Origin of the sequence: Enterococcus raffinosus (assembly GCF_019175485.1) — a bacterium.
GTDB classification, from domain to species: Bacteria; Bacillota; Bacilli; order Lactobacillales; family Enterococcaceae; genus Enterococcus_A; species Enterococcus_A raffinosus.
Genome location: NZ_CP072888.1, coordinates 1 through 57671, shown reverse-complemented (window position 1 = coordinate 57671; position 57671 = coordinate 1). Strand labels below are relative to the sequence as shown.

Genomic DNA, 57671 nt, shown 5'->3' with positions numbered 1-57671 from the left:
CAGGCAACCGCGACATTAGCAATTTTTCGTACGTCCTCAACACCTAATCCAATGACATTCTCGTTGATTTCACAAGCGACTTCCCGTCCCGCCTGATCAATAAACTTCGAATTAACGTCGCCAATCACATCTAGCTTCTCCAACTCATCAATGTCCTGTTGGTCCACATAGCCAATCTCTGTCATTGTATTGTTTTTAGAAAAAGGACTCGCAATTCCAACTAAAGCGAAATCAACATTTTTCCCAGCCTCCAGCACATCATGGATACCATCATTTTCAATCAAACTTTTTTTGATAAACGCATTGTCCACTAATGCTGGTGCATATAAATATTTACATTTAGCACGCAACTTTTTGGATAAATCGTAAGCCAATTGATTGGAGTGGACATCTACCATCTCAGAGCCTAAACCACCAATCAATGGAATGATGGTCGCATCCGCATGATTCTCATAAGGGTATTCATCAACAATGCCTCGCAGCATTTTTCCCCATGAGAGTCCGATCGTTTTGGCTTTTGCGATTTCTTTTTGAAAGGCGGTAATCGCTGTTTGAACGAGTAAGCGTTCCACTTCATCCTTTCGCAAGCTGCTGGTATCCAGCACTGCGGCTTTTTTCAACCCGAATGTTTCTTCAAGAGCCAATTCCAATTCAATCGAATAGGCACTCTCACTCTTAATAAAAATATCAACAATCCCTTCATTTTTTGCGTCATTCAAATATTTTGAAACCAGTGAACGAGAGATTCCCAGACGTTTGGCGATCTCCGACTGTTTCAAACTCTTTTTGTAATACATCGTAGCTACTTTTACGATATCTCGATTATGTTTTATAGCCATTGTGATCCCATCCTCTGAACAACTTTTTATTTTCATTCACCATACGGTTTGATTCTACCAGAATATCCGTAGAACTAGTGGGGACAATTCTTTTTTTCGCAGCTAACATTGATAACAAAAGAATTTTCCTGTCGCAAAAAATTCATTTCTTTTCCCACACAATCCTCTGCTGACTAACACCTCTTAGCCGTAAAACCACAAATGAGGATGTGCTTTAGTGTAAGCACATCCTCGACTTTTGTTTTAAAGAATCTCGATTACGCCACCGACTTCAAAGGCAGGAAAGGTACCCGGACTAACAATGATTGCTCCTGGTAAGATTTCCCCGATCGCGTTACGAAAATAAATCGAAATATGTCCTAATTCTTCAAAATTTGCATTTGCTTGCGAACCCACTTCTTCAATCGTAAACTCTTGATCGCCGAACTTGATTTTGCCGCCTACTTTTAACGCATCTTTAGGGCGATCTTCAAACTCATGAATCACACAAATATCTCTCAGCTCTGCGGTCGCAGAGGGGCCAAACAAAATAATCAATCGTTCTTCTTCAAATGCTGGCACCATACTGCCAATTTCAATAATTTTTGATTTTACCATCAATCCATACGCTCCATTCAAACAATTTTTAATACATTCCGAAACTAGCCAACCAAGCCAAAATTACCGCTGTAAAACCTGTCAACATCCGGCCGTATAAAATCGCAGGTACTCCAATCGCGACAGTTTCTGGTTTAGCTTCTCCTAGTGATAAGCCAACCGGAATGAAGTCACAACCAACATGTGCGTTAATCGCGAACAACGCGGGTAAAGCATATTGCACTGGAATGGATCCATTAGCGATTTGTGTTCCGATCAATACCCCGATAACCTGAGAAATTACAGCACCTGGCCCCAAGATTGGAGACAAGATTGGAATACTACAAATCAAAGCCAAAACAATCATCCCTGGTAACGAACCTGCTAACGGTGAAAGTACCTTCGCTAACCAGTCACCAATACCAGTATAATTGATAATTCCCACGATCATACTGATAAATGCCATAAATGGAATAATATTCTTCAACAACATATCTAACGCGTCACGACCTGATTGATAAAAGGTACTCATCACGCCACCAATTCCACGAGAGAAACGAACGAGGAAGCTGTCTTTCTTCGCTTGCTCTACTTTATGTTCTTCTTTAATCTTTGAATATCTTTCTCTGAACTCTTCTTCAGACTCTCGACCCTCAGTAATTATTTTTTCAGTAGCTGCAGCGGATTCAGCATCTTCCGCATGACCATGATTGACTGCTGCCATTTGACGATCTTCTAAATTTGCATCTTCTACAAGAGAAACATCCTCTGGTCGAACACCTGAAACAAAAATATCTTCCGTAATATGTTTTGATAACGGGCCTGATGGAGAAGACGGCAATACATCCACTGTTGGAATGCGTTTCATTGGGTAAACGCCGATTCGCGCAGTCCCACCGCAGTCAATAACAGCACATAAGGTTTCTTCTTCAGGAATTTGATTCTTAAAACCATCACAGGCAATCCCACCAGTCAAATCAGCGATTTGCTGCGCAACCGGATGAATCCCACCGCCTGTTACAGAGACAATTTTATTTTTTTGATCTGTTGGAGTTAGCGTCCAGCCTACTCCCCAGCCTTTATTTCCAGGTTTTACAAATACTGTTTTGTACATTACGATTCCTCCTTTATGCTGCAGCTTTCTTCGCTTCTCTAGCCATCATGAATTTCGTTAAACGTTCCGTTACGATTCCGCGGATCAAAATCACCACAATCCCTACTAAGAAATAGCGGACAGCCAGACTTGATTGACTAAATCCAGCTTTCGTCACACCATTGGCAATTCCTAAATAAACGAACAGCTCTCCAGCATTCGCATATGGGAATAGTCCCGTAACCGGGTGAACAAACGATACCGCAGCATCATAAAACGCGGGTTTCTCTTCCTCTTTAACGAATTTTCCAAATGTATAGGCCATTGGATTGGTCAACATTAATACTGCTAAAATCGGCATCAATGAGTACCGTAAAATCATGTATTTCGAACAATAGCGGATGGCTCTATCAACACGTTCTTCTCCGATAAATGCAATAACTGAATAAGTAAAAGTTAAAAGTACAATCAATAATGGTACGATACCAGTCATGTATCCCATGAATTGTTCGCCGCCGGCTTCAAACATACCAATAAAGTTTTTTCCTGCCCATTCGATATATTTCATTATAAAATCCTCCTTCTAGGTAACCGCTTCCAATTTGCGTGTGTAGATTTGTGCTAATGCCTTTTCAATTTGAGGCGCCTTCTTTTCCTGTGCAGCAGTCCGATAATTCACTAATTGCTCCCCTCTGTAGGAATGCTCTTCTTTAAATCGTGCAAAAATCGTCAAGCCCTTACAGATGTAGCATTGAATAACCTTCCCCTCCACATCGACAACGACTGCAACAATTGTCCGCAGTACTTTTCCCTTAACAACCTCGGTATAAAATTCATACTCGGTTCCTGCTTGTTCAGTGGTGATTTTTTTGATGAAGCTCTGATAGTATTTCACCTGAACAAGACTTAAAAGACTTTGACTAAGCATTAAAATGATCAACACAATAACTAGGCCGCTCATAAGCTACATCCTCTCCAAAAGCAGATGAGGGAAACCCCATCTGCTTCAATTTGCCTTACTCACCAAACGTCGAATCTTGTAATTTACGTAAACGATAAACCGTTGTTGACTCATCAATTTCAATATCATCATAAGTTAAGAAAGTACCATCCTTAATGTCGCGTTTTGCCACAGATGATCCGCCAACTAACCCTATTGGTACATTGTTGTTCTTCACTAGATCTGCATGTGTTTCTAACACTCCGCGTACACAATAGCCGCCGATCCCGTCGATTTTTTCTCCAGCTTTAATATCCTTCTTCGCTACTGCAACGGTTTCAGAAATAGGAGCGCCTAATGGAACGATCGCATGATCATGATTTAATACTGCTTTTGCAATCGTGATCGGTGTTTCTAGGCTTGCTAAGTGATATGGACGATATAAAATGTGATGGTCACGATCACCCTTCTTCATTAAGTAGCTTAATTCATGACGAGCACCATCATTCTGTCCTTTAACGATTACGAAGACACCTGGTGCTAAGCCATCCACGTATTCTACTACACCATACTTATCTAAAACCCCACCGTTTTCTTTTAAGTCTAAATCTTTAACGACTGAATCAACGTCTCCGCTAATTCCATGCATTCCTACTTTATCAGGAATAAAGCCGATGGCATTTGATAATAAGTTCATTTCAGCCATGGTCTTTGTACCATCTTGGAAAGCAGCCAGCATATGACTAGACATTTGTTTTGAATCCGCTTCTGCTTGAGCAGTATCTGGATTCGCGCCGACCTTCAACTTGTTGTTCTTTCCTTTACCTGCGACTAAGACTTCCATTCCCATACTTTTCGCGAATTCAAATAATTCTGTCGTCGCAGCTGGTTCGTCACCATCTGACCCTGTGTAAACCAGGTTCGCTGAATCGTACATTTTCTTCATCAGTGGTCCGATTGTAATGTCAACTTCCACATTCAATAAGACAATGTGTTTTTTCGCTAACAATGTTTCTAACGAAATTTGTGCACCTACTTCAGGTACTCCAGTCGCATCAACAATAACTTCTACCTTATCCGAATGAATGATTTCTTTAAAATCTGAGCTGACTAGAATATCTACCTTTTTCTCTGCGCTTGCATTGTACGCATCTGCTGCTCGCTGTGCAGCGTCTTTGTTGATATCACTGATGCCTGTTACTGCCATCCCTGGAATCGTCGAAATCTGAGCAATCATCCCAAAACCCATTTGACCTGCACCAATTACCCCAACCTTGATTGGCGCACCATTTTTTTCTCTTTCCAAAAGCTTCCCATAAAGTGTCATTATTACCCCTCCATACTTTTTTGACATATGACAAAGCCTTTGACATATGCCTTAAGACACCTTTAGTATAACACCGTATTAATGCGTGTCAACGCTTTCTTTTCACAAACTATCATTTTTTATCATTTGGAACATATGTCACGTCAGAATGATAAACCGTAAAAAACGTGATATATCAATATTTTAAGAAGAATTATTATTATTTAAAAAAGCTAAACAAATCAACTTTTTTGAAATTGCACATTCTTTAAATAACAAATATTAAAATCTCTCTTTTTTTGAATAATTCTATTTAAATGAGAGAACGAAATCTCATTGCTTAGTATTTCACAATAAACCGTGCTTTATTATGTGTTTAAAATCTGTAATGCAATTAAAAATTAGATAATAGACCAATTAATAAAAAGAAATGTACTATCTGTTTGTGAATTCACGAGCTATAAAATCTCCCACCTTTTTCCTTTTTCTTCATTAAGAGAAAAAACAAAAACAGCAACTTTAGCTCTCACTAAAGTTGCTGTTTATTATTGCTGTCCATAAGTCTCAAATTTCTCTAAGACCTCTTTCATTTGTTCTTGATTCAATAGCTTTGGCGTACCTATACAGCGTGCTCGATAATCAAGCTTAGCCAAGAATTCAATATCCTTAGCGACTCCAAAAGCACTCGCTAAATCTGATCCAATCGTCAAAACTCCATGATTCCCTAGCAAAATACCATTATCTTCATGGATAAAACGAAACGCTTCTTCGGCTAATTCCCGTGTACCAAAGGTTTTGTATTCGCAACAGCGAACTTTTTCACCAACTGAGCCAATAATATAGTGCAGTGGCTCAATTTCTTGCTGTAGACAGGCAAAGGTTGTTGCGTATTCTGAATGCGTATGGACAACCGATCGGACATCTGGACGATTTGCGTAAAAAATACTGTGCAGATCGTATTCGCTTGATGGCTTTCGCTCACCTTCTACTATATTGCCCTGCAAATCCATCAAAACAATATCCTCCGGCTTTGTTTCAAAATAAGGAATGCCGCTTGGACTAATCAGCATCACTTCCTCTTCAGGTAAGTAAATGCTGATATTGCCGCCTGTTCCTGTGGTTAGCTTTTCGGTAATAAGTTTTTTTCCGTATTCGACGATTAACGCACGTTCTTTTAGATGTCTCATTTTCTACTCCAATCAATAAAAATTATTTTCCGGCTGTTCAGTTAAATAGCGTTTCAAATCATAGGGAGAAAATATTCCACGATCCGTAACAATTGCTCCGATCAATTCTGGTGGTGTGATATCAAAGGATGGATAGATCGCTTTGACTCCGGTCAAGGTATGCTTGATTCCATTTAGTTCCATCACTTGTTCTGGATCGCGCATCTCAATCTTGATACTTTCGTGACTCTTCTTATCCGTATCTGGAATGCCCGTAACAAAATACGGAACGCCAAAACGTTGGGCTAAAATCGCTATTTGATAGGTTCCGACTTTATTGGCGATATAACCATCTTGCGCAATTGTATCTGCGGCTGAAGTGAATAAATCAATCGTCTCATGCTCCATTAAATAAGCAATCATGTTATCGGAAACAACCGTCGTGTCAAAGCCCATTTCTGCACAGCAGCTGGCGGTTAGACGTGCGCCTTGTAAGTAGGGTCGCGTTTCCGCACAGAAGAATCGCAGCGTTTTTTTCTGCTCGAGCGCTTCTCGCAGAAGCATCCCAATAATCGTTTCACCAAAACATTGGGTCAAAACAGTTCCGTTGTCTGGAATTTTTTCAATCAGATATTTTGCTACTTGATCCATTGTATAGTAGCGACGATTTAACGAATCGATCGTATTTTGTTTAATCGCTTCTGTCGGATCCATCCCTTTTTCCAATGCGTCCTCTGCGACTTCCACACACTTTTCAGTGATCAATGTCATACGATTCGCAGTCGTTGGACGGGCATTGGCGATCGTATGTGAGGCTTTTTTTAGATAGGCGATCTGATCTTTTGGCTCTAAAGCCTTACTTTCCTCAGCGGCTAACGCCATTCCCATCCCTGCCGCAGTATAAGGTCCTGCGCTTTGTGTAACCATGTCTGTGATGGCTTGCGCCACTGCTTGATGGGTCTCACATTCAACGAACGCTATTCGAGTCGGATAGATCCGACGATCCAAAATGCGCACCTTTCCGTTTTCATACCACGCAACATTCTCATATTGTAATAGCGTTGGCATCGTATAATCTTGTCTTTCCAACCTCTTCACCTTCTAATCTATAGTGCTGGCCGTTAATTCATCGATTCCATCTACTAGCTGTCTGCCGCTAGTGATGTGCTGACGATTAATGACCATTTGAATGCCTAATTTCAGCAGCATTTGCTCTGCGACAATTTTTTTCTCGAAATCAATCAGAGACAATTCCTTCACCTTAGAATCGCCTACCACTCTGCGAATAATCTCTGTACCGGCATACCCCACCGCGTCTGACATAATTTCTTGCAGCATCGTATCCTTAAAGGCATGATGACGATATAGAGAAAAGGATACCGCTTCATCGTAAGCAACGGATAATTTCGTAAAAACTTGATCATAAACGGCTTCAATAGTCGCCATACTCCATTGATGGAAATCTTGATCCACAGTTTCATCAAATAGATTTTTGACCATCGGAAAATAGAGATGCGCCAAGACATTTCCTATGTCATACCCCGCTGGACCATAAAAGGCAAACTCAGGATCAATCACCTTCAAGCCTCTTTGATTGATGAAAATTGAACCTGTATGAAGATCGCCATGCAGCAGTGATTGGGCGTTGTTCATAAAATTATTTCGCAGAATCGCGACTTCTACTTGAAGGGGCACATTCTCATAAAGATTTTCTCTCACAAACTGTTCATTTCCAGAAGTTACGATATTCCGTTGCTTGTAATCATCATAAGGTTCCGTGAATACCAAATCCTCGCTGATGTCACACATTTCTGGATTGATAAATGCTTTAACACGCTGCTTTTTCTCTCCCCGATCCAAAACAAGATCACTTGTTAAAAGCAAGGTTCGCGCAAGATACTCCGCAATCTCTTCACTAAACTTAGGAAAAGTTTTCTTAGCAATCAGTTCATAGCGCATGTTCTGATACTCTGAAACATCTTCCATCGTCAAAGCATACATCTTTTGATCATAATAATAAACCTCTGGTACAAACTGCGGCGCTAATTCATTTTGCAAACGTAAAATTTCTGCTTCGATGCGATTACGATCAATTGCCAAAGGTCGTCCAGAAGAGCGCAGCAATACGTCTGCTTGTTTAATAATCAAACTTTCCTGGGTTGCCTCATTCACGACTCGAAAAACATAATTGATGTTCCCATCCCCAATTTCAGTGACGGTTAATGGTGCTTCTGGTGGAAATGCCCCTAATTTTTCCACTACATATTGTTTGATCTTTTGCGTATCCATTAAAAAGTGCTCTTGATACGCCACCGTTTCCCTCGGTGTGACTTTCATATTATCGCCTCATTCATTAAAATTATCCATTCCTTCGTCTCCCTAGTTTACCGACAGCCTTCTCTTTATTAGAAATTCTCTTCACCACAAAAAAACGAGTTTGTTCCTCGTTTTAAGGGGGATTTTTCTAAATGATCCAGCTTTTCACCACAGCACAATTCATTGCAGCAACACGGATGCTACTTATGCTTTTATACTCCTGATCAATCTATAAAAGACCTGTCTGACGAAAAAAAACACTCATCTAAAAGTGTACATTTAAACTGGGTAAATGCAACTCTTAGATGAATGTTCTTAACTAATCGCAATCTTTGTCCCAACAGAGATCGTTGGCATTTCTTTATCTTCCACATAAAGCGTGCCTGGGAGCTCCGCTGTTTCCGAACCATCGAAGCGCAAGGTAATATGCCCTAAATCATCGAGATTCTTTTTCACTACCTCTCCAACTGCCGTAATTCTATAGGATTGATTATCAAAGAAAAAATGCATTCCCGTTGTAATCTCATCCGTAGAGGGGGTCAATTGGATGTTGTAGCAATAATCCGCTAATGTCTCCGGCGCATCATTGCCGAAAAAAATCAGCATCTTTTCTTGTTGAAACATCTCTGCCTCAGGTCCAATATTCGTCACTTGCGTCTCAAAAATCATCTTTCATCTCTCCAAACATTTTTAACTGTATAAACCAAAGCTTGCTAACCAAGCAACAACCACTCGTGGGACACCATTTAGAAAACGTGAATACAAAACAGAGGGTACGCCAACTTCAACCGTTTCTGCTTCCGCCTCTTCCAAGCCCAAGCCCACCGGAATAAAATCACACGCATTTTGCGTATTAATAGCAAATAAAGCAGGTAAGGCTAATTGCGGTGGGATATTCCCCTTGCCTATTTCTACCCCGATCAAGGTTCCCAAGATCTGACTGATCACCGCTCCAGGTCCTAATAATGGCGATAAAAACGGTAGTGAGCAGATGAAGCCAATAATGATCAGGCCAATGACATTTCCAGCTAAAGGTTTCATCAGGTTCGCAAATACTGTCCCTATTCCTGAACCTTGAATAATCCCAATCAATAAAGATACAAAAGCCATGAAAGGAATGACCGTATTGATCATCGTCTGCACACCTTCACGGGCCGATTGATTGAAGGTCGCTACCACTTTTCCGGCACCCATTCCGATTTTAGCGATAAAACTTTTTTGTTCCGCCTTTTGTTCCGTAATTTTCTTATCCGTTGAATATTTGAATTCACGCTCTGGTTTTTCTTCCGTAACGAAGGCAGGCTTATCAGCCGCTTCTGATCCCTCTGCTAGCATGATCTGATTTTTCCCAACTGCGGATACATAAATATCCTCATGAATGTATTGTGCCAACGGACCGCTCTTTCCAGTTGGGACGATATTGACTGTCGGGATATTCTTTTTAGGATAAATTCCGCAACGTAAAGTTCCACCACAATCAATAATTGCTAAAGCGATCTCATTATCAGGAATAGATGTCTTAAACCCATTTACCGATTCCATTCCAGATAATTCTTCGATTTTATCAACAATATCCGGTTTATCTCCACCACCAGTCACATAGACAAATTTATGTTTCTCATCCGTCGGTGTAATAACTAACGGACCACCATATCCCCCTGAACCTTTTACAATTTTAATACTATTATAAGCCATTTTCGCTCCTCCTAATTCGTTTCAAAGTAATTATTTTTCTTAACGAAAAATAAATCTGATGCTCATCACGTATATCATTCCATTATACTGGGGTCATTTCATATACTGCTAAAAGTGGAACTGACATCCTAATTCGTTTCAAAGTATTTATTTTTCTTATTGAAAAATAAATCTGATGCTCATCACGTATATCTTTCCACTATGCTAGCCTATTCTGCTACTGCAACTTCATCGACTTCTTTGCTCAGGTTAATTCCTTGCTGTTTGCAGACAAAGGCAGTAGTGAAGTCTGTCGTCCAGCCGCCGATAAAGTTCATGACTAGACCAACAAACATATAACGAATCGCTAATTCCATTGAATTGAGACCTAATTGCGTGATTCCTTGTGCGATCCCCATCCATACGAACAATTCTCCTGGATTGATGTGAGGAAAAACACCGTTACTGGTATGACAAAATTGAGCGTTTGACGCATAATAGCTTGGCTTATAAAACTCTGGCAAAAAGCGCGCCATCGTAAAGGACATTGGATTTCCTAACATAAATGCAGAAACGAAAGGCAATACAAGGTACCGTGTGAATGGGTTTTTAGAAGATACTTTCGCAACCTTTGTTACGCGCTCTTCTCCTAGAAAAGCAATCAGTGTATTCATTGCTACCATCAACATTAGAACCACCGGAACGATCCCTGTCATCCAACTAATAAATGTTTCAGCGCCTGTTTGAAAGAGACTCATAAAGCCTTCCGCAAATTTTGTAATATAATCCATCATTAACACTCCTTCTTATATTTGTGAGTTGCTTTTCCTGAATTTCTCTTGGATCGAAAGCTTCATTAGAGATAATTGATTTCCTACATTGAAAATCGGTGATACGGGGGCTTTCTCTTGATGATTGCCTCTTTCCACTTCTAAATAAATTTTTTGTGCATTAGCCGCCGCTTGACGGGTCAATTTATTCTCCTTGATCAGCACAGGAGAATCGGTCAATTGATGAATATCGATACCAACAAATTGTGGACGCGGCTTGAAGCGTGCTAGGATTGAAGTCCCTTGCATCATCTCAGCTTCTTGAATCGTTCCTCTTTGGTCAACGCCTAACAACAAGATCGTTCCCGAAGCGATTTTCCCAGGGCGTCGTCCAATCGCAACCTTCCCTTTTCGCTTCATTCGAATATAGACAGAATTAAAATTCTTGATTTGTTTCATCCCTAGAAAAATTTGGAGAATGTATGCAATAATTGCGATTGCTCCTAAAACAAAAATATTCATATATGGCTCCTTCCTGATATATGAGATTCTTCTTATCCATTTACCAATAACTGACGATATTCTTCTTTAGTTTGAATCTGCTTCACCTGTTCTCTTAACGTTTCACTGGAGGAGATAACAAAAATCGTGTCATAAAAACTTAACAGCTCTTCCTCCACTGCTAAAGTCAGATTTTCTGGAATCGCTACCATAAAAATCAACTCAATATCTTCTGTAGAACACCCATCTGGATAAATTCCGATCGTCACAAGAATTTCCTCACTCTGCCGATTAATTCCATGAGGAAAGGCAATGCCATTATCGATGATTGCTGACTCTTCTTGAGCCTTCGTCAAAATGTAGTCTCTAAAAGAATCATCGATTAATTGTTGGACTCGCAGCTTTTCCAATAAAAGGATCAAATTCTCTTCATAAGCCAACTGCTTATCCAATTGTTCAAAAGAAAACTGAATATGCTCAAAAGTTGCTGCCTTGGAAGCAACAATTCGTTTCCATTCACTCAATAACCAGTTCTCATTAAACAAATCAGTCAGTTTTATGATGGCTGTTGTTGTCTTCGTATGCTTCAAGGGCACTGTGGTAAATACTGCGAAATAGCGATCCAAGTCCTTTGTCTCATATTCTTCCTCTGAATAATGAGCGATTCGAATATTCGGTCCTAAAACGGTTGCCAGCTGACGCTTGATCATTAAAGCCGTTCCTTTACCAGTGTTGCAGACTACGGCGATCTCTTTCATTTTAGGTTGAGTATCTAGTTTCAACGCCAATTCAAAATAGATCGCTAAGTATGAAAGTTCGGCTCTCTGAAAAGGTTTCTGTAGATAATTGGCTAATGCAGCGATTCCTATTTCCGCTAGCTCATGGGCAAAAGCATGTTTTTGTTTAAACTCTTCACGAAAGATATCATAAGTTTCAACTTGAAAAATAAGGCGATTAATCAAAAACATAAAATGAGCACGCATATTTCGAAACAACTCTTCTTGATCTAAATTGATGATCACGGCTTCATTGATTTGATTCATCATGTAATCAAATAAGGTTTTTACTTCTGGTGTATCTGCTTGATCCTCTGGAACCAAATTATTGTTGAAAATATTTAAGGGAAAGCAGAGAAAATCAAAATCAAATTTACTGATCGTCAAATGATAATCGGTTGCCAAATTAACAAATAATTCTTCCAATAAACTGTCGTCAGAAAAATAATTAACATAATAAGCAACTGCCTGTACCAATGGCTTCCCGGATCGAATCCGTTGAATTGTTAAATTGATCGTCTTTTGTAATAAGCCTAATGTCCGAAAATCTAATTTTTTACTTAGTGCGATTTCGTCAATGGACTGCAGTAAATCCTCTGTTAACGGAGGCTGTTCCAAATAATCATAGGCATGGTGCAGGTAGAGCAGCCGCAATTGGGATTCTGTACCTGCGATCTTCAAGCCTTTATTGGGTGTACCAATCAAAGAAATTTGATATCTGGTCATCAACTGTTTTAAGTTTCGTAAATCCTTATTAACCGTTGAACGACTGACTCCTAACACTTCTGATAAATCATCAATGACGATGTAACCCTCTTGCTTCATGAAACAATCGATTAAGACGGCAATCCGCTTTGTGCTAGAATTGAAATCTGTTTGCTGCTTTAAGCTACCGTTCATGATTTCCGAAAACTGTTGCGAATCCATCACTTTTAACGAGTAGCTCGTGTCTTTTTCCTCAATCACCGCAATTTGTTCCATTTGATCATTCAATAATTGAATCGCTTTTTTGGTGGTTTGTGCACTTGTATCGGTTATTTTCTGCAATTCATTCAAACTCAGCCGATCATGAGTAATAAAATGCTGTAATAATTGATACCAGCGATTGATTAATGCCATCTTATTACCCCACCTTCTTTTAGCCTCGTGTTTTTCCTCCGGCAACGTTGGTCGTAACGCCTGTAATATAGCTAGACCGATTAGATAAATAATAGCATACTAGATCAGCGACTTCACTGAGCTTCCCGCTGCGCCCCAAGGGGATTGTCGTTGTTTTATCATAGTTTTTACGAAGCTCTTCAACCGTAATCCCCCGTGTGTAAGCTAACGCAGTCTCATAAGCCTCCGTTCGCAAACCAGTTTCTTCCATAATTCCAGGGGCGATTCCTACTACGCGAATGCCCTGCTTGCCTAACTCCTTAGACCAAGACCGTGTAAAGCTATTGACGGCTGCTTTCGTTGCTGCATAAGGACTTTGGCCTTCTGATCCCTCTAGTCCACATTCTGAAGACATATTGATAATGACACCTTCATGCCTTGGCATCATTGTTCTTGCCACTGCCTGTGTCATAAGGAATAATCCCTTTTGATTAATTGCCATCATCTTGTCAAATACCTCATCGGATAACTCAAATTGACCATGAGGGTTTTCCTCATCCACTAATAGACGCGGAACATTAATTCCCGCATTATTGACTAAGCCGTCAATCTGACCAAATTCTTCAATCACTTTCGTAACATTTTCCTCTACTTGCTGTCGGTCTGAGATATCAGTCTGAAAGTAGTAAAGATTTTCATGAACGACCTTTCCAGGCTGAAGATCAAAGTTTGCTACTACTACTCCTTGCTCTAATAATTCATCAATGATGCTTGCACCAATACCTGAAGACCCTCCTGTTACAATCACTTTTTTTCCTGCAACGTCTAACCAATCTGACATTTACGTTCCCTCCTCTTAATTACACGCCAAGTATAGAACGCTTATTGAAAATGATTAATACGCTCTTTTTTTTCAGTCAGAAAAAAAAAGTGCACTAATTTGTGAAAAGTGAACAAAAAAGCTTAAGTAGACGATTCTACTTAAGCTTTTTCTAGTATGCTATTCATTTCTTTTTGCAGCAATTGTGGGGAACGTTCAATCGCATCAATCGTATCCCCCGCAATATGTGAGGTAATCACCACATTGTCCAATTTCAGTAAAGGGTCATTAGGCGTAATTGGCTCCTCCCATAGAACATCTATCCCTGCACCGGCGATCGTTTTATTTGTTAAACACTCGAGCAAATCTTTTCGATTAATGATATCTGGTCGCGCTGTATTGATCAAATAGGCATTCGGCTTCATCCGTTTTAATAACGTATGGTCAATGATATTTTTCGTCTCTGGAACAACTCTTAAATGCAGGGATACCACATCCGAATCGCTAAAAATTTCCTCTAGTCCCTTTAGCTTCACTTGGTAGCCTTCTTGATCTAAAGTTTTCTGATCGGTAAAAGCATCATAGGCGCTAACCTCTAGTCCGAGGGCAGTTAATCGTTTTGCCACAATCCTTCCAATATGCCCCAATCCAACCAGACCGACCTTTAGGTTCGAGAAAGAGGTTTTGTAGGCGTCGTTCGAAAAATTTTGCGGCCAATTGCCCTTCCTCACTTGGATCGCAGATGCAGCAATGTTGCGAACGGTAGCATACATTAAACCAATGGTAAAATCAGCGACAGGTTCTGCATTACGAATGACATTAATCACCGATAGACCATCCAGCTCTTTCACTGCCTCTAAATCAATATGCTCTAATCCGCCGCGACAGGTGCCGATAAGTTTAAGCTTATTTCCATGAGCTAATAAGTTTCTTGAAACAGGCGCTAGATGTACTAACAAATACTCGGCGTTGGATACTGCGGACAATAATTCCGATGACCACTCAAAATTGTTAGGTCCGTCTTGCTCTAAAACCTTAATTACCTCACGAAATTCCGATCGAGTTTTTTCTGCTTGCCATTCGAATTTTTGAATATTGATTGGTGGATCAAGCTTCAATTCCTCTGCTGCTTTAGCTAAGTTATCTGCCGAAACAAATGGATCACCAATCACCACTACATTAGTCATTTTGCTGACCTTCTTCCGACAATATCCCTGCTTTAGGTTTCACGTGAAACTTTGCCGCTAGGTCGATAAGCTGCTGATCAGTAATCTGTTGCTTAATATCCTGTCTGGTGGAGCAAATCTGTAAATAAATTTGAGCGGCCTTTTCTGCTGTTTCAACTAGACCAAAGGCATCATCCATGGTTTGTCCTGCGCTCATAATTCCATGGTGGGGCCAAATAACGATTCGTGACTCTCGCATTTTTTCAGCGGAGGCTGTCCCTAATTGATTTGTCCCTGCAATCATCCATGGAAGAACCGATACACCATCAGGAAAGACAACAATACATTCTGTAATCATCTGCCAGAGCGTTTTAGTAAATTTCTTTTCATCTAGCTCATGGATAAAGGTCATTGCCGATATCGCAGTTGCATGCGTGTGCAGGATTACCCGATGCTCTGGATCTTGTGCCAGACGTACCGCATGACATTGCAGGTGCGATGCTAACTCACTCGTAGGTAAATCGTCTCCTTCTAATCCCCACAGCAAATCATATTTGTCACCTTCGGCAGTAATTCGAATAATCGCTAAACTATCCGCCGGATTCTTTTGGACATTTTTGAAATACTTGCCTGAACCGGAAACTAGAAAAATCTCTCCTGCTAAACTCTTTACAGTAAAATCTAACGCAATGGTCTTTTTTACCTGATGGACATTGAGATAATACTGTACCTCCTCCAGTGGCAGACGGTAACTAATATTTCCGCCATTTCGTTCGGCCCATCCATATGCCCATAGCTGATGAGTCGCTTCGCACATTTCTCGAATAAATGGTGCTTGACTGATTTCATGAATCTTCATTCCATCACCCTCCGTTATTACAAGGTTAAAGGAGGAGCGTAATTAGTCGCGCAACGATCAGAAAAGCTATCCCCAAGCCGCCATGGATCCAGTACGTTTTACTTTTAACAACATCTCCATTGGCTCCAATAACCAGCCTTTTTGCGCCATCAAAAAAGATTTTGATAAAGAATGCCAATCCAATCAAAACAAATAAATCGCTAATCATCGTCATCCTCCTTTCTCGTTATTCGTTAGTTCTGTCCATAATAGGCATTCGCCCCGTGCTTACGTAAATAGTGTTTATCCAAAACACGTTGTGGCAGTTCTTCTGCAAAAGAATTTAATTGACGAGTCAATAAATTCATCTTGCATACCTCCTCCAAAACCACAGCATTCATAACTGCACTATGAGCATCTTTTCCCCAAGTAAATGGGCCATGTCCATGGAGCAGTACTCCTGGAACTTCCAAAGGCTTGATTTCGCGCTGCTTAAAGGTCTCGACAATGACATTCCCCGTCTCATGCTCATAGCCTTCATCGATTTCATTTTTGGTCAAGAAGCGCGCACATGGAACAGAGCCATAAAAGGTATCCGCATGAGTCGTCCCCATCGCTGGAACATCCAAACCTGATTGTGCCCAAGCTGCTGCCCAAGTCGAATGCGTATGAACGATTCCGCCAATTTCTGGAAATGCCTTATACAATACTGCATGAGTTGGCGTATCTGATGATGGATTCAGTTCTCCCTCGATTACCCTATTTTCTAAATCAACGACTACCATATCCGACGCCTTCATTTCTTCATAACTGACACCGCTAGGCTTAATGACAAAATAGCTTGTTTCAGGATCATAGGCACTGACATTTCCCCAGGTATATTTAATTAACCCCTGTTTAGGTAAGGCTAGATTCGCTTGAAATACTTCTTCTTTTAATTGTTCTAACATTGATTCGGTCCCCTTTTACTCTGGATTGACTGCAACAACGATTTTGTTATAAGCAAGCTCACGCTTAAACATTTTAGGCAGCACATCTGGTAAATCCGTTAACGTGATCTCATCACTCACCATTTCTTTGAATTTGATTCTGCGTTTGGACATTTCTTCTAATGTCGCTTCCCATGCACGTCCAGGATAAGGCGCGGTATAGGAATTCCATGAGCCTGTAATTGTCAGCTCTGCACGCATAATGCGTTCTGCCTCATGTTCAGACAAGGGCAGATCCTGATGGGAGATGCCTACCAATACTACCGTCCCATGTTTACGTGTAATCAATAAGGCCTGCTTCTGAGTGAATTTACTACCCGCCGTTTCGATCACAACATGGACGCCTAAGCCTGTTTCTGCCTTGATAGCTTCTTCTAGATCCTGCTCTTTGCTGTTGATTGTTACATCTGCTCCGAGTTGTTTTGCTAATGCCAATTTTTCATCAAAAATATCGACGGCAATGACTTTTTTTGCTCCGAATATTTTCGCGATTTGAATCGCAAATTGTCCGATCGGTCCACAGCCAAGAACTGCTACTGTATCACCAACCTTCATGTTCGCCCGCTGCATTGCATGCCAGCTAATTGTCGCCGGCTCTACCCCTGCCGCTGACAACAAATCCAAATCTTCCGGCATTACCACGCAGTGTGCTTCGGGAACCTTCACGTATTCAGCAAAAGCTCCATTACTGCCTGTACCGATTATGTTATAATTATCACTGAGACCATAGGAGCCTTCTTTTGTATATTCAGAATTAGGGTCCGGGATCAATGGTGCAACAGCGATCTTGTCTCCGACTTGAACTTTAGTGACTTGTGATCCTACCCGATCAACTGTTCCACTGAATTCATGTCCTAAAATGAGCGGATACATTCTTGCACCATCTTCTAAGTTTGCGCGGGGCACATCTGAGCCGCAGATCCCCGCGTAAGCGACTTTTACTAATACTTCCTCTTCACCGATATCAGGAATCTCTACCTCTTGAACTTCCAAAACACCGGGTTTTATTAATACACTTGCTTTCATCTTTTCTGTCATCTTTTCTTTCATCCTTCTCTACTAAGCTACCTTTGTTTTGGCTTCTGGAATTTCACCGCTGTTTTTCGCTGCAGCTCGTTCAACATATCCATAAAAGGCTTCTTTATTTTTACGGAATAAGAAGTAAACAACAAAGTATGCGACGATCGTCAAGCCAATCCACAATGGATTCTGACTTAAAAAGGCTAAGAAAATTAGTCCAAAAATTGGTTTTCCTAAAATATTGAAACTGGTTACCATCAATGCGCCGGCTGGTAAAGTAACCCCTACCGTTTGTGCAATCTCAGTAAACATTGGCGCAGTGTAAGAGCACATGTACAATCCTAGGCTGAACCAAATCACTCCATTGATCAGTGTTTTGGCGATATTTCCGTTTGATAAACATACTAAAGCTTGTACCATATACGGAATAGCCAATAAATCAACTACTGGCAATGTTTGGTTACCTGGTAAAATCATTGCGATGAATACCATAATTGGGATCAAAAGAATTCCTGAGATCAACGTTGCTGGTTCACCATAGCCTGTCGCATCATTTACGCCAAGATACCATTCGCGTCCCTCGTTATTGCCGCGAACATTTTTACTCGCTGCTTGTGAGATCGGGTTGAAGGCTTGTGAGAAGATTCCCGCTACTTTCGGGAAGATCGCCATCACCGCACTTGTCGCGATCGCTACTTCTGTGATCTGTCCCCAAGCAGATAGCTCTGCCAAATTGCTGATATTTCCTAAAATCCCTAAAAATAGACCTAAGAACAATCCTAACGAGATTGGTTCGCCAAGAAACCCTAACTTCTTCTGCAGGCCTTGAGGATTCAAGCGTACTTTATGCAAGCCAATCATATTCCAAATCGGGTCCATCAAGAGAGCAAAGATTCCCGGCTCGATATTATGCATAGCAATGATCGTGCAATTTGGATAGTGATAATAGCTTGACCATCTTCTGGCTAACATTTCCGATAATAATAGGCTGTACATATTCAATAAACACATTAAGACAACTGCTAAGATCATATTTTTTGTAGCTAAATACACCATCGAGCCCCAAACCATATAAGAATAGTTATTCCATAAATCAGAAGGCTGGAATACGTTGGTCCACTTCACTAAAAAAAGTACCGTCTGTAAAACTAAAGCGATCACTAGATAGATCATACCCGCTTCTGTTGAATAAGCCACCAACGCCGTTGCCTGCCAGCCCACATCGAATGCTGGAAGATTGATTCCTGTTTGATCGACCATTTGTTGAACGACTTTCGAAATAATTGGGGTGTATGAGTTCAAAATCAAAGTAAAGCCCATCAGCCCAACACCTGCATATAATCCAGATAAAAATGCCTTTTGCGTCTTCACTTTCAATACTTTAGCAACAACAAAAATCATCACTGGAACAAATACAGCCGATCCAAACGTATCAAAAACGCTTTTTAATGTTTCTAACATCTCATTACTCCTTTTTCAATTTAATGTATTTAATTTTCGTATCGAAAATTAAGTCTGATTTTCAAGCCAAACAACTTTTAGCTAGCACTTTTTTACAAGGCTAATTCCCATTTAGGAAATCATTTTTCCAAAATTAAGAAAAATGAATCTAATTGTCATTGCGCATACCATTTTACTAACTTGCTAAAGCAAGAAGTAAAACTGGCAAACTGGCATCCTTTTTCAATTTAATGTATTTAATTTTCAATATGCCGAAATTCAATTAAACCAATACCTGTGTATCGCTTCTTCGCAAGAAACCAAAAACAACCTGTTCTTTAAATTTTAGTTCTCTAAGGCTAATAAAACACCGTCTACTTCTTCTAAAAATTCTTCTTCCCCAAACCCGGTTAAAAAGCCAATTGCATTTACTACTGGAATTCCGTAGTCTCCATCTGGTAAAGGACTTGTATAAGTAATAAAATCAAACTTCCCAGTCTTTGCTAGAGACAACGCTTCATTCGGATTTGCCTCTGTTGTATCAACGATATAGCCTTTTTCTTCCAACGTCTCTCTTAATTTTTCCGCCACCATTGATGATGTCACCGTTCCTGATCCACACACAGACAATACATTGTATCTTTTCATTGTTGCTCCTCCTTTTATTTTCGCTTTATGCGATTTCTAATTCCATTTTTGCCACGATGTTATACATCTCTTCCACAGATGACGCCCGCTCTAACCGCTTTAAGGTTTCTACGTCTTGGAAAAGTCCCATCAGCTTGCTAAGCATCTTGACTTGACCATCTGGGTCCTCCACCGCCATTAAAATGACCAATGATACACAGACTTTTTCTTCTGGATTGATCATTGAGCAAACCTCGATTGGTTCTGCTAAAGTCGCGATTGCTAAAGCGGATTGGTATACATGCTCACGATCCGTATGGGGAATTGCGATCCCATAATCGCCCATCTGCAATCCCGTAGGAAAGCCCTTCTCTCTTTCCAGTACCGCTGGAACATAAGTATTTTTTACATAACCCAGCTCTTCCATTTTCCCACCCAAGAATGAAATCATCTCTTCGTAATCTTGTGGCTTCATTTTGCTAAAAAGCAACTCTCGTTTGATCACTAGATCCCTCCTATTCTTTTTTTTTGCTTCTTGCTTAACCAAAAGATAGCACGGAAACGCTTTCTTTTGAATTTCTTTTGAACTCATTTTTTACTGAACCTATTCCGTAATATTTGTATGACTTGCTGAAAACATTGATTTCACAAGTGTTTTCTCTGTCATTTATTAGCTAAACTGCTCAATCATACAAAAATCCCCGCTCTCAAAAAGAACGGGGAGTCATTTTTCACTATTTTTTGAAATCTTGGATAATCGCCAAAAGCGCGTCTTTATCTTGCGCCTGATCCATTCGTTGAATCGTTTTTGGATCGCTTGCGATTTTCAATAGCTGCATCATTGGTTGGATATGCATTTTTTTGTCAATCGCTGAAATAACTACTACATATCGGTAGCACTGTCCTTGACTGGAGAAACCCTGTGGGATTTTGGCTAAACACATTCCCAATTCACGAGCCCCATTTTCAGGAATGGTATGGGGAATCACGATCTGATTTCCTAAGACAATACTGGGAGTGACCTCCGGAAACTGTTCCTCAAGATGGCTTAAGTAGCTCGGCTCAACGATTCCACGAGCAATCAAATTTTGTGTGGCTGCCTGCAGTATTTCCAGCCAAGTTAGTTTATTCGGTAAGATGACAATACTTTCCTTCGTAATCAGGTCACTTAAATTCAACTTCGTTTCATTCGTCAAGATTTCTTGATCTTGAATTTGGAAAATCGAATTGTAGGAGATCATTAACTCTTTACGAATCTTTCCTTCTGTCTCATCATCCATAGGAAGGTGTTTTCTGACGATGGACAGGATGTGATCCGGCTGTAATTTATAACTATCAATTTTATAAATCAGCTGGATGACTTCATTGACGATTAACGTTTTGTTCATTGCTGAAAGATCATTTCCTACAACGATCACTGGGAACTCTGTGGTTAATGGCGTAGTTGAGAAGATCAATTGAACCTCTAAGCACTCCTCTTTTTCGTAAAATTCACGAATCGAAAAAGAGCTGACAAAATGAATCATCGGAAACCAGTTATCTAACGTTTTTTCCAGCAGCTTTGAACTAATGATGCCGTTTGGACAAACTACCGCAGCTTTAACAATCGTATTATCAAGATTGATTGGTTTTTCCTTTTGCATATATGCTCCAATGAACATAGTGATCAGATATATTTCATCGTTGGGAATTCGTTCTTCAAAAAATTCTTCTAAGGGCGCAATCGATGATTTCACAATAAAGAACAGCGGATCCAATTGATTCTTAACGATATCCGTAAGCGTATAATCGGAAGTCAAACCATAGCGAATGCGATAATAGGCGGGGGTTAAATGCAACGCTAAATTCTCAATTAATTGGGCTTTGTCATTCAGTTGAATGATTGTATTTTTTTCTAGCTGAGCAATAAACAATTCGATGTGTTTTCGCAGCTCCACTTTATTAAGTGAAAAGATATTGCTTAAATCAGTAATTTTTAAGGATAGGATATAAAGACACAGATACAGATGTTCCGTATAGGATTTTGGGAGCATGCTTTGTCCAGCCAATACTTTTACGATTGCCGCATATTCGTTGGTATCCATAATTTCTTTTGCCAGCAAGCCAAAACGCTGCTCAATAAGATGCTCGTTCTTTACTCGACGATCCAGCAAGACTAAGAAATAAGGAGCTGTCTGAATTCTATTATCGGTATATTGAACTTGCAATTCTTCCTCCACCAAGCGCAACATTCTTCTCTGGGCCTCAATTTCCGTTACCTGAATAGCCAAGTATTTTTCAAAAATAAGGCGATTGTAAATGGACTCCATCACTTGATCCGTTACAACAAGAATCAATCCACGGATCGCTTCCTCATCCCCTCGAAAATAATATCCACCCTTTCTAGAATAATCGATGGTCAGCTTATGTCTGCTCAGCTGTTTCTTGAGTTTCTTGATGTCCGAGACAATCGTATTTTTACTCACCTCTAAACTTTCCGAAAAGTGATAAAGCGAGAGATAGTCTGCGGAAAAAATCAATAATAAAATAACTAGTAATCGATGATCCTCATCCAGAAAACTATTTTCATCCGCCTGTAATTGGCTTTCGCTATTCATGATTCCCGAAAAGTCATCCACCACCTTTGTATCAACGACAAAACTCCCATTGCGTGATCGAATAATTTTTCGATAGCTATTCTCTTCCAGATAGTCATTTATTTTTTTCAGTGCGTAATCTAACTGATTGCGAGTAAGTCGGTATTTTTCCATGATTTCTTTGGAAGAAATTTTTACTGTAGAAGCGACGGTTTGTAAGACCTGTACACTCCGATTATCAAGGTCCATCTGTTTCCCTCCTGTCTGCCATTTTTTCCTTTAGTCTAGCCTGAACAAGAAAAATAGTAAACGGTTTCTTTTCGAAAGAATTTTAAAATAACAAAAAAGTTGCACTGAAACATCAGTACAACTTCCTTCATTTTATTAAAATTCTCCTGGATTCGATTCGATCATCACTTTGATCTCGTTGCCCTCCATCACTTTATCAAAGGCTTCACGCCAATCTGTCAGGGGATATTTTTTCGTGATCATCTCTTCGATATTAATCGCGCCCTTCGCCAATAAATGAATCGCAATTGGCCAATCATATGGGTTTTGCGAACGACTGCCAATGTATTCAATCTCTCGTTGGATAATGGATTCCGTATCCAGATCCACCATTTTGTTCGCGAATAGACCAACTTGAATGAATTGCCCTTGTTTTCGGATCAATGGTAGACTGGCATTCACCGCAGGTACTGCGCCAGAGGCGTCATAAACCTTATCCACTCCATAGTCATTCGTCACTTCTTTAACGATCTTAGCCAGATCTTCTTTCATCGTATCCACGATGACATCCGCCCCAAGCTTTTTCGCTAATTCTAAACGGTGCGCGTCTTTTGTGATCCCGGTCATAATAACGAATGCCCCAATTTCTTTGGCAATCTGTAACAAGAACAAGCCAATAGGACCAGGTCCCATGATAATGATCGTATCTTTCAGTTCTAAATGACTCTTTTGATACATCGCATGTACGCAGCAGGCCAGTGGTTCACTCATCGCCGCGCCTTCATAACTCAAATGATCCGGCAATAAATGAATACTTTCCTCACGTGCCACTACATAATTGGCCATAGAGCCATTTTGCTGCGTGCCAATTCCCTTGCGATGCGGACATAAGTTGTATTGCTTTTCCTTACAGTAATCGCATTCACCGCAGACATAAAAGGTCGTCTCACTAGTCACGCGATCGCCTACTTTGATCTTAGTAACTTTTTCTCCTACTTCAACCACTTGACCAGAAAATTCGTGTCCCAGTACGACAGGCGTGGTAGGATTCTTATATTCGCCTTTAAAGGTATGAATGTCTGACCCACAGATACCCGTGTAAGCTACTTTAATCAATACCTTATCCTCTGTTGCTTCAGGTACTGCTAAGTCAATAAATTCCATTTGGTCATAGCCAGGTGCCTGTTTGGAAACACCCTTCATTGTTTTACTCATTGATATAAGCCTCCTACATTACTTGTGCAACTAATTCTGAGAATTTCAAGAAGATCCATTTTAAAAAGTTCCCACCAGTATCTAAGTTCGTGATTTCTGCTGCCCCGTCTGGGAATTTCACGATACCTTGCGCCATTTCGGTAATAACTGGTGCGAAGTTTGTCGCCATCAATAACGCTACTGCCATGACCACCGTCAATGAAATCACGGAGTGTAAAATATTTCCCTTGCGACTAGGAACAACCAAGGCTGCAAAGAAAGGAATGGTTGCCAAATCTCCAAAAGGCAACACGCGGTTTCCTGGTAAGATTACTGCTAAGAACAAGGTGATCGGCACCATCAAAAGACCGGTGGACAATGCCGCTGGTGAACCTGTTGCTAATGCAGCATCCATTCCTAAATAAATTTCGCGATCTCCATAACGGCTTTGCAGTAATTTTTGCGCACCTTCTTGAATCGGGATCAATCCCTCCATCAAGATTTTTACCATACGTGGCATCAAGAACATGACACCGCCCATATTCATTCCGATTTGCAGGATGCCGATAAAGTCATAGCCTCCCAGCAAGCCTAGGAACATCCCGATAATGATCCCCATGATCATCGGTTCACCGAAAATCCCAAAACGTTTTTGAATTGTTTCAGGTTTCACATCTAATTTATTGATACCAGGAATCTTATCCACCAGCCAGCCGACCGGTAAAGCTAAAACTGCATAACCTTGAGCCGAACCTGTGGTGATGCTGATTCCTTCTAAGCCATAATATTCTTGAACTTTAGGTGCTGTCTTGTCTGCAATGATTTGAATAATAATTGTAAACAAAATCCCGCACAGGATGCCAAAGAAAAAACTTTTTGTTACAATATAACCAGTTGCTGCCACAGAACTAACATGCCAGTAGTTCCAGATGTCAATATTCAGTGTTTTCGTTCGATTTAATGCCAACATAATTAAATTTACGATCAAGATCACTGGAATCATCACAGCCGCGATTGGTTGCGCCCATGTCCCGGCTGAGACTGCTGGCCAGCCAGCATCAATGATCGTCAAGTTCAGACCGAACCGCTCGACCATCGCTTGTGCTGCTGGGCCTACATTTGTGGTCAATACCGTGATAACCAAGTTGATCCCGATCATTCCGATACCAACTGTAATTCCGGAAATAATTGCTTTTTTCACTGGAACCCTAAAAATAATTCCGACAATGAAAATGATAATAGGGAGCATGACACTCGGGCCAGCACCTAAAATACTCTGCACCACATCCATTAAGCTATCCATTTCATTCATTCCTCCTAATTTGTTTAAATGTATTTATTTTTAAACTAAAAATAAATCAGCGTCTTACCACATACGTCCTTTCCGCAAATTGCAAAATCCTATTGATCCGCAAAACGCGGAACGAACATACATGTAGTTAAAAAATTATTGAATACCCTTTGCTGCTTCGATGATTTGATTCTCAACTTTTTCGGTTCCGATACCCGTCAAAAAGGCCATTGCTGAGATCGCAGGAATTTTGTATTGAGTCGGCAACATGGTCGTTGAAATCAACATGTCTGCTTCATCTTGCTTTCCAGCTGCTTCTGCAATCTTGATCTGTGTGATTTCCACCGGCATATCATTTCTGGCAAATAAATCCTCTACCTTTTTCATAACGACTGTTGATGTTGCGATCCCTGCTCCACAAGCTACTAATACTCGAATTGTTTTCATAATGTTTCTCTCCTTTTTTCTACAATTGATTTTTTTTAATCGTGCTGATTAACTCATTTTCTGTGGTGGCTAATAAAAGTTCTGATAAAACCGTTTCATTTTGCAATAATCCCATCAACGATTGCAGCATTTTCAGCTGGGCATGGGGCTGATTCAATCCTAGAACAAAGACAATTTGAGCCTTTACTTGGGTACTGTTGTCTTCCATACTGTAAAAAACAACCGGCTCTTGAAGCGTAATCACCGCTACGAATTCTTCCAATACACACTCAGCGTCTGTATGGGGAATCGCTGCCCCGAAGTTCATCAATTGAATGCCTGTGGGAAATGTCTCTTCTCGTTTTCTGATCCGTTCTAGGAAATCATCCCTTACCCAGCCTAGATCCAAAGCCTTCTGAGCTACCTGCTCAAATAATTCTGCCTGGTTAGAAAAATTTTCTTGCGCAAAAACTAGTGGTTCCTTTACGTAAGAACTTAGTGTCGTTTCTGTCATTATTTTGCCCTCCAATACTCATCGTTGAAACGAATCAACGCCTCCCGAATCTCTTCCTTCGTAGTTGCTTTTTCTAATTGTGTTAACTCGTTCGCTCCAGCTAAACTCATCATTTCAAAAATCAAATCTAAATGTTCTTCTTTATCATTAGATCCCAACAAGATGACCGTATGGATTTTTCTGCCATCCTCTGTCGGAATTCCTTTTCTCACGAGTCCTAGACTAATACCTACGCCGATTGCTCCAGCCTCACTCACAGTATGGGGCAACGCAATTTTATGGCGTAAGACGGTGTATGCTGGCAATGTCGGCATTTCTTTTTTCAATGCGTTGATGTACTCTGTCGTGATCACCTGCTGCCGTTCTAAAGGACGAGCTAATGCTTCTAAAACCTCCGACCAGCTGATCTCTTCTTCAAAGATCTGGATCGTTTCCCCTTTTAAAAGATCAATCAAATGCGGTCGTTTCTTTGCTAAAATTTTCGATTCCTTAGGAGCAAACAAACTGAGTAATTCTTCATAAAGACTTGCTTCATCTAGGACCTTGGCGTGTTTTTTTACCACTGCTAAAATTTTCTCTGGAGTAACAATTTCTGTCTGGATGATTGCCGTAGATCGCAGAACTCTTTCCCTTAGTTGGCGTTTTTCCTGCTCTGAGAGAAAGTTATTGACTACAAATACCTTCTTCTCCGTTTTTAACGGTACCGCCGAGAAAATAAAATCGACATCGTAGTCCTTTCGATAGAATTCCCGCGCAGACATTGACATAATAAAGTCAATTTCAGGCAACAGGTTCTTCAATGTGTTCTCCAATAAAACAGCGATTGAGATACCATTGGGACAGACAATGATTGCCCGTTTACGATTTTCTGGATGGACAATTTCTGTGCTTTCAACAATATGACTTCCGATAAACAGTGAAATAAAAAACAATTCCGCATCCGGTACTGATTGCCCAAAATAGGTTTCCAACGGACCACTCGCTTCTTTGACTAAATAAAAGAGTGAAAATAAATTGGCGTCTTTGTTTTCCTGATAAAAACGAGTCTGCAGATTCAAGTGATATTTGATTCGATAGTAGGCTGGCCTCATATGGACTAGCAAACGTTCTAAAAGCTTTTCCTTCTCTTCTAAATTGACACTGGCAATTCGTTCAAAATTGGCAATCACTTTTTCCAAAGCTTCCTTCATCTTGTTGATCTCTTTTACTGATAAAATGTCGCCCCGAGAAAGGTTAGTGGTCAACAGCAGCATCGTTACATAAACTCGTTCATTCTCACTTAAACCATCAACATCCCAAATGACCCGATCCGCCGCTAAATATTCCTTTGTATCTGCCAGTTCTCGATAATTCACTTTAAAGCTATAGGAGATCAGTTTCCCTTTTTGCGCCCGTCGGATCATTAGAATAATCAATAGCGGCAAGGTTTTTAGTCGTTCATCCGTGAATTGTACCTCTAGCTCTTCCTCCACCAACTCTACTCGTTTGCGGAAAATGTCGATCTGTTGCGGATCAATATTAGCAAATTGGATGATGAAGTTGATTCCGTTGTACATCACTGCTAAATTATTCAACAAGTCGGATAAAACATTCCGCTTATTCCATTCATCTCCTTGAATGAAGTAACCTTTTTGCCTGGTATACTTCAACGTTAATTGATGTTGCTGCAATTCTTGGTCGACCGCCTTCAAATCTCGCAGCACGGTATTCCGACTGACCTTCAATTCATCAATAAAATGATTTAGTGATAAATAATCCTCTTTACTCAATAGCATCAATTCAATTATGGCTGCTCGCTCTTTGCCGGAGAATACATAACTTTCCACTGTTTCCCCTAGCTGCTCATCACCACCCTTATAATTTGAAAGAATCTCATTTGCGATGAGAAAATGACCATTTTTTGTTCGTTTGATTTCGCTCAGTTTTTCTTCTAATAAGGAATCATTGATTTTTTTCAACGCATAATTCAATTGCCCTCGCGTCAAATCAAACTTCTCACATAACGCCTTACTAGTAATTTGTGGGTTGTTAACTAATTCAACAAAAATCTGATTTGTCCGTTCTTCTAAATTCATTGTCATCCCTCTTTACCTCTTCAATTTATATGAAAAACGCTTACATTTCTACCTTCTTTGTTCCCAATTAATTCGGTGTTCTTTATGCAACTTGGTGCTTACAAATACTTTCTTTCACAAAAAAAATTGATCAAAAACTAAAAACCCTTAAATAAAGGTGAAAAATCACGTTAACGTTTCTGTTTTTGATCACACATTATGCAACTTGGTACTCTCGTTCTCTACTCATTTTAGCAAGAGTCTCATTATTTGTCTGTTTTTTATGTAAGCTAGACTTTACTGTTTTTTACAGAAAAAAATCTGACACATTAGCTGTCAGATTTTTATTTCTTGAGTATTCTATTTTTTTTTAAGAAATCTGGCTTATTCTACTGCTAAGCGTATCTCATAGGGAGCGATTCTAAACAGCTGAACCAAAATATTGTTTACCTGTTCAAATAATTCCTTATTGTCATCATACTGTTGCTTTGTTTGAATTCGCTGATTGCCTGCTTGATAAATTATTTGGTCCCCTAGATATTTCGGTTTGATCACATCATTATCCTTTTTCAAAACAATCTCTTCTTCTCCGATTCCGATTGGAATAGCTGTCTCCCGCCAACCATTTTTTTGGGCGATTGCTTGGACTAGTGAGGGAACATCAAACTGATCTAATACAGCGGATCGTTGATCTTCAAAATGAATCGTGAAGGTCTCTGTATTTTGTAGACCACAGGCATTACACCCACCCTCAATCAAAAAGGCTTTACTGGAAATCGCTGCTTTAGGCACGCTGATCCCTCACTTCTTGATAAATTTGAGTCATAGCGTCCACGTCCAAATCAGCAAAGGTCGAAACCACGACATCCGCAAAGGCCAAATCTTGCTTTGGAAAAGCCGGATTGGCAAAACCTATACAGACCATTCCTGCATTATGAACCGCTCCGGCACCATTTTTCGTGTCTTCAATGCCTAAACAATTTTCAGGCTTTATACCTATTCGCTCTGCCGCAGCTAGATAAACATCTGGGGCTGGTTTTGAATGGGTTACCTCTTCTGTACTAACGACTTCTGAAAAATACTCAGACAAGCCAATTTCCGCCAAATTTACCTTGATCTCTGCTAACGATGAGGATGACGCTACAGCTAATGTTAAGCCGCCATCATACAATCGCTTCACGAACTCCTGTACGTGAGGTATTACCTTGATTCCATCGCGTTTAATCATTGCTTGGCGCAAATCAGTCATACGCTGAACATACGCTGCTACAGATAAAGGCAGTGAAAATTCTTGCTTCATTTGTTCCCACATATACTCACTAGTCGTTCCCATGAACTGAAAATGATAGCTTTCTTCTACTTCGTGCCCGGACTCTTTTAAGATCTGTGATTTACTTTGGAAATACGTATATTCTGAATCTACTAATACACCATCCATATCGAAAATAATCGCTTCTAGCATAGATACCCTCCTTGAACTCTCCTTCATTCATTGAAAAATAAGAGGCACCGCACCTCAAATTGACAATAGATATTCTCAAAATAGTTTACCATAGGATTTTCGATAAATGGAACTGGATTCTTTTACTTAAAGAGACAAAAATACGTTTATCTAGACCAGAAGGTATATTTTAATGAAACTCTTAATTATAATACAATTCACTTTCCTTTTTCAAACCGTAAAATCGCCATTTACCCCTCAACTTAGCATATTTACATTCTACAAAGCCTAATTCTTCGTTTCAAACCTTCGAAATTGAGGGGGCTTGTTCGATTTTGCGGTTCGCTTTTATTTTTGAAATGCTCTATCTTATAGTCATCGGCCGAATATTTTTTTGAATAAACCATGTGAGAAAGGAAATTCCCTTCTCTCTTTGTGAACCAAAAATAAGGAGGAGATCCCATGAATGAACAAGTTCTTTCGTACCGCCAATTGTTCAACTTAAAATCAACAACCTTAGAAAAACGCATCAAAGACTATTACTACAGTACACAAAACATCAGTTTAACGATCAAATACATTCTCACTTTAAAAGTACGGCACCAGCTAGGTGCGGAGGAGTTTGCCTTCATTCTGAAGGATCTTGTCCGTGAGATTTTTATGAACACCAAAGCCACTCGCACCATGAAGCGCTTCTTTTATTATTTTCAGGATTACTTCATGGCACCTGAATGGCAAGCATTAAAACTGAGAACCTTCCCTATCCGTAACTTTGGTGAAAAAGCCGTGTCCCTTGTCCGTTCCTTGATTGCCAAAGTCCGTCCTGATGAAACGAATGAACCTTGATGAAAAAGAATCTACACAAAATATTTAAGAAAGGAAAAGAAGGATATGCAACAAGATTTAGTCGCGACCTTTACCAATGGTCTAGGAAAAACACACGACTGGAAATATAGCAATCTAAAGAATGATCTGCCAATACCCGTCATCAAAGAAGCTTGCGAACTCTTAACCACGTTGGATATTTTTGAAGAAAATGGCGTAAAACTATTTGATAAAGTGGTCACCGCAAAGATCATCACCACCACAGAAACCGAGATTTTCGATAAAGAAAAGGAGTCCAAAGAAGAAATCCCTTGCGATAAAGAAAAAATGGTTCCTTTTCCAAAGATTGAGAAAGAAACCAAAATTCCAGCTGTTAAAACCGAAAACAGCTATAACTATTTATTCGATGCATCCCGAACTGCCCTTGCTGAAAAACTCGAAGGACCAGCAGAAACGAAAAACGTCTCGCCTTCATTAATCATACCTGCACCACAAATCGGAAAAAAGACGATTCCGTCAGTAGAAACGAATTCTGTAAGTGAAACTTCACCCACTTTAGCCACGCCTGCGGTAGTTCCAAAACAACACGCTACGCAAAAAGGCTTCTTTGCTTGGCTTCGTCGAAGGAAGAATCGCAACAAGGACGATCCAGACATCCGTTCACGAGATGGTGATTTACACACTTAAATTCTGCCCTTCTCAAATGACCTACGCGTAGGTCTGTTGCTTTCGTCTCCCCTTACTTATACAAAGTAACCTGGGATAACAAAAAACACCTGCAACTTTTCATACATAGTCACAGGTGTTGAGAAGCATCTCTTTCAAAGTAGACCTTTTTTGAGGAATACGCTTTTTACAATGTTTTTTCGATCGATTTTTCTGGAATGAACCACATTAATAAAATCAGGACATTGACAATCAATACTGCAATTGGAGCAATCAATTTCCCTAGGATCAGTGCCACAATTGCTAAACCTATAGATAAATACAATTTCGGATAATGTTTAAATAGTTGTCCAATCTTAGAATCTTTTCCATTTGCTCTTACAAGTGCTCGCACTAACAAGTAATAGGCAAAATCAGTACCTAACGTGACAAAACCATACAACGCCTGTGGTGCCCATGAAAAAGGATAATCCCCGACCCAAGCAGTCACATAGGGAAATAAGGTCATCATCAAAATCAAAAAGTTATTTGCCCAAAGAACCCAGCCATCTACTTTATGCACTAATTGAAAAAGGTGATGATGGTTGTTCCAATAAATCGCTAAACTAACAAAACTGATCAGATACACAATAAATTTATGCTCCATATGTAGAAAGGCAGACCAAGTCGGTCCATTTGGTTCATGTAATTCTAAAACCAGCAAAGTCATAATAATAGCAATGACCGCATCTGTAAAAGCTTCAATTCGAGATTTTGGCATTTTTCTTAACTCCATTCAATACTTACTAAAAATTAGTTTCTTCGACTCCTATTTAACCAAAAAAGAGCCTCGTTTGCCAATAAATACGTCTTAAGTTGGACGTAAGTGAGAAAATAGTTTGCTAAACTGTATTTAAGTTAAAACAAATGGAAAGAAGGAATTTAAAATGATGAAAGAATACCCTATGGTTGTACGAATTTTAGCTGTTGTCGGCTTTTTCTTAGTTGCTAGTTTGATTTTAAGTATCGTTGGTCCAATCCTTTCTGGATTAATTGGCTTATTCTTTAGAATCGCCATTCCTTTAGCGATTGCTTACTTATTAGTCAACTGGTTGACAAAACGTCGTGGACGGACATATTAAAAAAACAGAAATCGTCGAAAGCTAAGCTTTCGACGATCTTTTTTGTATTACCCTAACGCTACATCTAAAATCATCATAATAATAAATCCAGACATCGCACCAAACACACCATAATGATGTTTACTATCCGTTGTTGCTTGTGCTTCTGGGATCAACTCTTCTACTACGACATAGATCATGGCTCCAGCAGCGAAAGATAGTGCATAGGGCAATAGTGGCTCAACACTTGTCACTAGTAATGCACCAATTACGGCGGCGATCGGTTCGACTAACCCTGAAGCTTGGCCGTAAAGAAATGATTTGGTCCGACTTAACCCTTCCTGACGTAAAGGAATCGACACCGCCGCTCCTTCTGGAAAGTTTTGTATCCCAATACCTAATGATACTGATATTGCTGCCAAGACTGCCACAGTTGGATTGGCGGCTTCATTAGCAGCACCAAATGCAACTCCAACAGCTAATCCTTCTGGGATATTGTGCAAAGTAATCGAAAATACTAATAAAATTGTTCGCTTTAAATGACTAGGAAAGCCCTCTTTTTCTTTGTTTGGTCCAAAATGCATATGCGGGATTGTTTTGTCCGCAAGATAGAGAAACACTCCGCCCAAACCAAAACCAAGACTAACCACTAGCCAAGGAATCGAGCCATTTTCCTTGGCAGCTTCTATAGCCGGATCTAATAAAGACCAAAAACTCGCCGCAATCATCACGCCTGAGGCAAAGCCCAGCATCAGATTCAATACATTTCGATTGATATTTTTAAAGAAAAAAACCAATGCGGCACCTAAAGCAGTCATTCCCCAAGTAAATAGCGTCCCAACTAACGCTTGCTGCCATACTGCTAAGCTTAATATCCACTCAACCATGTGAACCTCCTACTTTCAACAATTATTCTTTCTTCTTTTAGTAGCACCCATTTCAAGAATCTGTCCTCAAGAGATGAAAAAAATTTATCTGCCTAAAATGAATGGGTATCCTGAAAACGTTTGTTCAAAATTACTTTATCATGTTTTAGGCGAGCCTGTAAACTTCTTTTGAGACACTTTCTTTGCTGGTTTTTTTAAGACGCGTTATACTTTTTGGGTAGGAAACTTACAAAAAGAAAGTGAGTGAAAAAAATGTCAAAAATTAACGCAGGAGTTGCAATGGTCAACGTGTTAGAAGCTTGGGGAATCGATCATATCTATGGTATTCCCGGTGGATCATTCAACTCAACAATGGATGCCTTGTATCATGAACGCGAATCCGTTAAATATATTCAAGTACGTCACGAAGAAGCGGGCGCTCTCGCTGCCGCAGCTGATGCAAAACTAACTGGTAAAGTCGGTGCTGTCTTTGGTTCTGCTGGTCCTGGTGCCAGTCATTTGATCAACGGTCTTTATGACGCGCAAATGGATCATGTTCCTGTTTTGGCTTTATTGGGACAAGTCGCCTCTACTGCTATGAACTATAATGCTTTCCAAGAATTAAATGAAAATCCGATGTTTGCAGATGTTAGTGTCTACAATCGGACGGTGATGACAGCGGAAAGTTTGCCTCATGTGATTGATGAAGCGATTAAAGCGGCTTACCAACAAAAAGGCGTAGCAGTTGTTACTATCCCTGTTGACCTTGGTTTTGCAGAAATTGAAGAAACAGAAATCGCAACAGCCAAAAATCATAAAACAGGTGTGCTACTTCCCGACGAAGCAGATCTCAAAGCAGCCTTACCATTGATTGAAGCAGCGAAACAACCTGTTCTTTATATTGGACAAGGCGTGCGCGGTGGCTTTGATGCAATCAAAGCATTTGCTGACCATTTCTCAATGCCTGTTGCAGCAGCGGTCTTGGCAAAAGGAATTGTCCCTGATCTTTATGAAAACTTCTTAGGCTTTGCGGCGCGTGTTGCAACAAAACCTGCAAATGAGGCTTTAGCTGACGCCGATTTAATCGTATTTGTCGGCAGCGATTTTCCATTTGGCCGTTACTTCTTTAACCCAGATGCGAAATTTATCCAAGTCGACATTGATGCGGCGAAATTTGGTCGTCGTCACCAAGTCGATCAATCGGTTTTAGGTGACGGTGCGACTGCTTTACGTCGTTGGGTCGAACTAGGAAACGCACGTCCAGCGGATGCATGGCTTAAAGCCAATCAAGAAAACATTCGCAACTGGCATGCTTGGCGTAAGAGCTTCTATAATGATGAATCAATGCCCCTACGTGCAGAACCTGTCTTTAAGGAAGTAAATCGAATTGCCGAAGAAGATGCCGTCTATGTTGCCGATGTCGGAAATGTTACGTTGAACGCTATCCGTCACTTAGAAATGAATGGCGAACAGCAATTTACAACTTCCGGTTGGTTCGCAACAATGGGAAATGGTGTTCCAGGCGGAATTGCCGCACAATTAACTTATCCAGAGAAGCAAGTCTTTACCTTCAGCGGTGATGGTGGCTTTGCGATGCAGATGCAGGATATCATTACTCAGGTAAAATACAACTTACCAATTATCAACGTGGTCTTCTCAAATAATGCTTTTGGTTTTATTGAAGCTGAACAAGAAGATACTGAACAACAAAAATTTGGTGTTTTCTTAGAAGGAGCTGACTTTGGTAAAGTTGGGGAAGCACTTGGCGCTGATGGGTTTACCATCACTGAATATAGCCAATTAGAACCCGCCTTCACCGCGGCCAAAGCAAGCAAGCGTCCCGTTGTTATTGATGTTAAAATCAAGGATGAACGTCCTTTACCAGTGGAAGCATTAGAGCTTGAACCAGAAAAATTCTCTGCCGAACAAATCAATGCCTTCAAAGAAAAATATCAAGTACACGATATGCCAACATTGCGTGAAATCCTAAAATAGACCAAATGAATATTGTTTGTGTGATCCTTTTTGGAAAAGCAGACTAGTAATAGACAAAAAAGGTTGTGCCTAAATTTTTGGCACAACCTTTTTTACATTCTGCGAATCGTTTGTTTTGCTTCTTTTTCTAATTGCTTGGTCAGTTCATCTGCTGGCAATTCTCGATTGACCAACGCCTGCAGGACCATTGGTAAATTCACTCCCGTCACTAGAGACTGACGTGAATCACTCATCACACAGAAGCTGGCATAGCGAAAGGGTGTACCGCCAAACATATCCACCAGCCAAACAAGTTCATCCACTTTCGTTAATAATTCTTTAGCATAGTCCTCAATATTTTCTTGCAGCCCTGTAGCCCCTGGTTCGATATTTAAAGTCTCCACACAGCTTTGCTCACCTAGAATGGACTCCGCTGTCTTTAACAGACTGTCCGCTAAATGGTCGTGGGTCGCGATAATGATCCCGATCATACTGACACATCCCTTCATTGCCAAGTCTATCCTATTTTAATTCCCAAGTAAATTCTTAACGGTTGACTTGAAACTTCAGATGTTCCCCGATATAATGCAAAGAGGCCTTGCGCCAATACTGATAAAGCGAGGAAAATCATTGATTACAGTAAGTGACGTTAGTTTACAGTTTCCTGATCGTAAACTATTTGATGACGTAAATATTAAATTCACTCCCGGCAATTGTTACGGGTTGATTGGTGCCAATGGTGCCGGAAAATCAACCTTTCTTAAGATTTTAGCAGGCGATATTCAGCCTTCTACCGGCTCTGTTACCCTAGGACCAAATGAACGGATGGCTGTTTTAAAACAGAACCATTTTGATTTCGAAGAATATACTGTTCTAGAAACAGTCATTATGGGACACGAACGCCTATACCAAGTCATGCAAGAAAAAGACGCCATTTATATGAAGGAAGATTTTTCTGACGAAGATGGTATTCGCGCAGCAGAACTAGAAGGTGAATTTGCAGAACTTGATGGTTGGGAGGCTGAACCAGAAGCCGCTGTTTTATTACAGGGATTAAACATTCCTGAAGAATTGCATCAGCAAAAAATGAGTGAACTGACTGCTGGGCAAAAGATCAAAGTCCTTTTGGCACAATCCCTTTTTGGAAAGCCTGACGTTCTATTACTAGATGAACCAACGAACGGACTAGATATCCAATCCATCAACTGGTTAGAAGAATTCTTGATTAACTTTGAAAATACCGTAATCGTCGTCTCCCATGACCGCCACTTCTTAAACAAAGTGTGTACGCACATGGCCGATTTAGACTTCGGTAAAATCAAATTATATGTCGGAAACTACGATTTCTGGTTAGAATCAAGCCAGTTAGCAGCAAAATTACAATCTCAACAAAATGCGAAAAAAGAAGAACAAATCAAAGAATTACAAGAATTTATCGCTCGCTTCAGCGCTAATGCGTCAAAATCTAAGCAAGCAACTTCTCGTAAAAAGATGTTGGATAAAATCACATTAGACGATATCCAGCCTTCTTCACGTCGGTATCCTTTCGTACAATTCAAACCTGAACGAGAAATCGGGAATGATTTACTACAGGTAGACAATGTCAGTGTAACGATTGATGGCAAGAAAATTTTAGACAATATCTCCTTTACCTTGAATCGTGATGATAAGGTTGCCTTCATCGCTGAAAATGACTTAATCACAACGACCTTGTTCAAAGTCATCATGGGAGATCTTAAGCCTGATACAGGAACGATTCGTTGGGGTGTAACAACTAGCCAGGCTTACTTGCCAAAAGATACGACAAAAGAATTCGACAGTGACATGCCGATTCTTGATTGGCTACGCCAATACGCCAGCAAAGAAGAGGACGATAATACCTTCTTACGCAGTTTCTTAGGGCGCATGCTATTCTCAGGTGACGAAGTAATGAAGCCTGTCAATGTCTTGTCCGGTGGTGAAAAAGTTCGCTGCATGTTATCGAAGCTAATGCTGTCAAAATCAAACGTCTTAGTCATGGATGATCCAACCAATCACCTAGACTTAGAATCGATTTCAGCATTGAACGATGGGCTGATCGCTTACAAAGGATCACTACTATTTGCTTCTCACGACCATCAGTTTATCCAAACGATTGCCAACCGTATCATCGCTATTTCTGAAAATGGTGTTGTGGATCGTGCGGAAACAACCTATGATGAATTTCTGGAAAACCCAGAAGTTCAAAAGCAATTAAGCAAATTGTATTAAAAAAAAGCCTTCGCGATTTTTTCTCGCGAAGGTTTTTTCTATTAAATAAATTGTACAAGTTCCATCAAGATCGGAACGACAATCACAAATAATACGGTACTTGTTGTAACCAAGTTGGTTGCGTATTTGACATCCCCATGAGCTTCATTTGCTAAGATTGGCAAAACAGCTAACATTGGTGTCGCAGATTGTACAATCAATGTTTGTTTCAATAAAGGTGCTAAGCTTGCGCCAAAAGCATTTGATCCCAGAGCAATCAAAGCAACTAAAACTGCTGGTGCCAAGACGAAACGTCCTAATAACGCTACGATCGTATCGCGATCAAAACGAATACTCTTCAAGCCAGCGTCATACAAAACAATCCCAATATAAAGCAAGGACAATGGCGTTACAATACTACCTACATAGCCAAGTGTCGCATTGATAAAGCTTGGTACTGGAATGCCTACCAACAAGAAGATGATGGCGACAATAAATCCAAGTAATGGTGGTGGCAACAGTTTCTTCCAGTTTAATTTCGCTTTATTTTCGCCTTTTACTTTCGTTGGGTCATCATTAGAGATTAAGAATACCCCAAACGCCCAAGTAGAAACGGTGTTTGTCACATAATAAACCAAGAAGTAAGGCAATGATTTTTCACCGAACAAAGCAATATTTAAAGGTAACCCAATGAAGATCGTATTCGCATTGACGACCGCATTCATGAATATCCCACGACGTCCCGGACGAATCTTTAAAATTTTCACTAACGCATAAGCTAAGATATAAGAGATAATGACTGCCCCAACTGGGTAGATTAAACTACCCGATAGTTGGAACAAGCTCTCTTTTGTTAAATTTTTTAATACGGATACAAAGATGGAGGCTGGTAAAGCCACACGTGTGATTAATGATGAAATACTTTTTCCAAAGCTATCATCAAACCAACCCTGACCTTTCAAGATATATCCTAAAGCAATCATAATAATGATGCTTAAAACACTTTGGATTGATTGAAAGAAAATCATCTTTTCTTCCCCCTTTTTCATAAGTAAAGACTTTTTTTACTGTATATATGATTTAATCAACATCAAGCGGTTGGTATTCTGGATACCATTTCATCTCTTCAACAGCCTGTTTGATGTCTTTGATTTCTTCTTTGTTTAAGTTTTGATCAACTACGCTTTTCACAACTACTTCAGCGATTGTTTGAGAGAATTCAGTTAATTTTGATACAGGTGGTAACACAGCAGCTCCTGGTTTGCTTGTATCAACGATTCCTCCTAGTGCATGACTCGCTTGGGAGAGCATTTCACCATTCACACGTTTCGCAGTTGAAGCAATAATTCCAAGTCCTAAACCAGGGTACATCAGTGCATTGTTGGCTTGACCGATTTGATAAGTGACACCATTATATTTGACGTCATCTGCTGGAATCCCTGTTCCGATCAGAGCTTTACCATCTGTCCATTTGATTAGGTCTTCCGCCGTTGCTTCGGCTAATTTCGTTGGATTAGATAATGGGAAAATAATCGGACGCTCTGTATGAGCAGCTAAATCTCGGACAATTTCTTCGGTAAAGGCACCTGGTTGAGTGGAAGTACCGATAATAATTGTTGGATGGATCGCTTTAACAGCCGCCGTTAAGTTCGTCAATTCATCCGCATTTGAAAATTCACTGCGTTGACGGACAAAGTCTTTTTGACCTGGAGTTAAATCTTCCGTATCTTCAAATAAAACACCTTGTTTATCAACCATATAGAAGTGTTTCCGAGCTTCTTCTTCAGACAAGCCTTGGCGTTTCATTTCATCTAGCAATTGGTTCGCAATTCCAACACCAGCAGTTCCAGCACCAAAAGTCATTACGGTTTGTTTGGTTAAATCTTCTTGGGAGATGTTCAACGCACCTAGAACACCTGCTAACACAACAATCCCAGTTCCTTGGATGTCATCATTGAAGGTCGTGATTTTGTCTTGGTATTTTTCCAAGATGTTCGCTGCATTTGAACGACCGAAGTCTTCCCAGTGAAGTAATACCTCAGGGAATAGTTCTTCTACAGCTTCGACAAATTGATCGATCACTTCGTAATATTTATCCCCATAAACACGTTCATGTTTGTTCCCTAAGTACAATGGATCATTTAGTAATTCTTGGTTATTCGTTCCAGCATCAATGGATACAGGCAAGACTTGTGCTGGATTGATTCCTGCGGCTGCAGTGTAAACCATCAATTTGCCAATCGCGATGTCTACTCCGTTAACACCCCAGTCACCGATACCTAAGATTCCTTCAGCATCTGTAACAACGATTAAGCGAATATCACGGCCAGCAGCTGCATTCTTCAAGCTTTCTTTGATGCTTTCTGGATCATCAATTGAGATGAATGCGGCATTTTGTGGTTCAACAAAGAGTTCATTGTATTGTTCAATTGAATCCGCCACAGTTGGATCATAAACAATTGGCATAAATTCAACGACGTGTTGTCCCATTAACTTATAAAATAGTGTACGGTTCGTATTAAAAATTTCCATCAAAAAGAGACGTTTTTCTAAGTTCGTTGTTTTGCTCTGGTATTGACCGTAAGCTTGATTCGCTTGTTCTTCCAAGGTTTGCACTTTGGATGGCAACATGCCTGTTAAACCATATTGTTTTCTTTCTTCTTTTGTAAATGCGGTTCCTTTATTTAAAAATGGGTTATTTAAAATTTCGATTCCTTTCATACTTTTCTCCTCCTTATTGATTACAGTTAGCACATTACACGCATTCGCCAACTATAGTCAAAACAAAAGCTTAGGATAAATTTTATTTATATGATAATCTAATTTCACAAGAGGAGATTATTATGAACTTTAAAGACTTAGAATATTTCCAACGTTTAGTACGAGAAAAGAGCTTTACAAAGGTCGCCAACGCCTTCCATGTGAGCCAGCCAACCATTACCTATGCAGTAAAAAGATTAGAGGATGAACTAGGAACAGAACTGGTTTATCGAGATCAATCTCACAAGCAATTGATCATCACTCAAGCCGGGATCGTCCTTTCTCGTCATATTTCAAACATTTTAAAAGAGGTTACTATCGCAGTAACTGAAATTGACCGCTTAAAAGAGGAAACTTTAGACTTCGGGCTGCCGCCTATTATCGGAAATTTTTACTTTCCTAAGCTTTCTTCTTATCTTTTTAAGAATAATTTGATGCGTCATATTCACTTAGTGGATGGCGGTTCAAGAGATCTTTACAGCCTATTACGTCGTGGCAAAATCGATCTTGCCCTGCTGGGGTCAACACAACCTATTCGAGATGATGAGTTAACTAGTGAAATATTGATCGAAAAAAGATTCATGATTGTCGTTAGTCCCCATCATCCATTAGCCAAACGCAAAGAGATCGCTTTTTCTGAATTAAAAGAGGAACCCTTTGTATTATTAAATGAACACTATGTTCATCCAACCGCCTTTAAAAAAATGGCGCAGCAGGCTCATTTTGACCCACAAATTATTTATCAAAATAGTAACTTGAATATTTTAAAAGGGATGATTCGTGAACAAATCGGCATCGGATTTTTAGCTGAACTAGCCATCTTGCCTGAAGATAATTTAGTCATGATTCCAATCACTGATCAGCCTCAGCCTACGTTTATAATCTCACTTGTCCAGCGGGATCAAGTGTTGGATTCAACCATTCGTGGGCAATTGATTGAATTGATTCGCGGGTTTAGTCAACAAAATGAACAATAAAAAAGTGAGGAAATCAAAAAGATCTCCTCACTTTTTTATTAATTTCGTTTGTCTCCACGAGTAAAGACCGCGATACAGCCCAAACCAGTATGACTGGCGATCGTCGTTCCTAGTGGAAAGATTCGGACCTCTTTTGGCTGAATACTTTCTTCTAAATGACGCTTCACTTCTTCTGCACCTTCCTGATCGGCACTCGTTGTGATAAAAATTGTTTGATTTGCTGGATCTGTTGTTGCTTCACTGATTTTATCAGCTACTAGCTGCAACGCTTTTTTACGTCCACGAACTTTTTCAACATTTTGCAACTTGCCATCAACATCCACTGTGATAATTGGTTTGATGTTCATTAAACCGCCAATCGCTGCACTTGTTTTAGAAATACGTCCGCCACGTTGCAGGTGATTCAAATCATCGACGGTCACCCAATGATGATACGTCAGTTTATTTTCTTCTAGCCAATGATATAGTTCTTCTAATGGCATCCCAGCCTGCTGCTTTTTAGCCGCTTCATAGACCATCAATCCTTCGCCACCGCTAGCAGCTAAGGAATCTACTACATAGACCTCTGCTTCTGGTAAGTCTTCCTTCAACAGTTCCACTGCCTGAATAGCGCTTTGATAAGAGCCGCTCATTCCAGAAGAAAAACAGATATACAAAATTGGAATATTTTTTTCAGCATAACTGCGGAAAAATTCCACATAACGGCCAACGTTAACCTGCGATGTCGTTGGCATCGCACCTTCTTTGATTTGTTGATAAAAATCATCAATTTTAAAACTGCGCCCTAAATCATCGGCGAATTCTGTCCCATCTATCGTGACGTACATCGAAATAAAATCAACGTTGTTTTCATCTAGTAATTCATAAGGCACATCGCAACATGAATCTGTCAGAATCTGATACATTTTAAAATCCTCCAAACACCCGCTTATTAGTAAATCTATTCTACTAGATAATTGGTTGCTTGTCTCATAATATGTTAGATTTGAGCCCAAACACTCTCCATAATATTGGTTTGTGTACGATCTGGTCCAACGGAGAAGGTCGAGATACGCACACCCACAAGTTCAGAAACGCGACGTACATAATTACGCGCATTTTCCGGTAGATCAGCTAAATCACGGCAGCCTGTAATATCTTCGCTCCAACCAGGTAGTTCTTCATAAACGGGCTTACAACGATTTAATTCTTTTAGGCTTGCTGGATAATGGTAAATTAGTTCTCCGTCCAGCTCATACGCTGTACAAATTTTCACTGTATCCAGACCGCTCAAGACATCAATCGAGTTTAAAGAAAGATTCGTAATCCCAGAAACACGTTTTGAATGACGCATCACAACCGAGTCAAACCAGCCCACACGACGTGGACGACCAGTAGTCGTTCCATATTCACGACCGACTTCACGAATCTGATCTCCAACTTCATCAAACAATTCAGTTGGGAAAGGTCCATCACCTACGCGTGAAGTATAGGCTTTACAAACACCGACAACTTTGTCGATTTTAGCAGGTCCTACACCACTACCGATAGTTACCCCACCGGCAACTGGGTTCGAAGAAGTAACAAATGGATAGGTTCCTTGATCGATATCCAGCATAACGCCTTGGGCACCCTCAAATAACACCCGTTTACCTTGATCAAGCGCATCGTTCAGGATAACCGATGTATCTGTTACGTATTGTTTAATTTGTTGACCATACTCATAGTATTCCTCAAAAATATCATCAAAACTCATCGCTTCGTCATCAAACATCTTAACAAATTGACGGTTCTTTTCTTCCAGATTGATTTTTAAGCGGTCTTCAAAAATTTCTTTGTCTAAAAGGTCCGCTACCCGGATCCCCACACGAGCTGCCTTGTCCATGTAAGCCGGTCCAATCCCTTTGATTGTTGTACCGATTTTATTTTCACCTTTAGCGTCTTCTTGTAATTGATCCAATTTGATATGGTAAGGCAAGATAACATGGGCACGATCAGAAATTCGTAAATTGTCTGTTGTTATTCCACGTTCATGTAAATAAGCTAATTCCGTTACTAATGACTTCGGATTGACTACCACACCATTTCCGATGACACTGGTTTTTTCTTTATAAAAAATACCAGAAGGAATCAAGTGCAATTTATATGTTTCATTGTCAAATTTGATTGTATGACCTGCATTGTCTCCACCTTGGTAACGAGCAATGACTTCTGCATTCTCACTCAAAAAATCCGTGATCTTTCCTTTACCTTCATCGCCCCACTGCGTCCCTACAACTACTACAGATGACATCTGAACACCTCGTTTAATTTTATTTAATCCTGCATCATTGTATCAAGAATAGCACAATACTTCAATGAAAATTCGAATATTAAAATATGAAGATTTCAAAATCCAAGCAAATCACGAACATTATTTTTGAAATCCTAAAAAAAGACAAAAAAAGACGCAAGTTTAAGACATGCGTCAAAATTCTTCTCTTGGTGATAAAGATGAAAATTTATTGTATTGCTTGATGAAGAGCAATTCAACCGTTCCTCGAGCACCACTCCGGTTTTTCTCGATGATAACTTCAATGACATTTCGGTTTGCCGCTGACTCTTCATCCTCTTCTCCTTCACGTTCATAGTAATCATCACGGTATAAAAAGGCTACGATGTCAGCATCCTGCTCGATTGATCCAGATTCACGAATATCACTCAGTACTGGTCGTTTGTCCTGACGCTGTTCAACGCCACGAGAAAGCTGTGATAAAGCAATGATCGGTACTTTTAATTCTTTTGCCAGCTTCTTCAATTGCCGCGAAATCTCTGATACTTCTTGTTGGCGATTCTCTCGTCCAGTTCCTTCGATCAATTGCAAATAGTCAATCAGAATCAGACCAAGATTGCCTTTTTCTTTTGCCAGCTTGTGACATTTCGCTCGGATCTCAGAAACCTTAATTCCTGGTGTGTCATCAATAAAAATATTGGCTCGAGAAAGACTTCCCATTGCAACGATCAGGTTCTGCCATTCTTCTTCAGATAGCTGTCCCGTTCTTAAATGACTGGCTTCAATCGACCCTTCTGCACAAAGCATCCGATTAACCAGTGACTCCGCACCCATTTCCAAACTAAAAATAGCAACGGATTTATCTGTCTTTGTTCCAACATTCTGAGCAATATTCAAAGCGAAAGCCGTCTTACCCACTGCGGGACGAGCTGCTAAGATAATCAATTCCTCCGCTTGTAATCCGGCAGTCATTTTATCTAAAGCTGCATATCCTGTTGGCAATCCTGTGATTTCTTCGTCGTTTCTAGCTAATTGGTCGATATTTTCAATGGCGGTATTCAGGACCTCGCTGATGGTCAAAAAACCGCTCTTATTGCGACGTTCGGACACTTCCATGATATTCCGTTCGGCAGCGTCTAAAATCGTCTGTACGTCGTCTCCTTGCTCAAAACCTTGGGTTACAATATTTGTAGCCGTTTGGATAAGATTTCGCAGCAAAGACTTCTCTTCTACAATTTTTGCATAATACCCTACGTTAGCCGCCGTCGGAACGCTCAAAGCAAGTTCGGATAGGTAGCTTAAACCACCAGCGTCTTCCAGCTGATTTTGCTGTTCCAGTAATTCCTTCACCGTCACTACATCAATCGCTTCATTACGATCATTCAGCTGAATCATTCCACGAAAAATCAGTTGATGCCCGCGACGATAAAAATCTTCTGGAACTATGTACTCCATGGCCGTGATCAAAGCATCAGTCTCCAAAAAAATAGAGCCTAAAGTTGCTTGTTCGGCTTCAATGCTCTGGGGTGGCACACGATCTTGTAACATTTCGCTCATGTCTTTTTACGCTCCTCTTCGTCCATCTATTTTACAAAATCTGCCCGTTAAATACAACAAAGAGTATAAGCAATTCTCTTAATTTCAAGAACGCTCATACTCTCTTGTAATTATTCGTTTAAAAAATTATTCTTCAATCACATGTACCTTAATGATTCCTTCAACCTCTGTGTGAAGCTTTACTGGAACCTTAGTATACCCTAAGGTACGAATCGGATTTTCTAGCTCAATTTTGCGTTTGTCGATTTTTAAATCATATTGCTTTTTTAACCCTTCGGCAATTTGTTTAGAAGGAATGGAGCCAAATAGTCGGCCATCTTCGCCGCCTTTTGCTTTGATCTCTACTACAGTGTCTTCTTTTGCCAAAAAATCTGCTAGTTTTTTAGCTTCTGCCAATACCTCAGCCGCTTTCTTATCTTGTGCTTTCTTTTGCCCGCTTAATTCAGAAATACTGCTTTTGGTTGCTTCTTTCGCTAATTTATTTTTTAGTAAATAATTTTGTGCATAACCTGTTGGGACTTCTTTAATATCGCCCTTTTTTCCTTTACCTTTAACATCTTGTAAAAAAATTACTTTCATTCTTCTGTCCCCTCCGTCAACTGTTTATTAATGGCATCAAGTAATTGTTTCTTTGCTTCTGCAATGGTACTGCCGTCCAGCTGCGTGGCCGCATTTGTAAAATGACCGCCGCCGCCTAAAGCTTCCATTACTGTCTGGACATTAATCGTCCCGGAACTACGCGCACTGATAGCTATTACACCATCCGTTCGTTTGATAATTACAAAAGCCGCATTGATGTCTACCATCGATAACAGCGTATCCGCTGTTTTAGCAGCCGTTACACTGTCGTACTCTTGATTGTCAGTTCCCGTAGCAACGACGATATCATCTCTGACATAATCACTTTCACCGACTAATTTACTAATTTCCAAATAAGATTGAATATCAGTACTCAATAAGTATTGTACTAAAGAAGCATCTGCTCCACAAGTCTTTAAATAACTAGCCACATCAAATGTTCTAGCAGTCGTCCTCACGGCAAAGTTTTTAGTGTCTACCGTAATCCCAGCAAGTAATAAGGTTGCGGTCATTTTGCTCATTTTTTGCCGTTCATTACTTTCGAATTGAATCAACTCTGTGACCAATTCAGATGCTGAGGATGCTGAAGACTCAATGTAGGTTAATAAAGATTTCTCAGGGAACTCTTCCCCTCTGCGATGATGGTCAATAATCACAATGTTCTCAAATTGGTCATACAATTCCTGATCAATCGATAACGATGGGCGATGATAGTCAACCATGACCAATAAATCTCCTGGTTTACGTTGTTTTTTTGCTGAATCTGGTGATATTAAAAGATCCTCTAACTCCCCATTTTTATGAATCTCTTCCAGACATCGTTCCACATCAGGAATGGTCTCTTCTTCATTAATTACAATCTGCACTTTTTTATCGTGATATCGTGCCAAACAAGCCACACCGAAAGCAGAACCAATCGCATCCATATCAGGAAAACGATGCCCCATTACAAAAACATTTCCTGTTTGATTAAATACATTTTTTAAAGCTGTCGACATAGCTCTAGATCGCACCCTTGTTCGTTTAGCGGCGCTAGCAGAATTTCCGCCATAAAAAATCGGTTTTTGATCCTCCGCTGCATTCTTTACAACTACTTGATCGCCGCCTCTTACCAATGCGATATCCAAATTATTTTGCGCTTCATCGCCAATTACTTCTAAAGTTTCCGTCCCGTAACTAATTCCCATACTTATTGTAATCAGCATGTCTTGTTTTTCAGCAGAGACACGAATATGTTCTAACAGATCAAAATTATTTTCTATCATCTTTTCCAAATCATCGTACCGTGCAAAAAAGAAAAAACGTTCCGCATTTACCCGCTTATAAAAAATTCGATAGGAGTCCATCCAATCAGAAATAATTGTTGTAATAAACGAATTCAAGTTGGATATTTCTTTGTCGTCTCGACGGTCAATTACATCATCATAATTATCTACTGAAAGGATGCCAACCACTGCCTGTTGCAACTTTTCTTTATTCTCTAATACATATTCCTTTGTAACGTCTATTAAATAGACAACGCGTTTTTCTTTATTCAGATCAAAATGATAAAGAATATTTCCTATCTTATAAATACTTTTTCCTTTTTCTGCACGTTGAAGCAATTCATTAATCATATCCTGTTGATCAGCTTTTGTTAATTGCTGAACACTTTCTGTTATTGCTGGATTTGTCCAAGTAAACATATTGCTTTCATCCCAAGTAATAATCCCTACTGGCATATCCTCGGAAACATAATCTAATGCTTCTTCAGCATGGCGAGAAGCATATTGAATTGTTTGTTGATTTGTTACCTCAATACGATTACGCAAAATGATTGTATAAATCCATAACAAAAGATCGATTATTATCACAATTCCTGCCGTTATAAAAGTGAAGGGGAGCACGAAGATTGCAATTAATTGAATCATCAGTAAACAGAGAAAGACGAAGGACCATTTAACACTAGGATTCTTTTTCATCTATATTCTCCCAATTTATTCGTTTGCAGCTATTTTCTATTTAATTTATCGAGTAACTTTCTATCTCAATAAAGTTCAAATAGCTATAGCTTGGTTTCAACTAGTGTAATTTTATCACACTATCCTTTAGCAAGCGACTTTCTAGAATGTTTCACGTGAAACAAAAAAAAGAAACCCCAATAATGAAGTTTCTTTTTAAATAACAATTTAGTCTTCAGAAACGAATGCTAATAAGCCCATAATACGTGCGCGTTTAATAGCGATCGTTAATTTACGTTGGTTTTTAGCGCTTGTTCCAGTTACACGACGAGGTAAAATTTTACCACGTTCGCTAATGAAACGTTTTAGTAATTCGATATCTTTATAATCGATATATTCGATATGATTAGCAGCAATATAGTCTACTTTACGACGTTTGCGACCTCTTCTTTGTTGTGCCATTCCGTTTCCCTCCTATTCAATTATTAGAATGGTAAATCATCATCTGAAATGTCGATGGAGGACCCACTAAATGGATCTGAATCTCTATCGAAGTCAGGCATAGTGTTCTTAGCTGACTGAGAGGATTGATTATAATTGTTGTTAAAATTATTTCCCCCGCCTTGGAAGCTGTCATCAGAACTTGGATTCTGCTGACGTTGTTCACTTGCAGTACGAGATTCCAGTAATTGGAAATTTTCAGCAACAACTTCTGTCACATAGACCCGTTGTCCTTGCTGATTTTCATAATTTCGTGTTTGGATACGGCCAGTCACACCTAAAAGAGTTCCCTTACGCGCATAATTAGCTAAAGTTTCAGCTGATTTCCGCCAAATCACACAGTTGATAAAGTCTGCTTCACGATTACCGCTTTGATTCGTAAAATTACGATTCACCGCTAAAGTAAACGTTGCAACACCTGTCCCATTTGCTGTATAGCGTAAATCAGGATCCTTTGTTAAACGACCAACTAGTACAACATTATTAATCAAAGTAAAGCCAGCTCCCTTCTCGTCAATTGTTTCACGTGAAACAATTATTCTTCAATCTTAACGATCATGTGACGAATAATATCGTCGTTGATTTTTGCAAGACGATCGAATTCGTTAACTGCACTAGCTGTTGTTGGCGCAGTTGCATTGACGATATGGTAGATGCCTTCACGGAATCCGTTCATTTCGTAAGCGAAACGGCGTTTTTCCCAATCTTTTGAATCGATAATTTCTGCTCCATTATCTTTCAAGATTGTATCGAAACGTTCTACTAAAGCAGTTTTTGCTTCTTCATCAATGTTCGGACGAATGATGTATGTGATTTCATACTTCGTGTTTTGACTCATTGATTTTCACCTCCCTATGGACTATAAGGCTCTTAAGTTTCTTAAGAGCAAGGAGAGCGATCTAAAAATATATAGACTACTCACAAATATTCATTATACATAATCGTCCTACAAAAATCAAATCTTTCTTTATCTAAAGTTACGAAAAAAGACTGAGATTGCTCTCAGTCTTTAAAAATTTATTCTTCTGTATCCTTTGTAATATCCTCAGATGTTTCAATATTATTCGTCGTTTCTACATCATCAGCTTCTTCGTCCTCTGTATCAACGATTGCCATAGTCACAACTTTCGTATTTTCTTCCATCTTCATCAGACGTACACCTAGAGTAGCTCGACCTGTTTGTGAAACACCGCCGACATTGAAGCGAATAATGACCCCTTTGTCAGTGATCAGTAAAATATCTTCATTGCCGTTTACAGTAGTTAACCCAGCTAATGGTCCATTTTTATCTTTTACATTCGCTGTTTTGATTCCTTTACCACCACGGCCTTTAACTGGATACTCTGTAGCCTTTGTTCGTTTACCATATCCTTTTTCAGTGATGACCAGAACTTCTTGCTCCTCTTTCAATACAGCGGAGCCAATCACATAATCCTCATCGCGTAAGCGAATGCCACGAACACCACTTGCTGTACGTCCCATATCGCGAACAGCTTCTTCTTTAAATGTTACTGAGTAGCCATCGTGAGTACCAATAATAATGGTTTCATCACCTTCAGTTGACATCACATTTACCAATTCATCACCTTCGCGTAATCCAATTGCAATTAGGCCATTAGCACGAATATTTGAAAAGGCTGTGACAGTCGTCCGCTTAACGGTCCCTTTTCTCGTTACGAAGAATAGGAAGTGACCGTCCTCTGCTTGCCCATTAACCGAGATCACAGCTTGAATGGTTTCATTTGAATCAATTCCTAACAAGTTGATAATTGGAATACCTTTTGCAGTACGACCATATTCAGGAACTTCATAGCCTTTCGCACGGTATACTCGTCCACTATTAGTAAAGAATAGTAAGGTATCGTGCGTCGAACAAGAAATCAAAGTTTTTACAAAATCATCATCGTGAATTCCCATTCCTTGAACACCACGCCCGCCACGACGTTGTGCACGGAACTCTGTCGAAGCCACTCGTTTAATGTACCCATTATTGGTTAGAGTGATAACAACATCCTCTTCTTCGATCAAGTCCTCATCTTCTAAACTTAAAACTTCACCGACTAATAACTCCGTTCGACGATCATCACCAAATTTAGCAGCAACTTCTGCTAATTCAGTACGTATAATTTCTTCTACACGTTCAGGACGCGCTAGAATGTCTTCTAAGTCGCTGATTGTCTTCAGCAGCTCTTGATATTCATTTTCGATTTTCTCACGTTCTAAGCCTGTTAAACGGCGCAGACGCATGTCTAAGATTGCTTGTGCTTGACGATCAGATAACTCAAAGCGTTCAATTAAAGTGGCTTTTGCAATATCATCTGACGCTGAGTTTCGGATAGTCGCAATGATTTCATCAATGTGATCTAACGCAATTCGCAGTCCTTCTAAAATGTGTGCACGTGCTTCAGCTTTTTTCTTATCAAAAATAGTTCTACGAGTGATTACATTTTTTTGATGTTCGATATAATTTTCCAAGATCTGTTTCAAGTTCAGTATTCTTGGAACACCTTTTTCAATTGCTAACATGTTGAAGCTGAACGATGTTTGCAAAGAAGTCATTTTGTATAAGTTATTCAAAATAACAGAAGCACTAACATCTCGTCGAACTTCAATAATGATACGCATCCCCTCACGAGAAGATTCATCACGCAGATCAGTGATTCCTTCTATCCGTTTATCCCGGTGCAGTTCAGAAATACGTTCAATCAGTTTTGCCTTATTAACCATGTATGGTAACTCGGTTACAATAATACGTTCTTTGCCGTTCTTTTGTTCTTCAATTTCGATTTTCGCGCGTACCGTGATCGATCCTTTACCCGTTTCATAAGCACGACGAATACCTGATTTCCCCATAACCAAGCCGCCCGTTGGAAAATCTGGCCCTGGGATGCATTCCATCAACTCTTGCGTGGTTGCTTCAGGATTTTCCATTAATAACTCGATGCCTGCTGTGACTTCTCGCAAATTATGAGGTGGAATATTTGTTGCCATCCCTACTGCGATACCAGTTGCTCCGTTGACTAGTAAGTTCGGGAAACGTGCTGGTAAAACGATCGGTTCTTGCTCACTATCATCATAGTTTCCTTGAAAATCAACAGTATCCTTATTGATATCTCGTAACATTTCCATCGCAATCTTGCTTAAACGTGCTTCAGTATAACGCATTGCTGCAGCGCCGTCACCATCGACAGAACCAAAGTTTCCATGACCATCGACTAACATATTGCGGTAGCTGAAACTTTGAGCCATCCGCACCATTGATTCATAAATCGCACTATCGCCGTGCGGATGATACTTACCCATTACATCCCCAACGATACGAGCAGATTTTTTATGGGGTTTATCTGGTGTAACCCCTAATTCATTCATTCCATATAAAATTCGACGATGAACGGGTTTCAATCCATCCCGTACATCTGGTAAAGCCCGAGCTACAATAACACTCATTGCATAATCAATGAAGGAGTCTTTCATTTCACTGGTTAGATTGACGGCTTGTATATTTTCTCTGCGATCTTCCAAATTGATCCTCCTTACTAAATATCCAAGTTTTTAACATAATGCGCATTTTCTTCGATAAACGCGCGACGTGGTTCTACTCGATCTCCCATCAGCATTTCAAAAACTTGATCGGCCTCGATCGCGTCATCGACACTGACCTGCAACATCAGTCGATTTTCTGGATCCATTGTTGTTTCCCATAGTTGATGATCATCCATTTCACCTAAACCTTTGTAACGTTGAACGTTTGGTTTTGGTGTCGCAGGTAATTCTGATATTTTTTGGACCAATTCTTCTTCGGCATTTTTGCCTGGTTGAATATACGTGATATTTTTACCTTGCTTAATCCCATACAATGGCGGCTGAGCAATATAAACGTAGCCAGCTTCCACGATCGGACGCATATAACGATAGAACAAAGTTAATAGCAGTGTTCGAATATGTGCACCGTCGACATCGGCATCGGTCATAATAACTAATTTGTGATAGCGAGCTTTTGAAACATCAAAATCTGCGCCAAATCCAGTACCCATTGCTGTAAACAACGAACGGATTTCTTCATTCGCTAAAATTTTATCCATTGATGCTTTTTCAACATTCAAAATTTTCCCGCGAATTGGTAAAATTGCTTGAAATTCTCGACTGCGTCCTTGCTTCGCAGAACCACCAGCGGAGTCCCCTTCGACAATGAACAATTCGCATTTTTCTGGATCATTACTTGAACAATCGGCTAATTTACCTGGTAAATTACTTATTTCCAATGCACCTTTTCGGCGTGTTACTTCACGAGCCCGCTTAGCAGCTAGACGTGCTTTAGCAGCTAACATGCCTTTTTCCACAATTCGTCGCCCAACAGATGGATTTTCCATCAAGAACTTCATAAAATTCTCTGAGAACAAGCGATCAGTAACTGTTCGAACCTCAGAATTACCAAGTTTTGTTTTTGTTTGCCCTTCGAACTGTGGTTCTGGATGTTTAATAGAGATTACAGCTGTTAATCCCTCACGGACATCTTCACCAGAAAGATTTTCGTCATTGTCTTTCATTATTTTTTGTTTACGAGCATAATCATTTATTACTCTTGTCAGAGCGGTTTTGAATCCAAACTCATGCGTACCACCTTCATAGGTATGGATGTTATTAGCGAAACTTAAGATATTGGTGTGATAGCCATCTGTATACTGCATCGCAACTTCAACCGTAATATCTTGCTGCTCGCCTTCTACATAAACAGGCTCATCGAAAATTACAGCTTTACTGTGATTTAAATGCTCAACGTAGCTCTTGATTCCGCCCTCATAATGATATTCGCGTAAAACAGGCGTTTCTTCACGTTTATCTTCAATTGAAATTTTTAATCCGCGATTTAAGAAAGCTAACTCTCGTACACGTGTTGCCAATTTATCAAAATTGAAAATCGTTGATTCAGTAAAAATCTCAGGATCTGGGATAAAGTGAACCGTTGTTCCATGCTTTTCGGTTTCTCCTATCACTTTAAGATCATCTACAACCGCACCTCGACGGTATTCTTGGAAATAGATTTTACCGTTTTTGAAGACACGTACATCTAAGCTTGTAGACAAAGCATTAACAACGGAAGCTCCTACACCGTGAAGCCCTCCAGATACCTTGTATCCGCCACCGCCAAATTTACCGCCTGCGTGCAGGATGGTATAAACTGTTTCAACAGCTGGACGTCCAGTTTTTGCTTGAATATCTACTGGAATCCCACGACCATCGTCACTGACAGTGATACTATTATCTTCTTCAATCACCACATGAATATGTGACGCAAAGCCAGCTAACGCTTCATCAATGGAATTATCTACAATCTCCCATACCAGGTGATGCAACCCTTCCGTGCTTGTCGAGCCAATATACATTCCTGGGCGTTTCCGAACGGCTTCTAACCCTTCCAGTACCTGGATCTGACTGGCATCGTACTCTTGCGCACGTTCTAGTAAACTCTTTTCCTCTTCTGTCATCTACGTTTCTTTCCTTTCTATCTGTCCTTGATGGACATAAAAAATATCCGGATGAACCGTCATTTTTCCTTTAACATGATTCAACGTCGTCGTTGTTAAAAACGTTTGTACTTTGTTTTCAATTGTCTCTAACAAATGTATCTGGCGACTATCATCCAGTTCACTCATGACGTCATCTAATAGTAAAATCGGATATTCTCCTGTTTCTTCTTTCATCAAATCGATCTCAGCCAATTTGACACTTAATGCCGTAGTACGTTGCTGTCCCTGTGAGCCATAAGTCTGTACATTTTGCTGATTAACCTTGAATATCAAGTCATCTCGATGAGGCCCTAAAAATGTATTCCCTTTAAAGATTTCTCGCTTACGATTTTTCTGCAGCTCATCTAGAAACACCTTTCGTATCTCTTCAACGTCTGCACTTTTTAACGAAATACTAGCATCGTACTCTATCGCAAGGTTTTCTTTTTGATTTGTAATCTTGCTGTGAAGATCGTTAGACCAATATTCTAGTTTTTTGACAAATTGCAAACGATTCGCTAAAACTTTACTGCCAAAATCAACTAATTGTTCTGTTAAGATATCCAGATATATTTCATCGGTCTGTTTCTTTTCAGATAATTGTTTTAAGTAAAGATTACGCTGCTTTAGCGTCTGCTGATATTGAGCCAAATCATAGAGATAGACTGGATTAATTTGGCCTAACTCCATATCAATAAATCGTCTTCTGATTTGCGGACTCCCCTTCACTAAAGAAAGATCCTCTGGTGCAAATAAAATGACATTTAATTGACCTATGTAACTGCTCAATTTTTTTTGTTCAATGTGATTGACTTTCGATTTACGGCCTTTTTTGGTCAGCAATAATTCTAATTCTAAACCGCTAGTTCCTCGTTCAATCCGTCCTTTAATCTGAGCAAAGTCATCCTGCCAACCAATTAGTTCTTGTTCGCTGCTGGTTCGATGACTGCGGGTCAATGCTAAAACATAAATACTTTCCAAAAGATTGGTTTTTCCTTGCGCATTCTCTCCTAGAAAGACATTCAAACGGTTGGGAAATTCCAAGACAAGTTCTTGATAGTTTCTATAATTTCTTAACTCAAGCTTATTCAGCCGCATCTTGTTCTTCCTTATTTTTGACCATAAAAAAAGTTCCTACCTCAGGAATTTCAATCATCATTCCTGGATAGAGCTTTCGGCCGCGGCGGTTTTCCAACTCACCATCTACAAATACTGTTTCTTCCGCTAGAAACCACTTGGCTTGTCCACCACTAGAGATAAGATTGATCTCTTTCAATAACTGACCAAGTGTCATGAACTCTGTTTCTAAAAAAATTTTTTGTTTCACATTCATCCCTCATTTTCATGCTAGAAACACCTCTTTATTATACCCTTTTTTAATAGATAAAACAAATTAACTCGTTGTATTTTTCGTTTTAAGAAGTTTTATGCTGTTTTAATTAATTCACTCAAAAAAAAGTAAAAGGTCTTAAAATCGATTTTAAGACCTTTTACTGGAGTTCTGTTTTTTACATGTTTTTTTCATATTTTTCAAAAAATTTGTGAAACTCACTATTTTTTTCTAGTTTGTTCTTACTGGAGTGATTAATTGAATAAAGGAAACATCCCCTTCACTCGGTTCCAAAGTAAATGGACGAATGGCTGAAATAAATTGAATCTTAATACTCATATCACCAAAAGCACGCAAAGCATCTTTCATATAATCAGGATTAAACGAGATTTCCAAGGGGTCTCCACTTACCTTTTCGTAAACCAACTCTTCTTCCACTTTACCGATTTCTGGAGAATTTCCATAAAGAACTACTGAATTATCCGCAATTGCCAATCGTACAATATTATTACGTCCTTCATGAGAAAGTAATGATGCCCGTTCGATAGCCGCTAAAAATGTTGGCACAGAGAATGTGATCTCTGTATTGAAGCTCGTTGGGATTAAACGATTTGTATCAGGATAATTTCCCTCTAGTAGTCGAGAATAGAAATACATTGTCGGTGTTTTGAACAATACTTGGTTTTCCATAATACTGATTTCAACTTCTGCTTCTTCATCCGATAACGAACGGGACAATTCAACTAAACTTTTACCAGGAATAACAATATCAAAATCTTTATTTGCATTTTCCACAGGGACAACACGCTGACTCAAACGGTGAGAATCCGTAGCAACAGCTAATAATTGGCCATTAGACATGGTGAAATGTACGCCAGTTAAAATTGGGCGACTTTCATGCTGAGAAACAGAAAAAACAGTTTCACCAATTAATTTTGTCAACATGTGGACAGGTAATTTTAATTGATTTTGTTCTTCTACGACAGGAAGATGTGGATAATTGTCAGCATCTAATCCATTGACAGTGAAATGAGCAGCTCCAGATGTGATTAGCACTTGATAATTGTCTTGGACTTCTAAAGTAAATGTTTTTTCAGGCAATCGACGAATAATCTCGCTAAAAAAGCGAGCCTGTAAAACAATTGTTCCTAATTCCGCAATTTGCAGCTCTGCCTTTTCATCATCAGTAGCTAGGAAAGTTTCAATCGAGATATCCGCATTACTCCCAGTTAAATTCAATCCTTCATTGTTTAATTCTATTTTTACGCCAGTTAAGATAGGAATGGTTGTTTTAGTGGAAATGGCCCGTTGCACGGTTTGTAATTCTTGAATAAAGCGAGCGCGATTAATCGTAAATTTCATGATAGAACTCCTTTTTTATTTTTTTCGATAAATTTATTTTACAGGATATCGATCTTCTAAAGAAGACGCTTTTGGTTTTAGTCGGTGGTTTATTCTTTTATTTATTTTAGTTAATTAAGTAATAAAAGTAGTAGGTCTTGTTAATCATGTGGAAAACAAAGAAAAAAGCTTGGTAATTCAATTTTTCCACTTGTGGATAAGGTGTGGAAAAACAAACTTCTCTTTTTCGTTCTTTCCACAGGTTAGCCAAGAAGGAGATTTTTGATCTCTGCTATTTCTTGTTGGATACTGCTGTCATTTTTCATCAATTGGCTGATTTTTTCATGGGCATGGATCACGGTTGTATGATCTTTTCCGCCAAATTCTGCGCCAATTTTTGGTAACGAACTTTCAGTCATTTCTCTAGCTAAGTACATAGCAATTTGTCGGGGAACTACAATTGCTTTCACACGTTTTTTCCCTTTCAAGTCTTTTACTTGGATATGATAGAATTTAGCCACTTCGTCTTGGATCTTTCCGATAGAAAGTTGTGCATTGCTTGTGCCTTTCAAACTTTTTAAAGCATCTGCTGCGATACTGGTAGTAATATCTGCGCTATTCATTGTTGCAAAAGCTTGAACACGAACCAATGCTCCTTCCAGTTCACGGATATTTGAATCAATTTGTCCGGCAATGTAACTCAAGGTATCATCTGGAATTTCAAGGTTTTCCGCTTGAGCTTTTTTCCTCAAAATTGCAGTACGTGTCTCCAAGTCTGGCGGAGTAATATCCACCGATAACCCCCAAGCAAAACGCGACACTAAACGTTCTTGTAATTTAGGGATCTCATTGGGCAGACGATCACTAGTTAGAACGATTTGTTTGTTGTCATTATATAGGTTCTCAAAAGTATGGAAAAACTCCTCTTGTGTCGCCTCTTTATCCGCAAAGAATTGAATATCATCTACTAATAGCAAATCTACTTTTCGATATTCTTGTCTAAATTCTTCCGACGTTTTATTTTTTATGGAATTGATAAAGTCATTAGCAAAAGTTTCACTAGAAACGTATTTTACTTTTGCGTCGGGATTGATTGCTAACATCTGGTGCCCGATGGCATGCATCAAATGTGTTTTACCTAAACCAACGCCACCATAGAAAAAGAGCGGATTATAGATAGAACCAGGTTCTTCTGCTACAACCAAGGCCGCTGCATGAGCCATTTGGTTTCCCTTTCCGATGACAAAGGTGTCAAAGGTGTATTTTGGATTAAGCATGGCACGCTTTGTTGTATCTAACTTGGGTGTCTCCTCTTTTTCCACAATGCTGACGGGCGGTGCTTCATCTGGTGTAACAAACAAAGGCATTATTTCATCCCCTGTCACTTTAAACCCAATTTCGACGATTTTCGCGGCTAAATGTTTTTCCCAATAACGCTTATGTAGATCACTAGTAACTTCAATTGTTAGTTGATTATTTGTTAAAGCTAAGGGTTTAGCTGTGCCTACCCAGGCATCATAACTGGCAGGATTGAGGTCATTTTTATAGCTGTCCTTCAATTCCTGCCAGAAATTGTCCAATGAGGTCAA

The 57671-nt window shown here is 39.7% G+C and carries 56 protein-coding genes (1 of these 56 running past the window's edge); 6 read left to right on the top strand and 50 right to left on the bottom strand.

Annotation, left to right across the window (positions count from 1 at the left end):
- The 31 genes from J9537_RS00280 to J9537_RS00130 form a co-directional block, all read right to left on the bottom strand.
- Positions 1-839, bottom strand: the 5' portion of a protein-coding gene (locus tag J9537_RS00280; RefSeq protein WP_010747364.1) for a sugar-binding transcriptional regulator. It extends 124 nt beyond the left edge of the window; 839 of the gene's 963 nt are visible here — the first part of the coding sequence; its start codon is at positions 837-839; its stop codon lies off the left edge, out of view.
- Positions 840-1082: 243 nt separating this feature from the next.
- Complete coding sequence (locus J9537_RS00275; protein WP_218256296.1) at positions 1083-1436, bottom strand: PTS glucitol/sorbitol transporter subunit IIA; 354 nt, start codon at positions 1434-1436, stop codon at positions 1083-1085.
- Between the two features lie 28 nt (positions 1437-1464).
- Positions 1465-2529 (bottom strand): PTS glucitol/sorbitol transporter subunit IIB, encoded by a 1065-nt coding sequence (gene srlE, locus J9537_RS00270; RefSeq protein WP_218256295.1) that lies wholly within the window; start codon positions 2527-2529, stop codon positions 1465-1467.
- A gap of 13 nt (positions 2530-2542) precedes the next feature.
- On the bottom strand, positions 2543-3076 hold the full coding sequence (srlA, locus tag J9537_RS00265; RefSeq protein WP_218256294.1) for a PTS glucitol/sorbitol transporter subunit IIC: 534 nt from the start codon (positions 3074-3076) through the stop codon (positions 2543-2545).
- 15 nt (positions 3077-3091) lie between these two features.
- A complete protein-coding gene (locus J9537_RS00260; RefSeq protein WP_218256293.1) occupies positions 3092-3469 on the bottom strand; it encodes a transcriptional regulator GutM in 378 nt (125 codons plus the stop codon).
- Positions 3470-3524: 55 nt separating this feature from the next.
- On the bottom strand, positions 3525-4775 hold the full coding sequence (locus J9537_RS00255; protein WP_010747369.1) for an NAD(P)H-dependent oxidoreductase: 1251 nt from the start codon (positions 4773-4775) through the stop codon (positions 3525-3527).
- 524 nt (positions 4776-5299) lie between these two features.
- Positions 5300-5941, bottom strand: coding sequence for an L-fuculose-phosphate aldolase (locus J9537_RS00250; protein ID WP_218256292.1), 642 nt, complete (start codon positions 5939-5941; stop codon positions 5300-5302).
- A gap of 12 nt (positions 5942-5953) precedes the next feature.
- Complete coding sequence (locus tag J9537_RS00245; RefSeq protein ID WP_218256291.1) at positions 5954-7009, bottom strand: s-methyl-5-thioribose-1-phosphate isomerase; 1056 nt, start codon at positions 7007-7009, stop codon at positions 5954-5956.
- A gap of 12 nt (positions 7010-7021) precedes the next feature.
- Positions 7022-8257 (bottom strand): S-methyl-5-thioribose kinase, encoded by a 1236-nt coding sequence (mtnK, locus tag J9537_RS00240; RefSeq protein WP_218256290.1) that lies wholly within the window; start codon positions 8255-8257, stop codon positions 7022-7024.
- A gap of 294 nt (positions 8258-8551) precedes the next feature.
- Positions 8552-8905: a PTS glucitol/sorbitol transporter subunit IIA gene (locus J9537_RS00235; RefSeq protein WP_010747373.1), complete on the bottom strand. Its 354-nt coding sequence runs from the start codon at positions 8903-8905 to the stop codon at positions 8552-8554.
- Between the two features lie 21 nt (positions 8906-8926).
- Positions 8927-9931: a PTS glucitol/sorbitol transporter subunit IIB gene (srlE, locus tag J9537_RS00230; protein WP_218256289.1), complete on the bottom strand. Its 1005-nt coding sequence runs from the start codon at positions 9929-9931 to the stop codon at positions 8927-8929.
- Positions 9932-10140: 209 nt separating this feature from the next.
- The gene (gene srlA / locus J9537_RS00225) at positions 10141-10701 is read right to left on the bottom strand and encodes a PTS glucitol/sorbitol transporter subunit IIC (protein WP_010747375.1); all 561 of its coding nucleotides are present in this window, start codon (positions 10699-10701) and stop codon (positions 10141-10143) included.
- A 15-nt stretch (positions 10702-10716) separates the two neighbouring features.
- Complete coding sequence (locus J9537_RS00220) at positions 10717-11202, bottom strand: transcriptional regulator GutM (RefSeq protein WP_218256288.1); 486 nt, start codon at positions 11200-11202, stop codon at positions 10717-10719.
- Between the two features lie 32 nt (positions 11203-11234).
- Positions 11235-13076 carry a BglG family transcription antiterminator gene (locus J9537_RS00215; protein ID WP_218256287.1) on the bottom strand — a complete coding sequence of 614 codons (1842 nt, stop codon included), beginning with the start codon at positions 13074-13076 and terminating at the stop codon, positions 11235-11237.
- Positions 13077-13095: 19 nt separating this feature from the next.
- Complete coding sequence (locus J9537_RS00210; protein ID WP_218256286.1) at positions 13096-13896, bottom strand: SDR family oxidoreductase; 801 nt, start codon at positions 13894-13896, stop codon at positions 13096-13098.
- Positions 13897-14036: 140 nt separating this feature from the next.
- On the bottom strand, positions 14037-15062 hold the full coding sequence (locus J9537_RS00205) for an NAD(P)-dependent oxidoreductase (RefSeq protein WP_218256285.1): 1026 nt from the start codon (positions 15060-15062) through the stop codon (positions 14037-14039).
- Positions 15055-15900 carry a rhamnulose-1-phosphate aldolase gene (gene rhaD / locus J9537_RS00200; protein ID WP_218256284.1) on the bottom strand — a complete coding sequence of 282 codons (846 nt, stop codon included), beginning with the start codon at positions 15898-15900 and terminating at the stop codon, positions 15055-15057. The genes J9537_RS00205 and rhaD overlap by 8 nt, the downstream gene beginning before the upstream one ends.
- Before the next feature lie 25 nt (positions 15901-15925).
- Positions 15926-16108: a hypothetical protein gene (locus J9537_RS00195; protein WP_218256283.1), complete on the bottom strand. Its 183-nt coding sequence runs from the start codon at positions 16106-16108 to the stop codon at positions 15926-15928.
- A gap of 25 nt (positions 16109-16133) precedes the next feature.
- Positions 16134-16829, bottom strand: a complete 696-nt coding sequence (locus J9537_RS00190; RefSeq protein ID WP_010747382.1) for an L-ribulose-5-phosphate 4-epimerase — start codon at positions 16827-16829, stop codon at positions 16134-16136.
- A 15-nt stretch (positions 16830-16844) separates the two neighbouring features.
- Positions 16845-17906: a galactitol-1-phosphate 5-dehydrogenase gene (locus J9537_RS00185; RefSeq protein WP_010747383.1), complete on the bottom strand. Its 1062-nt coding sequence runs from the start codon at positions 17904-17906 to the stop codon at positions 16845-16847.
- Positions 17907-17927: 21 nt separating this feature from the next.
- On the bottom strand, positions 17928-19349 hold the full coding sequence (locus J9537_RS00180; RefSeq protein WP_218256282.1) for a PTS galactitol transporter subunit IIC: 1422 nt from the start codon (positions 19347-19349) through the stop codon (positions 17928-17930).
- A 324-nt stretch (positions 19350-19673) separates the two neighbouring features.
- On the bottom strand, positions 19674-19976 hold the full coding sequence (locus J9537_RS00175) for a PTS sugar transporter subunit IIB (RefSeq protein WP_010747385.1): 303 nt from the start codon (positions 19974-19976) through the stop codon (positions 19674-19676).
- Between the two features lie 25 nt (positions 19977-20001).
- A complete protein-coding gene (locus J9537_RS00170) occupies positions 20002-20460 on the bottom strand; it encodes a PTS sugar transporter subunit IIA (protein ID WP_218256281.1) in 459 nt (152 codons plus the stop codon).
- A 229-nt stretch (positions 20461-20689) separates the two neighbouring features.
- A complete protein-coding gene (locus J9537_RS00165) occupies positions 20690-22780 on the bottom strand; it encodes a BglG family transcription antiterminator (protein ID WP_218256280.1) in 2091 nt (696 codons plus the stop codon).
- A 135-nt stretch (positions 22781-22915) separates the two neighbouring features.
- Entirely contained in the window at positions 22916-23974 is a 1059-nt protein-coding gene (locus tag J9537_RS00160; RefSeq protein ID WP_218256279.1) for a zinc-binding dehydrogenase, read from the bottom strand.
- Positions 23975-23987: 13 nt separating this feature from the next.
- Positions 23988-25256 (bottom strand): PTS galactitol transporter subunit IIC, encoded by a 1269-nt coding sequence (locus J9537_RS00155; protein WP_218256278.1) that lies wholly within the window; start codon positions 25254-25256, stop codon positions 23988-23990.
- Positions 25257-25400: 144 nt separating this feature from the next.
- A complete protein-coding gene (locus J9537_RS00150) occupies positions 25401-25691 on the bottom strand; it encodes a PTS sugar transporter subunit IIB (protein ID WP_010747390.1) in 291 nt (96 codons plus the stop codon).
- 19 nt (positions 25692-25710) lie between these two features.
- On the bottom strand, positions 25711-26184 hold the full coding sequence (locus J9537_RS00145) for a PTS sugar transporter subunit IIA (RefSeq protein ID WP_218256277.1): 474 nt from the start codon (positions 26182-26184) through the stop codon (positions 25711-25713).
- Positions 26184-28259, bottom strand: a complete 2076-nt coding sequence (locus tag J9537_RS00140) for a BglG family transcription antiterminator (protein ID WP_218257297.1) — start codon at positions 28257-28259, stop codon at positions 26184-26186. Before J9537_RS00140 ends, J9537_RS00145 begins: the two co-directional genes overlap by 1 nt.
- Positions 28260-28622: 363 nt before the next feature.
- Positions 28623-29030 (bottom strand): DUF4809 family protein, encoded by a 408-nt coding sequence (locus J9537_RS00135; RefSeq protein ID WP_218256276.1) that lies wholly within the window; start codon positions 29028-29030, stop codon positions 28623-28625.
- Positions 29023-29700, bottom strand: coding sequence for an HAD family hydrolase (locus J9537_RS00130; RefSeq protein ID WP_218256275.1), 678 nt, complete (start codon positions 29698-29700; stop codon positions 29023-29025). The genes J9537_RS00135 and J9537_RS00130 overlap by 8 nt, the downstream gene beginning before the upstream one ends.
- A 441-nt stretch (positions 29701-30141) precedes the next feature.
- On the opposite strand from J9537_RS00130, the gene J9537_RS00125 reads away from it, so the two are divergent.
- Together J9537_RS00125 and J9537_RS00120 are read left to right on the top strand one after the other, a co-directional pair.
- Positions 30142-30525: a hypothetical protein gene (locus J9537_RS00125; RefSeq protein ID WP_218256274.1), complete on the top strand. Its 384-nt coding sequence runs from the start codon at positions 30142-30144 to the stop codon at positions 30523-30525.
- Positions 30526-30570: 45 nt separating this feature from the next.
- A complete protein-coding gene (locus tag J9537_RS00120) occupies positions 30571-31191 on the top strand; it encodes a DUF2922 family protein (RefSeq protein WP_218256273.1) in 621 nt (206 codons plus the stop codon).
- Positions 31192-31357: 166 nt separating this feature from the next.
- On the opposite strand, the gene J9537_RS00115 is transcribed toward J9537_RS00120, so the two are convergent.
- Positions 31358-31930 (bottom strand): TMEM175 family protein, encoded by a 573-nt coding sequence (locus tag J9537_RS00115; RefSeq protein WP_218256272.1) that lies wholly within the window; start codon positions 31928-31930, stop codon positions 31358-31360.
- 166 nt (positions 31931-32096) lie between these two features.
- On the opposite strand from J9537_RS00115, the gene J9537_RS00110 reads away from it, so the two are divergent.
- On the top strand, positions 32097-32291 hold the full coding sequence (locus J9537_RS00110) for a hypothetical protein (protein WP_218256271.1): 195 nt from the start codon (positions 32097-32099) through the stop codon (positions 32289-32291).
- A gap of 47 nt (positions 32292-32338) precedes the next feature.
- On the opposite strand, the gene J9537_RS00105 is transcribed toward J9537_RS00110, so the two are convergent.
- A complete protein-coding gene (locus tag J9537_RS00105; RefSeq protein ID WP_218256270.1) occupies positions 32339-33157 on the bottom strand; it encodes a ZIP family metal transporter in 819 nt (272 codons plus the stop codon).
- 252 nt (positions 33158-33409) lie between these two features.
- On the opposite strand from J9537_RS00105, the gene spxB reads away from it, so the two are divergent.
- A complete protein-coding gene (gene spxB, locus J9537_RS00100; RefSeq protein ID WP_218256269.1) occupies positions 33410-35131 on the top strand; it encodes a pyruvate oxidase in 1722 nt (573 codons plus the stop codon).
- Between the two features lie 92 nt (positions 35132-35223).
- Here the strand turns inward: spxB and J9537_RS00095 are convergent, their stop codons facing one another.
- Complete coding sequence (locus J9537_RS00095) at positions 35224-35601, bottom strand: PTS sugar transporter subunit IIA (RefSeq protein WP_245001262.1); 378 nt, start codon at positions 35599-35601, stop codon at positions 35224-35226.
- 139 nt (positions 35602-35740) lie between these two features.
- On the opposite strand from J9537_RS00095, the gene J9537_RS00090 reads away from it, so the two are divergent.
- A complete protein-coding gene (locus tag J9537_RS00090; RefSeq protein WP_218256267.1) occupies positions 35741-37360 on the top strand; it encodes an ABC-F family ATP-binding cassette domain-containing protein in 1620 nt (539 codons plus the stop codon).
- Between the two features lie 41 nt (positions 37361-37401).
- Here J9537_RS00090 and J9537_RS00085 read toward each other — a convergent pair whose 3' ends face one another.
- Both J9537_RS00085 and J9537_RS00080 read right to left on the bottom strand, forming a co-directional pair.
- Positions 37402-38367, bottom strand: a complete 966-nt coding sequence (locus tag J9537_RS00085) for an AEC family transporter (protein WP_010747404.1) — start codon at positions 38365-38367, stop codon at positions 37402-37404.
- A gap of 52 nt (positions 38368-38419) precedes the next feature.
- On the bottom strand, positions 38420-40060 hold the full coding sequence (locus tag J9537_RS00080) for a malolactic enzyme (RefSeq protein ID WP_218256266.1): 1641 nt from the start codon (positions 40058-40060) through the stop codon (positions 38420-38422).
- A 122-nt stretch (positions 40061-40182) separates the two neighbouring features.
- On the opposite strand from J9537_RS00080, the gene J9537_RS00075 reads away from it, so the two are divergent.
- Complete coding sequence (locus J9537_RS00075) at positions 40183-41076, top strand: LysR family transcriptional regulator (protein WP_218256265.1); 894 nt, start codon at positions 40183-40185, stop codon at positions 41074-41076.
- A gap of 38 nt (positions 41077-41114) precedes the next feature.
- Here the strand turns inward: J9537_RS00075 and J9537_RS00070 are convergent, their stop codons facing one another.
- From J9537_RS00070 to dnaA, 14 genes are all read right to left on the bottom strand, one after another.
- A complete protein-coding gene (locus J9537_RS00070; RefSeq protein WP_218256264.1) occupies positions 41115-41981 on the bottom strand; it encodes a DegV family protein in 867 nt (288 codons plus the stop codon).
- A 74-nt stretch (positions 41982-42055) separates the two neighbouring features.
- Entirely contained in the window at positions 42056-43348 is a 1293-nt protein-coding gene (locus tag J9537_RS00065) for an adenylosuccinate synthase (protein WP_218256263.1), read from the bottom strand.
- Positions 43349-43522: 174 nt separating this feature from the next.
- Positions 43523-44884: a replicative DNA helicase gene (dnaB, locus tag J9537_RS00060; RefSeq protein ID WP_218256262.1), complete on the bottom strand. Its 1362-nt coding sequence runs from the start codon at positions 44882-44884 to the stop codon at positions 43523-43525.
- Between the two features lie 126 nt (positions 44885-45010).
- Entirely contained in the window at positions 45011-45463 is a 453-nt protein-coding gene (gene rplI, locus J9537_RS00055) for a 50S ribosomal protein L9 (protein WP_010747410.1), read from the bottom strand.
- Entirely contained in the window at positions 45460-47424 is a 1965-nt protein-coding gene (locus J9537_RS00050) for a DHH family phosphoesterase (protein ID WP_218256261.1), read from the bottom strand. Before J9537_RS00050 ends, rplI begins: the two co-directional genes overlap by 4 nt.
- Positions 47425-47631: 207 nt before the next feature.
- Positions 47632-47865 (bottom strand): 30S ribosomal protein S18, encoded by a 234-nt coding sequence (gene rpsR / locus J9537_RS00045; RefSeq protein WP_010747412.1) that lies wholly within the window; start codon positions 47863-47865, stop codon positions 47632-47634.
- Between the two features lie 23 nt (positions 47866-47888).
- Entirely contained in the window at positions 47889-48395 is a 507-nt protein-coding gene (ssb, locus tag J9537_RS00040; protein ID WP_010747413.1) for a single-stranded DNA-binding protein, read from the bottom strand.
- A 44-nt stretch (positions 48396-48439) separates the two neighbouring features.
- Positions 48440-48742 carry a 30S ribosomal protein S6 gene (rpsF, locus tag J9537_RS00035; protein WP_010742561.1) on the bottom strand — a complete coding sequence of 101 codons (303 nt, stop codon included), beginning with the start codon at positions 48740-48742 and terminating at the stop codon, positions 48440-48442.
- Positions 48743-48921: 179 nt separating this feature from the next.
- A complete protein-coding gene (gyrA, locus tag J9537_RS00030) occupies positions 48922-51426 on the bottom strand; it encodes a DNA gyrase subunit A (protein WP_218256260.1) in 2505 nt (834 codons plus the stop codon).
- A gap of 14 nt (positions 51427-51440) precedes the next feature.
- On the bottom strand, positions 51441-53390 hold the full coding sequence (gene gyrB / locus J9537_RS00025) for a DNA topoisomerase (ATP-hydrolyzing) subunit B (protein WP_218256259.1): 1950 nt from the start codon (positions 53388-53390) through the stop codon (positions 51441-51443).
- A complete protein-coding gene (gene recF / locus J9537_RS00020) occupies positions 53391-54509 on the bottom strand; it encodes a DNA replication/repair protein RecF (protein WP_218256258.1) in 1119 nt (372 codons plus the stop codon). It lies immediately after the preceding gene.
- Positions 54496-54738, bottom strand: a complete 243-nt coding sequence (gene yaaA, locus J9537_RS00015) for a S4 domain-containing protein YaaA (protein ID WP_010747417.1) — start codon at positions 54736-54738, stop codon at positions 54496-54498. Before yaaA ends, recF begins: the two co-directional genes overlap by 14 nt.
- 234 nt (positions 54739-54972) lie before the next feature.
- Positions 54973-56103 carry a DNA polymerase III subunit beta gene (gene dnaN, locus J9537_RS00010; protein WP_010747418.1) on the bottom strand — a complete coding sequence of 377 codons (1131 nt, stop codon included), beginning with the start codon at positions 56101-56103 and terminating at the stop codon, positions 54973-54975.
- A gap of 242 nt (positions 56104-56345) precedes the next feature.
- The gene (dnaA, locus tag J9537_RS00005; RefSeq protein ID WP_010747419.1) at positions 56346-57671 is read right to left on the bottom strand and encodes a chromosomal replication initiator protein DnaA; all 1326 of its coding nucleotides are present in this window, start codon (positions 57669-57671) and stop codon (positions 56346-56348) included.

Bases quoted from the DNA above. Each gene is read 5' to 3' on its own strand.
- J9537_RS00275 (WP_218256296.1), bottom strand. From the start codon at position 1,436: ATGGTAAAATCAAAAATTATTGAAATTGGCAGTATGGTGCCAGCATTT.
- srlE (WP_218256295.1), bottom strand. From the start codon at position 2,529: ATGTACAAAACAGTATTTGTAAAACCTGGAAATAAAGGCTGGGGAGTA.
- srlA (WP_218256294.1), bottom strand. From the start codon at position 3,076: ATGAAATATATCGAATGGGCAGGAAAAAACTTTATTGGTATGTTTGAA.
- J9537_RS00260 (WP_218256293.1), bottom strand. From the start codon at position 3,469: ATGAGCGGCCTAGTTATTGTGTTGATCATTTTAATGCTTAGTCAAAGT.
- J9537_RS00255 (WP_010747369.1), bottom strand. From the start codon at position 4,775: ATGACACTTTATGGGAAGCTTTTGGAAAGAGAAAAAAATGGTGCGCCA.
- J9537_RS00250 (WP_218256292.1), bottom strand. From the start codon at position 5,941: ATGAGACATCTAAAAGAACGTGCGTTAATCGTCGAATACGGAAAAAAA.
- mtnK (WP_218256290.1), bottom strand. From the start codon at position 8,257: ATGAAAGTCACACCGAGGGAAACGGTGGCGTATCAAGAGCACTTTTTA.
- J9537_RS00235 (WP_010747373.1), bottom strand. From the start codon at position 8,905: ATGATTTTTGAGACGCAAGTGACGAATATTGGACCTGAGGCAGAGATG.
- srlE (WP_218256289.1), bottom strand. From the start codon at position 9,931: ATGGCTTATAATAGTATTAAAATTGTAAAAGGTTCAGGGGGATATGGT.
- srlA (WP_010747375.1), bottom strand. From the start codon at position 10,701: ATGGATTATATTACAAAATTTGCGGAAGGCTTTATGAGTCTCTTTCAA.
- J9537_RS00220 (WP_218256288.1), bottom strand. From the start codon at position 11,202: ATGAATATTTTTGTTTTAGGAGCAATCGCAATTATTGCATACATTCTC.
- J9537_RS00215 (WP_218256287.1), bottom strand. From the start codon at position 13,076: ATGGCATTAATCAATCGCTGGTATCAATTATTACAGCATTTTATTACT.
- J9537_RS00210 (WP_218256286.1), bottom strand. From the start codon at position 13,896: ATGTCAGATTGGTTAGACGTTGCAGGAAAAAAAGTGATTGTAACAGGA.
- J9537_RS00205 (WP_218256285.1), bottom strand. From the start codon at position 15,062: ATGACTAATGTAGTGGTGATTGGTGATCCATTTGTTTCGGCAGATAAC.
- rhaD (WP_218256284.1), bottom strand. From the start codon at position 15,900: ATGAAGATTCATGAAATCAGTCAAGCACCATTTATTCGAGAAATGTGC.
- J9537_RS00195 (WP_218256283.1), bottom strand. From the start codon at position 16,108: ATGATTAGCGATTTATTTGTTTTGATTGGATTGGCATTCTTTATCAAA.
- J9537_RS00190 (WP_010747382.1), bottom strand. From the start codon at position 16,829: ATGTTAGAACAATTAAAAGAAGAAGTATTTCAAGCGAATCTAGCCTTA.
- J9537_RS00185 (WP_010747383.1), bottom strand. From the start codon at position 17,906: ATGACAGAAAAGATGAAAGCAAGTGTATTAATAAAACCCGGTGTTTTG.
- J9537_RS00180 (WP_218256282.1), bottom strand. From the start codon at position 19,349: ATGTTAGAAACATTAAAAAGCGTTTTTGATACGTTTGGATCGGCTGTA.
- J9537_RS00175 (WP_010747385.1), bottom strand. From the start codon at position 19,976: ATGAAAAGATACAATGTATTGTCTGTGTGTGGATCAGGAACGGTGACA.
- J9537_RS00165 (WP_218256280.1), bottom strand. From the start codon at position 22,780: ATGGACCTTGATAATCGGAGTGTACAGGTCTTACAAACCGTCGCTTCT.
- J9537_RS00160 (WP_218256279.1), bottom strand. From the start codon at position 23,974: ATGAGTAAAACAATGAAGGGTGTTTCCAAACAGGCACCTGGCTATGAC.
- J9537_RS00155 (WP_218256278.1), bottom strand. From the start codon at position 25,256: ATGGATAGCTTAATGGATGTGGTGCAGAGTATTTTAGGTGCTGGCCCG.
- J9537_RS00150 (WP_010747390.1), bottom strand. From the start codon at position 25,691: ATGAAAACAATTCGAGTATTAGTAGCTTGTGGAGCAGGGATCGCAACA.
- J9537_RS00145 (WP_218256277.1), bottom strand. From the start codon at position 26,184: ATGACAGAAACGACACTAAGTTCTTACGTAAAGGAACCACTAGTTTTT.
- J9537_RS00140 (WP_218257297.1), bottom strand. From the start codon at position 28,259: ATGAATTTAGAAGAACGGACAAATCAGATTTTTGTTGAATTAGTTAAC.
- J9537_RS00130 (WP_218256275.1), bottom strand. From the start codon at position 29,700: ATGCTAGAAGCGATTATTTTCGATATGGATGGTGTATTAGTAGATTCA.
- J9537_RS00125 (WP_218256274.1), top strand. From the start codon at position 30,142: ATGAATGAACAAGTTCTTTCGTACCGCCAATTGTTCAACTTAAAATCA.
- J9537_RS00120 (WP_218256273.1), top strand. From the start codon at position 30,571: ATGCAACAAGATTTAGTCGCGACCTTTACCAATGGTCTAGGAAAAACA.
- J9537_RS00115 (WP_218256272.1), bottom strand. From the start codon at position 31,930: ATGCCAAAATCTCGAATTGAAGCTTTTACAGATGCGGTCATTGCTATT.
- J9537_RS00110 (WP_218256271.1), top strand. From the start codon at position 32,097: ATGATGAAAGAATACCCTATGGTTGTACGAATTTTAGCTGTTGTCGGC.
- J9537_RS00105 (WP_218256270.1), bottom strand. From the start codon at position 33,157: ATGGTTGAGTGGATATTAAGCTTAGCAGTATGGCAGCAAGCGTTAGTT.
- spxB (WP_218256269.1), top strand. From the start codon at position 33,410: ATGTCAAAAATTAACGCAGGAGTTGCAATGGTCAACGTGTTAGAAGCT.
- J9537_RS00095 (WP_245001262.1), bottom strand. From the start codon at position 35,601: ATGATCGGGATCATTATCGCGACCCACGACCATTTAGCGGACAGTCTG.
- J9537_RS00085 (WP_010747404.1), bottom strand. From the start codon at position 38,367: ATGATTTTCTTTCAATCAATCCAAAGTGTTTTAAGCATCATTATTATG.
- J9537_RS00080 (WP_218256266.1), bottom strand. From the start codon at position 40,060: ATGAAAGGAATCGAAATTTTAAATAACCCATTTTTAAATAAAGGAACC.
- J9537_RS00075 (WP_218256265.1), top strand. From the start codon at position 40,183: ATGAACTTTAAAGACTTAGAATATTTCCAACGTTTAGTACGAGAAAAG.
- J9537_RS00070 (WP_218256264.1), bottom strand. From the start codon at position 41,981: ATGTATCAGATTCTGACAGATTCATGTTGCGATGTGCCTTATGAATTA.
- J9537_RS00065 (WP_218256263.1), bottom strand. From the start codon at position 43,348: ATGTCATCTGTAGTAGTTGTAGGGACGCAGTGGGGCGATGAAGGTAAA.
- dnaB (WP_218256262.1), bottom strand. From the start codon at position 44,884: ATGAGCGAAATGTTACAAGATCGTGTGCCACCCCAGAGCATTGAAGCC.
- rplI (WP_010747410.1), bottom strand. From the start codon at position 45,463: ATGAAAGTAATTTTTTTACAAGATGTTAAAGGTAAAGGAAAAAAGGGC.
- J9537_RS00050 (WP_218256261.1), bottom strand. From the start codon at position 47,424: ATGAAAAAGAATCCTAGTGTTAAATGGTCCTTCGTCTTTCTCTGTTTA.
- rpsR (WP_010747412.1), bottom strand. From the start codon at position 47,865: ATGGCACAACAAAGAAGAGGTCGCAAACGTCGTAAAGTAGACTATATT.
- rpsF (WP_010742561.1), bottom strand. From the start codon at position 48,742: ATGAGTCAAAACACGAAGTATGAAATCACATACATCATTCGTCCGAAC.
- gyrB (WP_218256259.1), bottom strand. From the start codon at position 53,390: ATGACAGAAGAGGAAAAGAGTTTACTAGAACGTGCGCAAGAGTACGAT.
- recF (WP_218256258.1), bottom strand. From the start codon at position 54,509: ATGCGGCTGAATAAGCTTGAGTTAAGAAATTATAGAAACTATCAAGAA.
- dnaN (WP_010747418.1), bottom strand. From the start codon at position 56,103: ATGAAATTTACGATTAATCGCGCTCGCTTTATTCAAGAATTACAAACC.